The following is a 55481-nucleotide window of genomic DNA, read 5'->3' as shown; positions in this document are numbered from 1 at the left end:
TTCGGTGTACCGCTGATACAACTCCAGTGCCCCATCCTCAATTTTCTTGGTCACATGGAGGTACGTATCAGCGGTCATTTTTATGCTGGCATGCCCTAATCGCTCGGAAACATATTTGATATTTGCCCCAGCCTCTAAAAGATGCACGGCGTGACTATGACGTAACGCATGCGGCGATAAAACAGGAAGTTCTGCCCGTTTACATACTTCTTTGAAATATTCCCTTACGACATTCGTCCGCAACCAACGTCCATCTTGCTGGTGAAAGACGATGTTCGTTTCTGGCTTCTTGTAGCCGGGATATCTTAAATACATCTCGTTCCGATTGATGCGATGTTTTTTCAATAAACGAATGGTCACTTCATCCAGCTTAATCGTCCGCAGACTCGCCTTTGATTTTGGAGTGGAAAGATAGGGTGTCGAGTTCGTCGGACACACTAGCGTTTTGTTCACCGTGAGCGTTTTATTTTCCAAGTCAATATCATCCCAGGTCAAAGCCAACGCTTCGCCAATTCGTAATCCTGTCCGCGCTAAAAGCGTAAATAACACGTAATATTGAATCGAATGTTGATACTTCGCGTGTTTTTGCGGCTTCTTTACCTCGTTCAAAAACTTCTCCAGTTGCTCACGTGTAAAATACTTCAGCTCGTTATTTTTCTCTGTCTCCTTTGGAATAGTGGTTTTAGTGACGGGATTCTCGCGCAAAATACGAAATTCATGAACAGCATCATTTAGTGCTGAGTTCATGATGCTGTGAATTCGCTGCACTGTCCCCTCGCTATATTGTTTCCCCAATTCGTTGATCCATTTTTGATACTCGACCCGATCGATTTCTTTTAGCTTGTAATTTCCCCAGCGTGGCAAAATGTTAAGCCCGACGTTTCGTTCTTGGAGCGTATACGTAATAGGCTTGACGTTTGGCTTTTTATACACCTCAAGCTCAATCGGCGCAAAAAGTCAAGGAACGTTTCGGCATTGACGGATGATGCACGATGAAACACCACATCGCCTTGTTGAACGTCAACTGCACCAAAAATGGACACATGGTCATGGTGACCGTAGCTTGGCACTTGTTTTTGATCTCCTACTTCTGCCCATGTCGTACGTAGCGCTTGATAGGCCCGAACATGTGTCTCATCCACATAAAACAGCATGACATTCTTGAAGGCGAACAGTGCCTGGCACTGTTCGCCAAATCAAATACATCGGAATATGCGAAATTGGAACTCAATCTAAAAGATTGTCCTCGGTGGATTCATCAGTAGGCGCAGTTAATGTCTCATTGTACTTTTCTTGAATAAAGTGTAATCAAATCCTCCAAAAAAATCATTAATTGTTCATCTACTCCTCACATTTCTCATAGCGGGATGATCTTACAAAACAATTGAAAAAAACAACCGTTATCGCTATTGTCTGAAAGGTTAAGTGATAAAATCGATTTCTGTCGAACAATGACGAAATTTGTTTGTCGAAAAATATTGCGAGTATGTTTTTTATAGCATAAAATCTCCTCATGCAGCTCGAATTAGACAACTTAGGATTGATAAGGAGAGAAAACATGAGGCATCTAAGAACATGGTTTGTTTGGTGGTTAGTATTTTTATTAGTTTTTACGAGTATTCCTATGGAGGGATTGGCGGAGTTCGTCTATTCTAAATCTGACAATGCGATGAAACAATCACCTCTTAAAGTACCAGAAGCGCCCAGTATCAACTTGAAGCCGGGAGAGCTTATAGGGGAACGAACAGAGAATACGAAAGTGTATTACAATGGTGATGGTACGTTTACCAGAAAAATTTTCTTTGAACCGATTCATATTAAGAAAAAGAACGAAAAACAATTTGAGGAAGTTTCCACTTTCTTCATCGACCATCCCAATCATGTTCAAGCAGAGAATACGATTTTGGAACCTCGTTTTTACAAGAAAATGGTGGATGGAGAATATGCAAAATTTCTGTATAATGAATATTCCATTTCTTATTCTATTTTAGAAGCATCAGGGAATGGACTGAAGCCGATTCAAGCGAAAGATGTTCCCGCTATTTATAAGAAAAAAGACAATAAGATTGTGCATAAAAATATTTTTCCAAATATAGACTTGCAAAATATCGTATTTAACGAATCAACGAAAGAAGATTTAGTTCTTCACTCTTTTACGGGCTATCACATTTTCAAATTTCGTTTGAAAACCGATTTGCATGCCAATATTCAAGACGATGGATCGATTTTATTTACAAACAAAGAAAATGAAAAAGTATTTGAACTCCCTAAACCATTTATGGTCGATTCGAATATCGACGAACACTCGGGAGAAGCACAGCGCTCGGAAAATGTAACATACGAACTTCAACAGGATGATCAAGGGTATATTTTAACGGTTAAAGCTGATCCGCAGTGGTTGAAAGATCCGAAGCGCGTCTATCCGGTTTATATTGACCCTAGCACTTCTGTTGCTATTGCTACCGATGCATTTGTCATGAGCGCCTACCCGACGACTAACTATGGTTCTGCATCAAGTAAATGGGATTCGGCGCAAGGACAATATGTGTTAAAAGTCGGTTATTATGATGGAACGACAGGGACTTGTTACGGATTTTTAAATCCTGATACATCAAATATCGAAAATATGAATGTGACGAGTGCCACATTCAACGTGTATGTGACACACTCATACTATGCAACAACAGCAACCGGCTTATGGTTAGATGCGGTCAATGGTTCATGGTCTGCGAGCACCTTAACATGGAATAATAAACCCTCTTCCACGAACATTGGTAAAGTCGATGTGGCAAGAGACCAATGGGCGCAATTTGATGTGACGAACACCGTCAAAGCGTGGGCATCAGGGACCAAACCAAACTATGGATTGAAACTCCATACGAATGGAAATGGACAAACGTATTGGAAAAAAGTTGTTTCCAATACGAACAGCAGTTATAAACCATATTTGTCTGTTACGTATACGATACCAGTTCCCGATACGCCAACAGGAACGGCCTTCAGTAATGGGGATGGCACAGGATATATCAATTTATCATGGGATCGGGTTCCTGGCGCTGTGGGTTATAAAGTTTGGATTTATAACGGGAAATCATATGAAGCGTTTGATGTAGGCAATGTTACTTCCTGGAGTACAAAAGGGAAAAAATTTGGCCGACCCCTTCTGAAATTAGTGCTGGAAGATACGATCTGCATCAAGATCAGTTAGGGACGGAGTTGGCTGTCGATCCTTCCCCAGTCTATCGAAATTCAGGCGGAAGTTATCCAAACAGCAAGAACTACTGGTTCCGAGTCAGTGCGATTTTTCCTCAAGGCGAAAGCGCCATGTCAGGCGCGTATATGCCGACCATTCCGAATTTGGCAAAACCATCTGCTCCGATGGGGGTAAGTTATACAAACGGAAACGGAACAGGATATATCGATTTCAAATGGAATCCTGTGAGTGGAGCGACGGGGTATAAAATTTGGATTTTTAACGGTTCCTACTATGAATCGTTAGATGTCGGGAACGTCACTTCTTGGACAACGAAAAACAAAAAGTATTGGCCAACCTCTACGGAAATTCAAGCAGGTAGATATAAGTTGCATTTAAATGACGGTCTCGGCACAGAATTAGCTGTTGACCCGTCTCCAGTCTATGCTAATGCGGGAACGAAATATGCAACGGCTACCAACTACTGGATTCGAGTAAGCGCCTATAACTCTCAAGGGGAAACCGTCTTTTCGGATGCGTATATGCCTCGTATTCCGGATTTGCGAGTGCCGCCAGCGCCTTCCGGATTTGCTTACAGCAATCAATCGGGGAGCAACTCGGGTTATGTCATGTTAGACTGGGATAAGATTCCTGGAGCGACAGGGTATAAAGTGTGGATTTTCAATGGACTTTACTATGAAGCATTTGATGTAGGAGACGTGGACCATTGGACGACGCAAAACAAAGGAATTTGGCCAACGCCGGAGGAAATCCAACAAGGGGATTCCAGCACCTTAACGCTGCATCATGATGGACAAGGATTGGAACTTCCGAAAGATCCTTCCCCAATGTATGCGAAAATGGGGACCAAATACGCGACAAGCCCCCATTACTACTTCCGACTCAGCGCCTACAATGCGGATGGGGAAACGGTATTTTCCAGCAATGCCTTGACGGTGAACATTCCGGGGGCGAATGAATATTTAGGAAAAGAGGAGTACTGGTCCATCATTGATGTTCCGTATGGCAGCGTGAATGCCGCTACGGGTAATCTCATGATAGATGAACAAGATGTTTCGATTTCAGGTAGGGGGCTAGGACTTGGTCTATCCAGAACCTACAATAGCTTGTCTCCATGGACCGGTTTATTCGGAAAAGGCTGGCACAGCGATGCGGAAATGAATATCGTCGCGCAAGGAAATGAAGCGCGATTGACGGATGAAGACGGGACGCTTCACATATTTATGAAACGAGCCGACGGAACATACCAAGCGCCAACCGGTGTTTATTTGGAGCTAAGCGAGACCGCCACTGAGTGGATCGTGAAATCGAAAGATCAAACGAAAATGTATTTTAATAAAAGCGATGGCAAGTTAACCAAAATGGTCGACGGTCATGGAAACGCAACGACGTACGGTTATTCGAATGGAAAGCTTACGTCGATTACGGACGCATCGGGAAGAAAATTAGACATTCAGTATCGTCCAGACGGAAAGATCGAAAAAATCATAGGCCCGATGAATCGGACGGTGACATATGGCTACACGAATGATTTGTTAACGACGGTGACTCAGGCGGGCGGAGAAGTGACAAGATATGAATACAATGAGATTGATCGTCTAGTCAAAGTATTCGAGCCGACACATACGGAGGATCAGCCAGTTGTCAATCAGTTCGTGTACGACGGCGACAGGCTTAGTCAAGTACGTGATTCCGAAGGCCATGTATACACATTGACCTATGATCCAACGGAACGGCGATTGCTCATACAAAAGCCGAATGGCCGCAAAACTCAATATACTTTCAACGAGGCTGGTAACCCGATTGAGGTTGTGGATGACGTAGGCGGCTTAAATATTACAACGAAATATGTGTATGAAGGCAACAATTTAAAGGAATCATACGATCCGAATGATGTTGGGGCCACTACACCGACGGAATCATATACGTACGATGCGAATGGAAATGTGTTAACAGCGAAGGATAGCTATGGGACCGAAATCTACCAGTATAATCCAAATAACGATGTCATCTCCATGACAGATACAGAAGGCGACAAGACAACGGTTGCGTATGATGGCTTAAATCCAGTATCCGAAACCGATCAATCGGGAAAAACGTCTTCTGTAGCGAAGTACGATTCCTATGGAAATGTGATTGAAGAAAGTGACGCATTGGGCAGTGCGACCAATTTACTCTCTAATCACGGCTTTGAACAGGGAACGACCGCTTGGACTGTGCTTCGTTCGTATGATTCCGGGCAGTTACAGGAAGATACGAATGTTTATAATGGGTTGACGGGACGAAAAACGTTAAAAATCACAGTGAATTCGACGTCGCCTAGTGCAGAAGCCGGTTATGTGGCCGCTACGCAAGAAATTGCGGTAAAACCGAATGCGACATACACATTAAGTGGAAAAATCAAAACAAATTTAACGAAAGCCAGTGCGTTCTTTAATGTTGAATTTTTAGATAGCCAAAATCGTCGAATTTCTTGGACGGACAATCGTTATAGTCAATTGGTAGGCACAAGACCTTGGACAGAGCGGCAAGTGACGTTTACCACTCCTTCGAATGCAGCCAAAATTCGCGTCTATTTAGAGGTCGATCATAAGTCTCCAGATGCTTCCGGAGAAGCCTGGTTTGATAATGTTCAATTGGAAGAAGCGCAGGTTTCTTCCAGCTACAACCCAGTTGTAAATAGTAGTTTTGAAGGAACCACCACGAATTGGAGTGGAACAGGAGGAAGCGTAGATAATACGGAGTGGTTCGACGGGGCTTACTCTCTCAAAATATCGAGAACTAGCACCACACAATCAGCTAGTGAATATAAGCAGACGGTGATCGTAGGGCAAACTTCAAGTGATACGCCGCTTCGTCTGACACTCACAGGTCTTTCCAAAGCGCAGGATGTCAAAGCCAACGGTACCGTGAGTGCAAGCGATTATTCCATTACGGCTAAAGTATACTTTGTGGATGGAACGACCCAAACGTATACCGCTGATTTTCCGATCGGCACGCAAGATTGGAATCGTGCGGCTATTTCGATCCATCCGTCGAAGCCGATTGACAAGGTGGACGTATCCGCTATGTTCCGTGGAAACTACACAGGAACGGTCTGGTTTGACGCCATTCGCTTGATGGAAGGCAACGTTGTAACGAAAAACAAGTATGACGCAAGCGGAAATTATGTCACGGAAAAAGTGGATGAAGAAGGCTATGTGGCGAAAAAGAATTATGATGCCGTAGGAAACCTGTTAAGCGAGTACGATAAGAAAGGAAACAAGAAAGAGTACACGTATGATTTATCGGATCGCTTAAAACAGCTGTTGTTAGCGAACGGTACTTCCGTCAACTACGATTATGACGCGAATGGCAATATGACTTCCAAAGTCATTCAAACGAGTGGCGGTCAGTCACAAGAATTTCGTTATTCTTATGATAAGATGGGAAAACTTATTAAAACCGTCGGTCCGCTGAATGATGTGACCACCAATGAATATGATGCGAACGGCAATAAAATGAAAACCGTCTTGCCGAAAGGAAATACAATTCAATGGACGTATGACGGAACGGAAAGGGTCAAAACGATTTCTTACAACAACGTTCCGTATTACGAATTTAGTTACGACAAAAACGGAAACGAACTTTCTGTACAATATTTAAAAGACGGTACGACCAAGACAAGAAAATTTGATTCCGCGAATCGTGTCATTGAACAATCCGACCGCGGAGGATTACAAAAGTGGACCTATCCGATGACATCGGATAAATTACAACAGTTTATGTTCTCCCATGGATCGTTTAGCCAAACAGTCACATACCAATACAATGCCTTGGATCAAAATACAGTCGTCCAAGATGGAACGTATACGTACCGCTTTGACTATGACGAGAGAGGAAACGTTCGCACCTTCACGACAGGAAACGGAGCGGGAGCCACCTTCACGTATGATGACCGCGGCTTGGTGAAAAGTCTGTCAGTGGGGACGGCAGATGGAACCGAGTTATTGGCGGAAACGTACCGTTATGACGAAAACGGCAATCGGACAGAAATCGCCATCCCGACCGGCGCGAAGACGCTCTATCGTTATGACGCCTTAGATCAACTAGTGGAAGAGCAATGGCCGGATGGAACGACGATCGAGTACACGTACGATGGATTCGGGAACCGGACGAAAATCGTGAAAACGAAAGAGGGATCATCCACGACGACGACGGCCGATTATAATGCGGCGAATCAGTTGGTTCGTTTCGGCGATGAAACGATCACGTACGATGCGAACGGCAATCGGACCGAAGATGGTGAGTACCAATATGAATGGAACGAAGCCGACCAGCTTGTCTCCATCACAAGAAAAGGCGAAAGCACGCCGTTTGTGACGTACCAATATGATGAAGACGGTCGCCGTATTCAAAAGAATGTGAATGGTGTTATTACGAACTACCATTACCAAGGTGACAGCCTAAACGTTCTGTATGAAACCGATGCAAGCGGAAATGTGGTAAGATCGTATATATACGGAGAAAACGGTCAGCTATTGGCGATGAAAAAGGGCGGGGCGACGTACTTCTACCACTACAACGCGCATGGCGATGTCATCGCGTTAACCGATGCGCAAGGAAACGTAGTGGCTCGTTACGAGTACGACACATGGGGCCAAATTCGTTCCCAAACGGGCGTCCTAGCAGACGAAAACCCATATCGCTACGCCGGATACCAATACGATGAAGAGACGGGATTGTACTACCTCATGGCCCGTTATTACCACCCAACGCACGGAGTGTTTTTATCGCTCGACCCAGACCCAGGCGATGCGGATGACATCTTGACGCAGAACGGGTATACGTACGCGAACAACAACCCGGTGATGCTGGTCGATCCGGATGGGCATTTTGTGTGGATGGCGATCAATGCGGGATTCGCGGCGTATGATGGGTATAAGGCATACAAGTCAGGGAAAGGATGGAAAGGCGTCGCGGCTGCGGCAGCTATTGGTTTTGTTGGTGGAGGAAAATTTAAACTTGTTAAAAATACAGGTAAATTTAGTAAGTATGGTGTAGGATTATATAAAGAAATAAAAGGTGTACCGGGGTTAGATGCACATCATGTTGGACAAAAAGCAATTATGAAAAAATTCATTCGAAATTATGATCCAAATAATGCACCAGCAATATTAGTACCAAAAGCTGGACATACAAGAAAAGGTCCTAGGGGAATAGTTTCGAGAAGTTCAAAAGGAATTGAGAGTGCAAGACAATTATTAGCAAGAGATATAATGGAGTTAAGAAGAGTATATCCAGACATTCCTAATTCTCAACTTCGAAAATTAATTGAATTAAATAAACAATTGTATCCAGAGATGAGAAGGAGATGAGATATATGAATAAAGAAGAGTTTGTTAAACTTTTACATCAGTCAATTATAAAAGAAAATCGTAATTTTTATCGAGATATATTCAATAATACTGATATTAATGAAGTTACAGACCCCTATTGGAAAGAAGCATTGATGTTTTATTCAGAACTATCAGATAAAAATAAAGAAATATTATTTAAAATAATCGAACAAGTAGAAGTGGATGCTGTATCTAATATTTTAGGGGTGTTAGATGGGGTAGTATCAATAGGAGAAGAGGATATTGAGTTTAAAGTGACAATTAACGATAATAATGAACCAATTAATGGAGATTTACAAGACCTATTTTTGGAGTATGATGAAGAGAATAGGTAACAAGTTTAGAGATATGATTTTGTATTTGCTAAAATACCATTTATAACTTTCTTTTAAAGTAATTTGTGAATTTGAGATACAATGTATCAGTGGAACAAAAAGAAGGCTTCTAATAAATTATATTACCTTGATTGGCTTTATGCCTTTCAAGGTTTTTATTTTAAAACTATATAGATTCAGATTAATTTTCCGACATAACTATCTGTCCAATGCGTTGGAGCACTTTTTCTGGAAATTGAGTGAGATGCTCCAAGAACGAAACAATCGATTCCCGCAACTCTTTTCGATTGGCATGAAACCGATTGGCAATCACGCTCTCTTTCAGCCATCCCCAAATCCGTTCGACCAAATTTAAATTCGGTGAATACGGGGGTAAGAATATCAAAGTCAACCGTTCTTCGTGCTCATGTAGAAAAGGCTGAAGAATTTTGGCGCGATGAATTTTTGCGTTATCCAAGACCATCACGACATGTTTATCCGGATACTGGTCCAAGAAGGTGTATTGGAGAAATTGCAGAAAAGCCTGTGCATTGCATTGATTGGTTTCCATACGGTGAAATTCTCCCGTTTCGATATTCACACCGCCTAATAAGCTAACGGTTGCGTGATGTCCATACGTAGGGATTTGTTTTTGACGTCCTTTAACACTCCATGTGGCCCGTAGGGTTTGGTAATCTCGAATATGTCTTTCATCTTCATAGATTATGACCATGTTGTCGGACAAGTTTTTTTTATGAGTTCCATCTCCTGTTGAAACTCTTTTTGTTTTTGTGGATTGGCCTGTTTGAGGGTATACGTAGGGCGTGTATAGCGAAATCCCCATCGATGAAGCATATCACCAATACCGCCACGGGACATGGTGACAGAAAATTTCTCTTCTAACACATGTTGAATAATCCGAGTATTCCAGCCCGTTTCAATGCCGTATCCTTCATCGGCAGGAGTGCTTTCTTCCAGCATTTTTTTAATTCCCGTTCTTCTTCTGGAGATAGATACGGCTTTCTGCCCGAGGCGTATCGACGTTCTAATAACGCATCCATCCCACCTTGATTAAACTTTTGCACGTAAATCGAAACGGTCTCACGGTGGAGATTCAAGAGCTCAGCGACTTGGATCCCCAAATAGCCTTGCATAATCAGACGAATGACTGCAATTCGTTTTGCCATGTTCGCCTTTTTCATTTTGCGTTCCTGTTCTTGAAGACGTTCGATAGTCCAACCATGATCGTTTGTAATTTGTAATCCTTTTTTCCTCATTCTTCTTCCGCTCCTTTGATTTACTCATTTAGGAGCAGTATAGACAAGGATGCAGGTTGATTAAACATGTTGGAATTTCAAACTGGATTTATATAGTATACATCGTGAAAGCTTTTAAAGAGTAAAGGAACATTTCTAGAGGGAGGGTAAGAAACGATGAAGATCGTACTTGACGCAGGGCATGGTGGTACTGATCCAGGAGCCGTTGCAAATGGTCTAAAAGAAAAGGATTTGACTCTTGCAATTGTAAAGCATATTCATCGTATGTTAACCGAATATGAGGGAGTAGAAGTATTTCTTACACGTGTTGATGACCGTTTTCTTGAACTGGAAGAGCGCGCGGCCATCGCTAATAAATTGAATGCTGACTATTTTGTGAGCGTGCATATCAACTCTGGCGGTGGAACCGGTTTTGAATCTTTTATATTCAACAATCCAGACGCGAAGACAATTGCGTATCAAAACGTGATTCACAGCGAAATTATGCGTGCAATAGGCAACGTCAAAGATAGAGGAAAGAAACGAGCAAACTATGCGGTACTTCGTAAAACAAAAATGCCGGCCATTTTGACAGAGAATCTATTCATTGACAACCCAAACGACGCAGCAAAATTGAAATCAGAACAGTTTCTTCTCCAGATTGCATATGGTCATGTCGAAGGTATCGCCAAAGCATTCGGATTGAAGAAAAAAGCAGAACCTCAACCAAAAGAAAAAACAACGCAGGAAAAGAAATTATACCGTGTTCAAGTCGGGGCTTTTTCCGACAGAAAAAACGCCGAACGGCTCGTAGAAGAGCTGAAAAAGAAAGGATATTCGGCTGTGATTGTCTGATTTCCCCTGCCGTTTGGCAGGGATTCAGCTTGTTGACTTCGTCGTAAATTTTATATTATTTGTAATTTTAAAAAAAAACAGAATAAATATATTGAATTATCTTTGATATAAATGTTATCATAGGTTATGGGATCCATATTACACAATAAATTCTAGGGGGTTGGTTGGATGGGTAGGAAAAAAAACTCTTTTACTAATCACTATTCTACTTATTGGTATTGTATGGAGCCCTTATTCCCTCAATGTAAAAGGTGCTAATGCTAGCACTGCTGGCACTAAAGCAGAAGAAAGGAAGTTGGATTTCTATTCTACGGAAGACATAACTCCAGTAATAAAAAGTATGAAGAATGACAATAAGGACGACTCAATTATCAAAGAAAAGCAATTTCTAAACGAGGGAAAAATTAAGGTAGAGTGGAAACAGGCAAATAAAGAAAATAAGGTTACTAATCAAGAATCTACGGATATTGCTTATAGTGTTAATGAAGTAAAAAAGAGTCCCGAATTGCAAAAAGCCCTACATGATGCTCTTATTGACGGCAAAAAAGTCTATCTTTATGGCGGGTTAACTTTTGATGAATACCGACAATTGCTCAATATAGACGAAATAACTATTGACGCTTCCAAAGAAAATAGTAAACCAATGAAAGTACATTTTGGAAATGAGAAGCAAAAAGGCCCGAAAAAAGAAAATCCTCATAGTTTAGCATGGAAAGATGAAGATGTCCATGACATCATTGGTTATACCATTAAAGATGTTCCTCAAAAGTTATTTGTATCTGACATTAATGTGTCAAGCAAAAATGGAACATTACCACCAACAACAAAACATTATATTCAAGAGATTTTAAATAGTTTAGTTATCACTGTAGAAAGCACAGCAGAAGAAGAACCGGGAATTACGTCCTTTAACTTTTTAAGAAAAAATGCTGCCAAAGCAGACTCTAAAATAGTAAAAAGTAACGGTACTTTTTCAGCCAGTGCATATTATAATAGTTTATTATTAGGAAGAATATATACGGACTGGTATTTAAAGCAAAGCTATGATGAATCGGACGGTACGTATGATTACTTTACCGTAGAAGATTATACGCAAATTCAGGGATATAACGGGGGATATCCATACTACCTTAAAGTAGACCACGATATTCCTTATGATAGTGACCATATTTATGACTGGGATCCTGATGATGATAGTGACAATCCTTATAACATTAGCATTGGATTCCCTTGGTCAATATCCTTTTCTTTCGACCTAGGTGGAGAGCCTACTGTAGATGAAATAGGTAGTTTAAATTACGATTATGGACGTTGGGAAATTAAAAACGGTATTGGAGGTTCTTTAGAAAACGGAGACATCTTTAAACCTACAACTTCTTGGAAATCATCTGGAACATATGCTTCCATGGATATTAGACATTGGTGTAACTTCACGGAAGTTTCAGGAAACATGACAGCCCAAGCCTATCATAAATTAGATGTTGACTATGACTACACTACTCCTGTTCAATAATCCTTATGAGAAAAGTGTGATATTTATGAAAAATCAAGACAAAAGTTTAATATTAGTATTAGCTCTAGTAGCAATAGGTATCTTTTATTTAGGTTTTCAGCTATACCAAATTAATGATACACTAAAGGAATTAGTAGGTGTAATAAATAATAAGTGATTAAGGAGAGTTGAAAAACAGAAGGTGTACTATTTGTCAACAGTCTGAATCCCTGCCATTTGGCAGGGATTTTTTGTTTTTGTGGAATGAAATATTGAGGAGGCGATTCCATGTTTGAGATTGTCGGTCGGTTGAGATGCCCCGTGTATGCAGAGGTGGTCCATCCGGACGATAAGGCTTTCCTCGACATCATCAATACCGTCATCCACCAGAGATGTTACTACAAATCTCCGCAGCGCAAGCTCCCAATCAAAGATGAAGGTCCATTCCAGAGTTACTAGTGGCTCTTGCGTTATGGGGATGGACGCTAGTCGATCGATTGATTAACTATATCCGCAAATGAGGTGCTTAATATGCAATATCATTTTACATCAAGAAAAGAACTCGAGGACTTCATTAAAAACGAAGTCCTCACGACTTCTGAGGTAGTTGAAATTCTTGGTGTTACACGTCAGAGAGTTAGTCAGATGATTTCTGCTGGTAAGTTAAATCCGATAAAAAAACTACGTGGCGATAGTTTGTTTTTACGCCAGGATATCGAAGAAAGGAAAAAAGAACTTGAGGCATTGCGTAAGAAATACCGACCGTATGATGCGGAATAGCTTCTTAGCTCAGCTTTGATTCGGGTTGGGCAGAAAATTTTGGTGAAGCAGTCCCCCTCAAATGAGAGGGGATTACTTTGCGTTTTCTCGATCAAGTTCTTCTCTAAATTCTTTATGTAAAATTGACCTAGTTAGATCAAGATAAGGATTTGGTGATTGATTCATGTTGTAATTACTCACCAATTCCTTACTTGCGCCAAAAATGTTTAACGAAGGATAGCGTAAATATCCCCCATCTTGTGTTAGTATATTGTTTACTCCTGATATATTTGCTATGGCAACATGTCTAGCATCATATTGATTGCCTCCATATCTTAAGTACAATTCAGTGGTTAAAGTTTCTACACACTGAGGAGCTGCTATGTCCACATCTGTTTTCATTCCGAATTGCTCTAGGTATTCAATGATTCTGTAGACTTTATTCATGGTAATTTCAGCAGCTTTTCTAGACTCTTCATCCGAGACGATGTTTTCTGCTATTTTCCAAGTTTTGTTTCCCTTTATATTTTTCTTTTTAGCAATTTTGGAATACGTATCAACATGAACAAATTGTATTATTTCGTTAACAGTATGCTGTGACCATGTGATCATCCCATCCCTATTGATAAGTTCGTGAATGTATTGTTCAGTTAATGAGCCGTGCTCTCTTTGCATAAATATGTCGATTATAGCACAAGTATCAATGTATATGATATCTGGGAAAAGAAACCTGTTGTTCCAGTTTTCTTTACGGATATCAAAAGAAATGGAGGTTCTATTCATGATTCCCACCTCCGACCAAGTTCTTATACCATTCGAAAGTTTCTTGCTCAAACTTTATATCCAATTCTTTGAAATGGATGAGTTTACGTTTTTGTTTGTCTTGCTGTTTTTTTTGAATTTTGAATCCTTCTTTTAGTAATTTTCTTTTTTCTAGAGGATTCATGTTGAATCCACTCCTTATTAATGTGTTAGAGAAATATTTTTGATGCAACGCTTTTTACTTTTTCGTTAAGGAAAGAGAGTATATCATCAATAAAAACATGTACTTCATTAGAATGTATATGTTCAGTCGACAAAAGGTTGAGAAGGTAAAAAATTTTTTGTGCATCTTTAATATAAGGTTCTATGTGTACGTCTCCATGATACTTATTTTCATTTCTTACCATAAAACGATATCCGATGCCGTAAGCACTTAGCATATCTGAACATTCTCCAAAATAGCCTTTAGATTTTTCTAAAGTGTTTTGATTCACAGAGTCAATCGCTTCGATTGTTACAGCCATAGTTGAGTTTGGGGATAGTTCAAGAATTTCATTTGCTTTAATCAAAATTTCAGCAATATTATCCCCATTTATATTACTCAAATCTCCTTGCGTAGCAAAAACAATTCGATCATTTGATATAATTAATGCAGATGCTGCTTTTTTTAGGATGAGGGTTTCTCCGTTTGGTCTAATTATCTCTGGAAACATATCATAAAAATTTTTCTTTAATGCATTTAATCGTGATTCGGAAAGATCCCCAACTTGTTTAACTAACGAAAAATTCGAATTGATTACATACATGTATTATTCCTCCTTTTTTCAGTAACTATACTATAATCTATGGCTAATTATGATAAATCAACAAAGTAATGAACCAAAAACAAGTAAATTTTACTACAACTTTTCGACAGAAAGAAACAAAATTCCTTTGCGATATGCTTAAAATTTTGTTACAGTCCCATAGCTTATTTTGGTTAAACAAAAGGCGGATCGCTCCGCCTTGTTGCACCCACAAAACACCCACAAATTTATTGTGGTTTATGATTTTGTTTGATTAAGAAAAATCGAAAAACCTTGATAAATCAACGTTTGTAAGGTATTATTTTCTCATGCAACAAGCAAAAATAATCAAGTTTGAAATGGAAGGTAGTATTGGTTAATCAACAGCTGATGATCTGCGTGCGGCAGATCATCGGCTTTTTTTGTATGTTATGGTAAGATAAATGTAGGTGATGCATATGATTTATGTCGGATTAACGGGATGGGGCGACCATGACAGTTTATATCCGTCGCGGCTTGCGTCAAAAGATAAGTTACAAGCGTATGCCGCTCATTTTCCAACCGTTGAGGTCGATGCGTATTTTTATGCGATTCAGCCACGCCAGAACGTTGAAAAATGGACGATGGAAACACCGGAATGTTTTCAATTTATCGTTAAAGCGTATCAAGGAATGACGGGTCATCAACGTGGTGATATTCCGTATGCAAATAAAGATGAGATGTTTACAGCATTTTTACAATCCATTGAGCCGTTTCAGCAAGCAAATAAGCTTGCGATGGTGTTGTTTCAATTTCCACCGTGGTTTGACTGTCAAAAAAAGCATGTCCATTATTTACGTTGGTGTCGGGAACGAATGGGGGATGTCCCCGTTGCACTTGAATTTCGTCATCAATCGTGGTTTTCGCCCCCGTTTTACGAAAAGACGTTGCGCTTTATGGAAGAAGAGCGCTGGATCCATAGCATTTGCGATGAACCGCAAGCGGGGGAAGGATCGGTACCGACTGTTTTGCATCCAACAGATCCAAATAAAACGCTCATTCGTCTACACGGACGCAACGTAGCTGGTTGGAATAAACGAGATGATGAAAATTGGCGTGCCGTTCGTTATTTATATCGATATAACGAGCAAGAGTTACAAGAGTGGGTACAGCATATTCGCATGTTACAAACGAAATGTGAACACATTTACGTCTTATTTAACAATAACTCGGGTGGAGATGCCGCTGATAATGCAAAACAGTTTTTGCAGTTGTTAGGTATTGAGTATACGAACTTAGCGCCACGACAATTAGATTTGTTTTCATAATGGGGGATGAAAATGGAATACATACTTCTTTTAGTGGTCGGTTTTTTAGCAGGAACGATCGGCAGTCTTGTCGGTTTAGGGGGAGGGATCATTATCGTTCCCGCGCTTCTTTTTTTAAGCACCGCACATGTATTGCCAGCCATTTCACCACAAATGGCGGTTGGTACATCGCTTGTCGTCATTATTTTTAATGGATTGTCGTCGACTTTAACATATATGAAGCATAAAATGGTGGACTATAAAAGCGGCTTGTTTTTTTTCATCGGTAGTGGACCAGGGGCAATGCTTGGTGCATGGGTAAATCAACATGTGCATATGCAACATTTTTCGCTTTATTTCGGATTATTTTTAATTGCTGTTTCGTTTTTACTTATGTTTCAATCTCGGTTATCTCCGTCTAGAAAACGCACATTTCCTGTTGTACGGACATACATTACGAATGAAGGGGAGGAAGTGACGTACGGGTATCATCCGTTCATCGCTACGCTCATTGCGTTTATTGTTGGCTTTGTCGGCGGGTTTTTTGGCATTGGTGGCGGTTCGCTCATGGTGCCTGCGATGATTTTATTATTTTTGTTTCCTCCCCACGTAGCCGTTGCGACATCGATGTTTATCGTCTTTTTGTCATCCATTGTTAGCTCACTAACTCATGTGTTTATAGGAAATGTTGCATGGACGTTTGCATTTGCGCTCATTCCGGGCGTATGGGTCGGTGCAAAATGTGGCGCATGGCTTAATCGGAGACTAAAAGGAAAAACAGTTGTGACGCTATTGCGAATTGTGCTTATTTTACTCGGTGTTCGTTTAATGATGCAAGGGCTTGGATTGTAAAAAGAAAGGTGTGTTGCAGACGTTGAGGGAGACAATACATATTTATCATACAAACGATGTGCATAGCCATTTTGAACGATGGCCGAAAATTGTTCGTTATTTACAAAACGAGAGAAAAAGGCATAAGAAAAATCGCGAGCATATGGTGTTACTTGATATCGGTGACTTTATTGATCGGTTTCATCCGCTGACAGAGGCGTCAGACGGAAAGGCAAACGTCATTCTTTTAAACGATGCCGCATACGATGCGGTCACAATCGGAAATAATGAAGGGATTACACTTAGTCACGAACAACTTAATACGTTATATGCACATGCCAAGTTCCCTGTTATTGTCGCAAACGTTTTTGATGAAAATGGAGATCGTCCGCACTGGATGAAGCCGTACGTCATTATGACGTTTGGGCACGTTCGCGTTGCGTTTATTGGGGTGACGGTGCCGTTTCAGACGTTTTATGAGCTACTTGGATGGCGCGTAGTCGATCCGTTTGATACGGTTGCTCAACTTATTGAAGAGCTTTCGGAAAAAGTGGATGCGATCGTTTTATTATCTCACTTAGGAGTAAACGATGACGAAAAAATGGCGGAAACATTTCCACAATTAGCGGCGATTTTAGGTGGTCATACGCATCATGTATTTGAACACGGAAAACGAGTGAATGAAACGTTGCTTTGTGGAGCTGGAAAATTTGGACATTATGTTGGGTGCTTAACATTGACGATCGATAAAAACGGTCGAAAAGTTGATACACATGCATATGTACAACATATGGATGCATTTGAATATGCATGCGAGGAAACGAAGCAAAAGTTAAATGATATGATTCGGCAAGCAACTCATGCGCTGGCAAAACCGATTGTATATTTGCCTGAGTCGCTGACGATCGATTGGTTTTCACCGTCACCATTTGCTTCCCTTCTTGCTCAAGCGTTAAACGAATGGTGTGAAGGCGATGTGGCGATGGTGAATGCAGGTGTACTACTGTCTTCGCTCCCGAAAGGTATTGTGACAACAGGAGATATTCACCGCATTTGTCCACATCCGATTAATCCGTGCAAAGTATATTTGCGTGGAAGTGAATTAAAAGAAGTCATTTTGCAAGCAGAAACGGAACAAATGAAACAGTTACGGATGAAAGGATTCGGATTTCGTGGTGAAGTGATGGGACAAATGGTGTATGATCGTATCACTGTTGAAAAAGAGCAAATGATTGATGGTCAAGCACATGTGCGTCGCATTTTCATTAATCATCAACCAATTGAAGAGCAAAAAACGTATGCGGTAGCGACGATTGATATGTTTACGTTTGGTCACTTATATCCCGAAATATATCGCGCGAAAAAGAAATATTATATGCCAGAAATGTTGCGTGATGTGCTTGCTTGGAAGTTAAAAAACATGTATCAACAATAGGCACCCTTCGTTCCTTTATTCATACATTGAATAAAGGAAAGGAGCGTGAATATATGATTGAGGTAAAACCGTTATGGATTAGCGGAGAACCTTTTACAGCTATTTCTGTTCAATTGCCTAAAACAACGCTATTAGCTGTTGCCAATGATAAAGGGTATATTATGTGTGGAGCGTTAGATGTGGCGCTGTTAAATGAAAAATTGCGTAATCGTGGCATTATCGCAGGAAGAGCGGTAGGGGTGCGAACAATTGACCAGCTGTTAGAAGCACCGCTTGAGTCTGTTACATTCGCTGCTGAACAATTAGGTATTTCGCGTGGAATGAAAGGAAAAGACGCTTTGCTTCTTATGAAATAAAATAATAATCCCCTGCTTGATCGCATACATATAGCGTGAGAGGGGGGATTTTTGTTGTACCAACAACTACGTAAACGAAGAAAACCGCTACCCGTCCGCTATATTTTTTTAATTACGTTTGTTTTTTTTATCATTTCGACTGTCGGAAGCCTTTGGTTTATTAATAGAGGAATCGAGCCGACACTTATGGCAATCGCCGAAAAAGAAACGCGCCGTTTAGCGAACTTGGTCATTAATAATGCGATTAGTCAACAAATTGCGGAAGATGATTTTAATGTTGAAAATTTCATTAAAATTGAAAAAGATGGACAAGGGAAAATTTCTGCCATCGATTTTAATGCGACTGTCGTGAATCGCGTATTAGCAAAAACGACAAATCGTGTACAAAGAAATTTAAAAGCCGCTTCAGAAGGAAAATTATCGGCGCTTGAGTTTCCTGACGTTCAAGTTGAAAAAGAAAAGGAAAAAGGAATTATTTATTACATTCCTCTCGGACAAGCAACGAATAACGTATTGCTAGGAAATTTAGGACCGCGTATACCGGTTCGTTTTTATGTCATTGGCGATGTTCATTCGGATGTAAATAAAAATATTCGTCCGTTCGGAATAAATAATGCTTTAATAGAAATAGCAATTCATATCGAAGTAAATGTGCAAATTATTATTCCATTCGCAACAAAAACTGCAACGATTCAAAACGATATTCCTGTGGCGATTCAAATTATTCAAGGGGAAGTTCCGCAATTTTATAACCAAGGTGGGGAGGGGAATACATCGATCGAGCTGCCTGTTGAATAATAAAAAATTCTGAAAATTTTATTTTTTAAAATATTATTTTGACAAAAGGCTTGTCCGTTGATATACTTAAAACTAAAATGAAAAAAAAGTCTGAAAAATTAAAATAATCGAATAAGGGGGTGCTTGCATTTTTTCTACGTTTCCATATTACAAAGATTGAAACTGACTAAGGAGGGTATTATACTATGGAAAATCGTCAACAATGGGGCACGCGTGCTGGTTTTATTTTAGCCGCAGCTGGCTCGGCAATTGGATTGGGAAACATTTGGAGATTTCCGGCTGTCGCATATGAAAATGGGGGAGGGGCGTTTTTCTTTCCGTATTTATTCGCTTTATTAACAGCAGGGATTCCAATTCTTATATTGGAATTTACGCTCGGACATAAGTATCGTGGTTCAGCGCCATTAACGTTCGCTCGTCTAAGCAAAGGAACGGAATGGATTGGTTGGTGGCAAGTACTCATTTCATTCGTTATTTCGACGTATTACTCCGTCGTTATTGCTTGGGCGATGTCTTACACGTATTTCGCTTTTACATCGAAGTGGGGAGAAGATACAGGAGGCTTCTTATTCGGTGAGTATTTGAAACTAGCGGAAACACCGGGGACGTTCGGCAGTTTAGTCCCAGCTGTCCTTATTCCACTTCTTCTTGTTTGGATTATTAACTTGGCGGTTTTATATAAAGGAGTTCGTAAAGGAATTGAAGTAGCAAATAAAATTTTCTTACCAACACTCGTTGTTCTTTTCTTCATCATCGTCATTCGTGCAGTGACGTTAGATGGAGCGGTTGAAGGATTAAATGCCTTTTTTAAACCAAATTGGGATCAAATTATGAACGGAAAAGTATGGCTTGCTGCATATAGCCAAATTTTCTTTAGCTTATCGATTGCGTTCGCTATTATGATTACTTATTCGAGTTATTTACCAAAAAAATCGGATATTACAAATAACGCATTTATTACAGGTTTTGCAAACTCTGGGTTCGAACTATTAGCTGGTATTGGCGTATTTAGCGTCCTCGGCTTTTTAGCACAACAACAAGGTGTAGAAGTAAGCGAAGTCGTTAAGGGTGGCGTTGGATTAGCGTTCGTTGTCTTCCCGCAAATCATTAATCAGTTTCCTGCGTTTAATGAGCTTTTCGGCGTGTTATTTTTCCTTTCATTAACGTTAGCAGGACTTACATCGCTTATTTCTATTTCAGAGACGTACGTTTCAGCAGTTCAAGAAAAATTCGGTATATCACGCACAAAAGCGGTTCTTGGCGGTGGTGGAGTCGCTGCGCTCATCGCGCTCGTATTTGCTTCGAACGGTGGATTATATTTCTTAGATGTCGTCGACTACTTCATCAACAACTTTGGCGTTGCGCTTGTTGGTTTAGTTGAGGTAGTTACAATCGCTTGGGTATTAAAAGAACTGAACGCGCTTCAAACGCATGCAAACAGCGTATCAGATATTATGGTTGGCGCGTGGTGGAAAGTTTCGCTCTCTGTCGTTACACCAATCGTATTAGGTTATATGATGTTTGATAGCATTAAAACGAACTTGAAAGAAAATTATGGTGGATACGATACACTATTTGTTGTGAAGTATGGATGGATGATTGCGGCGCTCGTTATCGTTCTCGGTTTTGTTCTTTCAGTAAAACGTTGGAAAGACGGCGTACTTTCTGTTCCAACGGATAAGGAGGTTTCGAGCTGATGGAAACAAGTGCACTCATTATGATGATTGTTGGTATGATTATTATTTGGGGAGGCTTTGCAGCGAGCGTTGCTCATGCGGTAAAGAAAAATCGTCAACCGTAAAAAAGATGGGGCGAGAAGCCTCATCTTTTTTTCGTGCGTTCTTGTCGTTCCCATTGTTTTAAGTAAGGATATGGATCAAACGACCATTCTGTATAGCCGTTATCTTTGTACATGCCGTAATGAAGGTGCGGTGGAAATTTGCCTGATGTTCCAGGCGGCCCGTATCCAGAGCTGCCAACGGATCCAATTAACATACCAGGCTCCACAATTGTTCCTTCTTCTAAACCGTTAGCAAATCCGTTTAAGTGTGCAAAGTAATGATACGTGTTGTTTATATCTCGAATACCGATACGCCATCCTCCATATTTGTTCCATCCTTTTAATTCAACGATCCCGTAACATGTTGAGCGAACCGGTGTACCATAATGGGCAAAAATGTCTGTTCCTTCATGAATACGTCGTCCGCCCCAGCCGCGTGCATCTCCCCATGTACTACGGTAACTATATTCAAATCGTCGCGGAATCGGGAAGGCATATTGATCAAGTTGTATTGTTCCGAAATGTTTATATAGCTTCACTTTCCCTAAAATAATATCGACGGTTTTGCTTCGTTCGTAGTAATCCCATAGCGCCATTTTAATATGTGTATGATCTGTGCCATATGACCGTAAAAAGCGAGCGAATGCAAATAATACGTCTTCATCGTTTGTTCGGTCTGCGATGCCGTCGCCGTTTCCGTCTATACCGATGCCGCCGAATTGGCTAATGGTAAACGGATTTTGATCTTCCTGATTTTTATTGAGTGGTCCCGCCCATCGCTCAGGAGGAATGTAGATGCCAATCACTCCTATTTGTTTTGGCAAATCGCGACGCGCTTGGCGAATGCTCCGTTCATATTGATCAACAGCTGCAAAATAGTACCATGGAATGAGCGAAATTCCCTCTGCCTTTTTATATAGTTCCATTCGTTGATCATACAAGTCATTTGGTGCAGCAGCGAATGATTGTAGCGGAATGAAAAGAAGAAGGATGATGCACCATAATGTTTTCACGCACTTTTTCTCCTTTCACCGATGTTCATATCATTAGTTTGGGGTAATCAGCTGTTTTCATAAATAAAAAATGTTGGAAAAACAAACTGTTTTGTATTATAAGTCAATAACTCGTATAATGGGTAATGTACATTAACGAGTGGAGCGTGAAAAAGATGTCAACAAAAGAACAACACCTTCGCAAACCGGAATGGTTAAAAATAAAGTTAAATACGAATGAACACTATACAGGCTTAAAAAAAATGATGCGCGAAAAACAATTGCATACCGTATGCGAAGAAGCGCGTTGTCCAAACATTCATGAATGTTGGGCGGTTCGCCGAACGGCGACGTTTATGATTTTAGGCGATGTATGTACGCGCGCTTGCCGTTTTTGCGCTGTGAAAACAGGTTTGCCAACGGAATTAGATTGGCAAGAGCCGGAACGTGTCGCTGAATCGGTTCGTTTAATGAATTTAAAACATGTCGTTGTGACAGCTGTAGCGCGCGATGATTTAAAAGATGGTGGGGCTGCGGTATTTGCCGAAACGGTACGCGCCATTCGACGTAAAAATCCGTTAACGACGATTGAAGTATTGCCGTCTGATATGGGCGGAGTATATGAAAACTTAAAAGCGTTAATGGACGCTCGTCCGGATATTTTAAATCATAATATCGAAACCGTTCGTCGTCTCACTCCGCGCGTTCGTGCACGTGCCACATATGAACGTTCACTCGAATTTTTGCGTCGTGCAAAAGAAATGCAACCGGATATTCCAACAAAATCAAGCTTAATGGTCGGTCTTGGTGAAACGAAGGAAGAAATTTTAGAGACAATGGACGATTTACGTGCAGTCGGAGTGAATATTTTAACAATTGGACAATATTTACAGCCGACAAAAAAGCATTTAAAAGTAGAAAAATATTACCATCCACATGAGTTTATGGAATTAAAAGAAATTGCGTTAGCGAAAGGATTTAGTCATTGTGAATCTGGTCCGCTCGTTCGTTCTTCTTATCATGCAGATGAACAAGTACAATCGGCAAAAGCGAATGAGTAAATAAATGAAAAAGGATGCCCCCTTTCATGTAGGCGGGACATCCTTTTTATTTATTGCATCATATTCATTTCTTCTCGTTGTACACCATTTTCGTTTTCACCGCTACTTATTTTTCTCCCTTGTGGCGATTTCAGCATGTCGTTAATGGTTTGTTGTAAAATTTGATCAACATTTTGACTATTTGCGTCTAAACGGCCGAACCGCTCAATGTCTTGGAACATGCGTGGGTTGTCCGAAACGTACACGTGATAATAGCGCGGTACGACGGAGATAGCCGTTTTCTTTACTTGATCGGCCGTTTCAAAGCGATTTGTGCTGTCCGTTTTGTAAACAACAAAGACGGTATCATCTGTGACGAGTGTTCCAACGTCATAAACGTTCGGAAGTTGTGTACATAACTTACTGATTAAATCAGCAACATTTTCACGATTTAACACAGGAATGTTTGCATATTGTGTCGTGTCTCCTGGAATCGGACTTTTCTGATGACGAACGTAACCGAAGTTTGTTAAACGCGAATCCATCCCATTTCGCACACCATGTTCGTTATATAAATCGTTTCGTGAACGAACATTAATGGTTGTTCCGCTTTTTTCATACAAAGATGTCGATTCGTTCATTTGAGCACAGCCAGAGAATAAAGAGATAACGCTGATTCCTGTTATAAGCCACGTATTCCGCAAATGAACTCCCCCCTTCTTTTTTATTATTCGTTTTATGGAAAGGATCATAATGGTGATTGCTTGGGAGAAAGACATGTTTTATGATAGAAATGGAAAGAAGAGGTGAGAACGATGATTTGCGTTCATAATATATGTTATGAGCTTGTTGAAAATGTGCGCAATGGGTTCAATGAAGAAGCGTTTCGTGCCCGCTACACAGACATTTTAAATAAATATGACTACATTGTTGGCGATTGGGGATATAACCAACTTCGTTTGCGTGGGTTTTTTGATGATCACAATCAAAAAGCGACATATGATACGAAAATTAGTACATTATCGGAATATTTATTTGAATATTGCAATTTTGGTTGTGCATACTTTGTGTTGCGTAAAGTGAAAAAATAGGTCAGACGAGCTGACCTATTTTTTCATGAATATGGCTGTTGTCCATTTTTATTTGGGTCATCGTGAACGGGATGTGCACCTGGATCTTGACGCGGAATGTCTTGATGTAGTGATTTGTATTCATAATTAAATGCGCTGTAATATCGCTGTCCTTTCTGCCATGGCGTACTTTTGTTTTGTACTGGTTCATGTTCACCACGTGGCGCACCATATGGACCTTCAGGCAATGTTTCTGGAACGAGAAAATTTCTCCTTGCTTCTACCGTTGAGAAATCATGATATGTTTCATCGGTCATGTCACGCTCTTCCTTTCGTTTTTTTACATAGCGTGCCACTTAACCGACAATTTCATGTAAGAAGCTTCGCAACTCATTTGCATCTTCTTCGTTTAAGTTGTATACGTGCTCAATATATCCAGATTCTTGCAAGTCATCTGGGCCGATAATTGCATATCGGTTACTTTGTAAATCAAGCACAAGCACTTTTCCATAAAAACGGTTCGTTTGGACGATCGCTAAATCAAATCGCTCATTTTTACCAACGAAGCTGACAAAACGTGTTTTTGTGTCGACTGTATCATCGTATAAGAAAAAACGTTCCATGTTCAATCCCTCCATAACATATGTAGTTGCTTCTTCATCTTAACAAATTTCTGTTAGCTGTGTAAAAGAAAGCGCTATGCTACAATAAAATAAAAAGCAGAAAGGAAGAGGAATGATGTATTTTGTTGATCGTCAAAAAATTGAGAAGACATTGCAATATATGGAGGAAGTCGTTTCTTATATACAACCATCGTTTCATACACCGGTCGAGAAATTGGCGCTTGAACGTATAGGGCATGTTATTATTGAATCGATTATTGATGTTGGCAACGCAATGATTGACGGTTTTATTATGCGCGACCCGGGAAGTTATGAGGACATTATTGACATTTTAGTTGATGAACGTGTCTTGTCAGTTGAAGATGGAGAAGCATTAAAACGAGTCATTCATTTTCGTAAAAAGCTCGTTCAGCAATACATCGCGGTGCCGCATGACGAATTGCTTGAAGTATTGCAGAAACATAAACAAGTACTCGAGTCATTTCCACTTGCTGTTCGCACGTATTTACACAATGAACTCGGGCCTGTGTCCGCCTTTTTAAATGAAAATGTTTAAAAATTGTGTGTATAGGGAAAATCGTATAAAATGGAAGAGGGTGAAACATGATGCGAAAAAAAACCTCTTCCACAAAAGAGCAAATTTTAAAAATGTTAAAATTACAAAAACGGTTAACAGTTGGTGAAATGGCGGAACAATTACAAATTACAGAAATGGCTGTTCGCCGTCATTTAAGTGCTTTAGAGCGCGAAGAACTGATTGAATCGACGCTTGTTCGTCAGCCGATGGGGAGACCGACAAACGTGTATCAACTGAGCGTAAAAGGACATCAACGGTTTCCGCGCCATTATCAACAAACAATGCTTGATTTTTTAGCTGATTTAGAACAAATGGGCGGAAAACAAATCGTAGCAGAGTTGTTCCAAAATCGGCAAGAGCGGATGAGAAAACTATACGAACAACAATTTGGAGATAAATCGTTTGATGAAAAAATAAAAGAACTTGTGGCAGTACAAAATGAGCATGGATATATGTCCGAGTTGTTACAATACGACGATGGTTCATTCGAGTTAGTGGAACATAACTGTCCGATTGCAGAGGTCGCACAAGCGTATCCGATTGCTTGCGAGTGCGAGCGCAATTTGTTTGAAACGCTCATTCACGAGGCGGAGATTGTGCCAAAGACGTGTTTAGCTGATGGAGATGATGCGTGTCGTTACCATATTAAGCGAAAAAAATGAACAATCGTTGACATTCGCTACTCTCTTTTTGACAAGTATAGTTGTTTTGCGTTAAAGTGTGAACGTGCAAGTTGTCAAAAGGAGTGGCAAAAGTGAAAACATATAAAGGGTATTTAATTGATTTAGACGGTACGATGTATCGCGGGACAGAACGAATTGAAGAGGCATGTGCTTTTGTGCATCGTCTTTATGAAAAAGGTATTCCATACTTATTTGTAACAAATAACTCTTCCCGCACGCCAGAACAAGTGGCTGAAAAGCTTCGGAAATTTGGCATCCCTGCAACGAAAGAACAAGTATTTACAACAAGTCAAGCAACAGCAAATTATATTTATGAAAAAAAACCAAATGCTTCTGTTTATGTCATCGGAGAAGACGGCATCCGTCGAGCGCTTGAAGAAAAAGGGTTTACATTTGCGAATGAAGACGCAGAAGTTGTTGTGATGGGTATTGACCGTAGCATTAACTATGAAAAATTAGCGATTGCTTGCTTAGCTGTCCGCAATGGAGCGATGTTTGTTTCGACAAATGGAGACATTGCGATTCCGACGGAGCGTGGACTTTTGCCTGGAAACGGTTCGCTTACATCGGTCGTCGCTGTATCGACACAGACGAAGCCGATTTTTATTGGAAAACCAGAAAAAATCATTATGGAACAAGCGCTGGAAGTGCTCGGTGTGCCGAAAGAAGAAACGTTAATGATCGGGGATAACTACGATACGGATATTATGGCGGGAATGAATGCGGGGATCGATACACTTCTCGTTCATACAGGCGTGACGACGAAAGAAATGTTACCAACGTATGACCGACAACCAACGTATGTCGTTGATTCGTTGAAAGAATGGATCGACCGCATATAAAAAGGTGCCGATTGAGGCACCTTTTCTACTTATTCCACGTGGGCGGCGCGATGTGCTAAACGGCTTGAAGCGGCAGCGGCAATCGCCCCAACGATATCATCTAAAAATGTATGACAGTAACCAGAAGATTTATCATTTAATTGTTTTAAAATACCTGGTTTTTGTTTGTCAATATAACCGTAATTCGTAAAACCAATGGAACCATACACATTGACGATCGAAAGCGCTAAAATTTCATCTACCCCATATAATCCTTCATCTTTTGCGATAAATGATTGAAGTGGCTCCTGTAGTAATCCTTTCTCTGCCAACATATCGAGCTGGATGCCTGTAAATAATGCATTTTGCACTTCGCGTTTTGCAATAACTCGATTCACGTTATAAATACACTCGTCCATTTGTAAGTTCGGATGGTATTTCGATTGTAAATAATAAACGAGTTCAGCGATATGTTCGATTGTTACTCCGCGATCTGCGAGCCACTGTCGTGCGATTTGCTCCATTTTTCCTATTTTTTTTTCCTCCATTCAACTTCACCTATTTCATTTTTTATTTTTTACAATGTATGTGTGTTTTTTATGAAACGTGCGTTCATTTCCTCTCTCATATGAAGTTTATACGTATTTTTTAAACATATACATGAAAGAAAGGAGGGATGTGCATGGATTATTATTTTCGTATCGATCATATGGAAACAAAAAATGATCGTTTTCTTGTTCGAAGTGGAAATGACATATATATTGCGGTGCCGACGAATGAGAAAGAAAGCGACATACAGCAGTTATACTACATGGCGATGTATATGCGAACACAAGGTGACGACACGATCGCCACGTTGCTACCAACGAAAACGGGGCGGTTTGTTGGTGTACTGCAAGGGAAACAAGTGAGTGTATGGAAAATTGAAAATCGGATGCAAACGGGTGATATTGCACACCAGCTCGCATTATTTCACCAGCGTGGACGCACATATCCGTATGCGGTTTCATCGCGTAGTCGATTTGGGCAATGGGGAGAACTATGGGGGCAACGGATTGATCAATTAGAACAATTTTGGCAATTGCAAGTGAGATCTTATGAAAAGAGTAAAATAGACGAACAGTTTATTGAAACGTTTCCGTATTATATAGGATTGGTTGAAAATGCGATTCAGTATGTTATGGATACGCAGTTAGATGAAGTTCCGTTGCGTAGTGATCTGCCGACGATTTGTCATGAGCAATTTGCTCCTGAAACATGGGCAATGGGGAAAATACCGACGGATTGGGTGTTTGATCATGCAAGTCGCGATGTTTCCGAATGGATACGAAAGCAATGGCTTATGAAACAATCAGACGAAACGATTGTCCTTTTTTTACGAACGTACGAACAGGTGCAACCGCTTAGCCAGTTTTTTTGGCGAATGATTTATGCTCGTTTGCTCTTTCCGCTTCATTATTTTCAAGCGATTGAAAAATATTACGGAGCTGAAGGAGACATCAGACAAGGATATGAGCAGCAATTACGCAAAGTGTTTGAAGAGATCGATATATATGAACAAAAGCTTCGCCATTTTCATGACATGACTACTGTTTCCATTCCTCGTCTTGATTGGCTATAAATATGTTACAATGAAGCGGAGGACGATGTGCGAAAGGGGTCAAAAATATGGGGAGACCATATGTATTTATTACAAGAAAACTACCGGACGATATTGTTGCTCCGTTATACGACAAATATGATGTAAACATGTGGCCGCATGAGCATCTTGCCGTACCGCGCGATGTGTTGTTCAAAGAAGCAAAGCAAGCGGAGGCGCTTATCACGATGTTATCTGATCACATAGATGATGAGTTGTTGAGACAAAGCCCAAAACTTCGCATTGTTGCGAACGTAGCGGTTGGGTATGACAATATTGATATTGAGGCGGCGGCAAAACGAGGTGTCATCGTTTGTAACACCCCTGATGTGTTGACAGAAACAACGGCGGATTTAACATTTGCTTTGTTATTAGCCACAGCAAGAAGAATTATTGAAGCAGCAGAGTTTGTCAAAGAGGGGAAATGGAAGAGCTGGGGTCCGCTTTTACTTGCAGGGACAGATGTTCACCATAAAACAATTGGGATTGTCGGAATGGGTAAAATTGGTCAAGCGGTGGCACATCGGGCGAAAGGATTTCATATGCGCGTGTTATATTATAATCGCTCAAGAAATATGGAAGCTGAACGAACGCTCGGTGCGACGTATTGTTCGTTTGATGAATTGCTAGAACAAGCAGACTTTGTCGTCTGTTTAGCTCCGTTAACGAACGAAACGTATCAATTGTTTAACAGTAGGGCATTTATGAAAATGAAATCATCAGCGATCTTTATTAATGTCGGACGTGGAGCGGTTGTGGATGAAAAAGCGTTGTATGATGCATTAATCGATGGACAAATTGCTGGTGCAGGGTTAGATGTGTTTGTGGAAGAACCTATTCATTCGGATCATCCGCTCTTACAATTGCCAAACGTTGTTGCGTTACCACACATCGGAAGCGCAACGAAAGAGACGCGATATGCGATGATGCAGTTATGCTGTCGAAACGTCATCGCTGTCTTAGAAGGGAGGAAACCTTATACAGCCGTACAGAGCCAATAGGCTCTTTTTTGTTTTTTTTTAGAAAATTTTTAAACATAAAACGTTTTCATGTGGTACGATAATGAAAATAAGGATTGTAAAAGAAATAGAGATCCTCTATAATGTCTACTATATAAAAACAAATGTTCATTACAGAAAAACAGAGGTGGGGAAGATGGTAAAAAGCGTATCCGTTGGATTGTTAGGATTAGGAACGGTTGGCAGTGGGGTAGTTAAAATTATTAAAAATCATCAAGATAAATTAATGCATCAAATTGGCTGTCCTGTTGAAATAAAAAAGGTTGCAGTTCGTGATCTTAGCAAAAAACGAGATGTCATTTTGCCAGAGGCAGTATTAACAACACATGTAGAAGAAGTGATTAATGACCCGGACATTGATGTTGTTATTGAAGTGATGGGGGGCATTGAAGAAACGCGACAACATATATTACAAGCATTAAAAAATGGAAAGCATGTCGTTACAGCGAATAAAGATTTAATGGCTTTATATGGAACAGAGTTGCTTTCGGTTGCATCTGAACACGGTTGCGACTTGTTTTATGAGGCGAGCGTAGCTGGAGGTATTCCGATTTTGCGCAGTCTCGTGGACGGATTAGCTTCCGATCGAATTACGAAAATGATGGGGATTGTGAACGGAACGACGAATTACATTTTAACAAAAATGAGCAAATTCAACCGACCATATGAAGAAGTATTGGCGGAGGCGCAAGCGCTTGGATATGCTGAGGCAGATCCGACATCAGATGTGGAAGGATTAGATGCGGCACGGAAAATGGCAATTTTAGCTCGGCTCGGCTTTTCGATGCATATCGATTTACAAGATGTGTATGTGAAAGGAATTACAGGGATTACAGAGGAAGACTTGAACTACAGTAAACGACTCGGTTATACGATGAAATTAATTGGTATTGCTCATCGAGATGGTGACAAAGTAGAAGTAAGTGTGCAACCAACATTGCTACCTGAAACGCATCCTCTTGCGTCTGTGAACGATGAATATAATGCGGTTTACGTTTACGGTGAAGCAGTCGGAGAGACGATGTTTTACGGTCCGGGGGCAGGAAGCTTGCCGACAGCAACGTCTGTTGTGTCCGATTTAGTTGCTGTTATGAAAAATATGCGCCTCGGTGTGAACGGAAGAAGTGCGGTCACTCCGCAATATGACAAGTGTTTAAAAGACGATAGCGAAATATACTCTAAATATTTCTTACGCATCCATGTGAAAGATCAAGTTGGGGCGTTTGCGAAAATTACATCGCTCTTTTCAGAACGGGGAGTGAGCTTCGAGAAAATTTTACAGCTTCCTCTAAAGCAAAAAGACTTAGCTGAAATTGTGCTCGTTACACATCAAGCCTCTTTAAAAGATTATCGCGATGTATTGCAACAGTTGCGTGATTTAGAAGTGGTTGAAGAAGTGAAAAGTTCGTATCGTGTAGAAGGGGAAGGTGCGCTGTAATGTGGAAAGGGTTATTACATCATTATCGTGACTATTTGCCGGTGACAGATCGGACGCCGATGTTATCGTTAAATGAAGGAAATACGCCGCTTATCCCGCTTATTCATTTATCTGAAAGGCTCGGTGTAGAATTATACGTCAAAACAGAAGGAACTAACCCGACAGGATCGTTTAAAGATCGCGGAATGGTGATGGCTGTAGCAAAGGCAAAGGAAGAAGGAAGCGATACGATTATTTGCGCTTCAACAGGTAACACGTCTGCTGCGGCCGCAGCATATGCTGCGAGGGCGAATATGCGTTGTATTATCGTTATTCCTGATGGGAAAATTGCGCTCGGGAAGTTGGCGCAAGCGGTCATGTATGGGGCAGAAATTGTTGCGATTCAAGGAAACTTCGATCACGCGTTAAAAATGGTGCGTCGTTTGAGTGAGATTGCCCCTGTCACGCTTGTCAATTCGGTCAATCCGTATCGGATTGAAGGGCAAAAAACAGCAGCGTTTGAAATTTGTGAACAACTAGGGCAAGCGCCTGATATTCTTGCGATTCCAGTAGGAAACGCAGGGAATATAACAGCATATTGGAAAGGGTTTAAGCAATTTCATGAAACGCATGGTACGAAATTACCGGAAATGCGCGGATTTGAAGCGGAAGGTGCGGCAGCGATTGTGCGTAATCAAGTGATCGAAGACCCTGAAACGATTGCGACAGCCATTCGAATTGGCAACCCAGCAAGTTGGGAATATGCTGTTCAAGCGGCGAATGAATCAGGTGGAAAAATCGATGAGGTGACAGACGAACAAATTTTAAATGCATATCGTTTACTTGCGCGTGAAGAAGGAATATTTGCAGAACCTGCTTCGTGCGCATCCATTGCGGGTGTGATGAAACAAGTAGAGAGCGGAGAAATTGCAAAAGGAAGCCGCGTTGTTGCTGTGCTTACAGGGAATGGGTTAAAAGATCCGAATGTAGCGATGGAAGCGATGAATATTCGGCCGATCGTCTTGCCAAATGATGAGGAAGCGGTGTTTGCGCACATTCAAGGAGCTGTTCTTCAATGAATGATGGAGAGATGTTAAAGATTGTCGTGCCGGGAAGCACAGCAAACCTCGGGCCTGGATTTGACTCGATCGGATTAGCTGTATCATTACATTTAACGTTAGAAGTCGTGCGTGCAGAATCGTGGGAATTTATACCGAAAACAAATGAAGTAAAAAGTATTCCAACGGGGGAAAACAATTTAATTTATCAGGTAGCAAGCAAATTAGCGAGCGAGTATGGTGTGACGTTGCCACCTTGCCGGGTATTTGTATCAAGCAATATTCCGTTTACTCGTGGGCTCGGTAGCAGTGCTGCAGCCATTGTGGCAGCGATTGAGTTAGCAAATGAGCTAGGCTGTCTTTGTTTGTCGCAAGAAGAAAAAATGAACGTAGCGACTGTGTATGAAGGTCATCCTGATAATGTTGGTGCCTCTTTGTATGGAGGGCTAGTGATCGGTAGTCATTTAAAAGAACGTACACATGTTGTGCACATTCCACGTATACCTGTTGATTTAATTGCTGTCATCCCAACGTATGAACTCGAAACGAAGAAGTCTCGCACCGTTCTTCCGAGTGCGTTTACGCGTGCGCAGGCAGTCGAGGCGAGCGCCATTAGTAATGTGCTCGTAGCCGCATTGCTTACGCACAATTGGTCGCTTGTTGGTGAAATGATGGATGCAGATGTATTCCATCAACCGTATCGGGAATGTCTCGTCCCCGAACTGCCACATGTGCGCACTATTGCGAAACGAAGTGGTGCATTTGGTGTTGCATTAAGTGGTGCGGGACCAACTGTACTTTGCTTTGCAGAACAGGGGAGAGGAAAAGAAGTATATGATGCGTTAGACGTGGTCTTTCCCCATAGTGACGTTCGGATGTTGTCAGTAGAGACGACAGGTAGCTGTGTATATCGGATGGCGTTAGAAAAATAAAAAGGGTGCCCAATCATTTTTGGGACACCCTTTTCTTATTAAAACACTTGTTCCACTTCAACAACGCCAGGAACTTCTTCAAGCAATGCGCGCTCAATGCCGGCTTTTAGTGTAATCGTTGAGCTTGGGCAGCTTCCGCATGCACCGAGAAGGCGAAGTTTAACAACGCCATCTTCCACATCGACTAACTCACAATCTCCGCCATCCCGAAGTAAAAATGGACGAAGTTTATCTAATACTTCTTGTACTTGTTGTTTAATATCTTGATCTGCCATTTTCATCGACTCCTTTCATTAATTTTATTATAATCATCATGATAAAAAAAATCTATTCACGTTACTTAACTTTTTTCCAGAGGAGAGAATGAATATGATCGAAATATGTGTGTATGGGGCGGATATCATTTGTCCTTCTTGTGTCGGTGCACCATCATCAAAAGATACGTATGAATGGATTCAAGCTGCAGTTTCACGAAAATATCCGAATCATGCGTTTCAGTTCGTTTATGTTGATATTTTTTCGCCACCGGAAGACGATGAAAAGCGTCAATTTGCGCAAAAAGTAATCGACGAAGATTTATTTTATCCGGTTGTTGTTATTGATGGAGAAATGGTTGATGAAGGGAATCCAAAATTAAAAAACATTTATGAAGCGATAGAAAAAAGGGCGGAGTAATTCGCCCTTATGGATTTGACTTAAACGGTGCGTCGAATTAATATCCATTATGGTACTTGTACATCCATAAAACGCCTGATTTAAGAAGGCGTGGGACACGCCCGGTTAGTGGACGATCGGCAACAAGACCGAATCCATGCTTTTTGCCTAATGACCCTAAAACACCCTTTAATTTAATTGGTTGAAATTCGCTCGGCGGTTCTTCACCTTTCCAACGTTTTTGCAATACTTGAGCGATTTGCTCAGCTTGACCTTCAGCGAGTTGGGCGCTCGGGGCATGCGGTAAGCTTGCACAATCCCCAACAACGTATACGTTTTCCATATTAGGTATATGATGTCTAGGTGTCAGGACAACACGTCCTTGGTTGTCTTTTTCTACATTGAGTTCGCGGACGACACGATTTGGTTGAATGCCAGCAGTCCACACAATCGCATCGCAATGAATGGCTTCATCGTGATTGTACAACGTATGTTCTTCCACTTTTGTAATGTTGGATTGGCGAATAAGCTCAACACCATGCGAATGAAACCATTGTTCTACGTAATGACTTAGTCGTTCAGGGAACATAGATAAAATACGTGTGCCGCGATCAAACAGTTTTACGTGTAAATCTGGACGGCTTTCAACTAATTCGCTCGCCAATTCTACACCGCTTAGCCCAGCTCCAACGACACCGACAATGCTATGTGGTGGAAGGTTGCTTAGCTTTTGATACGTTTCTCTTGCTTTATCAATAGTTTGAATGCTATAAGTAAAAATGTCTGCGCCAGGTACACCGTGATATTTATCCTCGCAGCCTAGTCCAATGACTAAGTCATCGTACGGAATACACGTTCCATCTTGAAGGTAAACAACTTCGTGATGGAGATCAATTTTTTTCACCTCACCAAAAACGTAAGACAGGCGAGGGTGCTCTGGGAACGGGACGCGAATGTGCTGGTCGCTTATCGTTCCAGCAGCCAAAGCATAATATTCTGTTTTTAAGCAATGATATGGAACGCGATCAATTAATGTAACATGAATGTGTTCTGGTAAATTTGGAAGGATGCGGAGTAAGATGCGCATATTTCCGTATCCGCCGCCAAGTAGCACGAGGTTTCTCATGGAAGCTTTCCCCTTTTGATAAAATTCGACCACTAAAAGTATAGCGAAATTGTGACAAAATAACAACATTTTTTCGTGAAGCATGAATAATTAAGGTGTTTTTTTGATGGGAATATTACATCATTTTTTGTGAAAGTGTTATAATAATAAAATTGAGGTGAATAGAGTGTTAAGGCCGATCGTTGAATTTTGTATAAGTAATTTAGCAAATGGTTCACAACGTGTGCTAGAGCAATTGGAGAAAGATCCGAATTTAGATATTATTGAATATGGGTGTTTAGGGTACTGTGGGAAATGCGCCAACACGTTGTTTGCGATGGTAAATGGGGATATTGTCACAGCAGAAGATGTGGAGCAACTTGTCGAACGAGTTTATGCATACATTGAAGAAAATCCAATGTTTTAGGGGGCTACTGTGCCCCCTTTTTTTCTTCGCGAATTTCTTGCCAACGGTCGTAAGCCATGTTGACGATCCCTTGCTCAATCGTCTCTTTTTTTCGAGCGATTACGCGTGAAAAGTAAATAATTGCTTGTTTTTCTTTTCCTAGTCTACGATATAACTCTCCGATTAAGTACAATAAGCGTACTTCGGACATATGCGTGTGAACAAAATCGTCTGCTTCATAAGAAGCGATGTATTGCTCGAGCGCTAATCGCATAAATCGTTGTTCTTCTTCATGTTGTTGTTTTGAACGATACAACCATGCGAGGCGCATATAAAGTCCAGCGAGTGCAATATGTTTTTCTTTTTTCAATGTGGCTGAATAAATACCGAGTTTGTATGTATCAATCGCCTCAGCAAATGTTCGAGCTCCACCGTAGTTTTTCCCACGCCAATTGGCGCGTACATGTTGTTCGATCGTCTCAAGCGTGCGAGGGGGGAAATATGTCGAAAATTCTTCTGTTGCTGCAAATCCACAATGAGGGCAAACGTGTACATAATATAAAAGCGGATTTGCTTCTTCGCTCGCGTAATGTGAACAAAAGTCAGTATCGTGCTGAATGGGACGAATGAAACGTGAACGAACTTTTTTCGTTGTATATGTTTGTTTACAAACGAGACACGTGACGTTACGATCATATAAAATATCCATGGTGTTCCCCGCCTTATATGATTGATAGTAACATTATACTATATGTTTGTTATGTTGCCTGTGACTTTTTATGTATTTGTAAAAAAGTTGTCACGTTTATTTCAACGATGTATAGTGTTATTAAACATGAATGCGGAGGGAAAATATGAGAAGTTTTTCATTTACGAAAATGCACGGTCTAGGGAATAGTTATATTTATGTCAATATGTTTACGGAATATATAGCAGAGGAGGAACTATCACATATTGCAAAACGTGTGTCAAATGTGCATACGGGGGTTGGTTCAGATGGGCTTATTTTAATTTGTCCGTCCGATGTGGCTCCGGTGAAAATGCGTATTTTTAATAGTGATGGATCAGAAGGAAAGAATTGTGGTAACGGGTTGAGATGTGTAGCGAAATATGTATATGAACACGGAATCGTTCAAGAGGAACGGTTTACAATTGAAACGTTATCCGGTCTTGTCGAAGCTCGTGTTTTTGTTGAAGATGGGAAGGTCAATAGTGTAGAAGTAAACATGGGAAAGCCTCGTTTATCTCGTGCTGAAATACCGATGATAGGAAAAGAAAATGATGTTGTCGTTAGCGAACCAATCGAATTTGAAGGATATACGTATTATATGACAGGTGTATCAATGGGGAATCCTCATGCGGTGTTTTATGTTGATCATATCGAGAAAGCACCAGTTACAACGCTCGGGCCAATCGTGGAAAAAGATGGGCGTTTTCCAGAAGGGATTAATGTAGAATTTGTGGAAGTGGTGAACGACCGTGAGCTTCATTTTCGCGTGTGGGAGCGAGGATCGGGTGTAACACAGGCGTGTGGAACAGGGGCGTGTGCAGCGGTTGTGGCCTCTGTGTTAAACGGAAAAACGAAGCGAAATGAAGAAACAGTTGTGCATTTAGCTGGTGGCGATTTATATATTACATGGGAGGAAAATGGAGATGTGTTGATGCGCGGTGCTGCAGAAACGATTTGTACAGGTGTATACTATTATTAAAAAGGAGAGGATTCGAATGGAACAAATCGTGTTGTTAACAGAAAAAGCAGTGGAGCAAGTGAAGCAGATGATGAAAGAAAGCGGGGAAGAAAACGCTTATTTCCGTGTTGGCGTCTATGGTGGAGGATGTAGCGGCTTATCTTATGCGATGGGATTCGATCATCATAAGCGTGAAGATGATCATGAGTTTGAAAAGGATGGTTTACGTATATTAGTCGATAAAGAGAGCGCGCTTGTACTAAAAGGAACGACGATTGATTATGAACAAGGAGCGATGGGTGGGGGATTTACGATTCATAATCCGAACGCTATTGCTTCATGTGGCTGCGGTTCATCGTTCCGTACAGCGACTCATGCTGGAACACCAGAAGAATGTTAAAAGGCCCCCTGTATGGAGGCCTTTTTCTTACTCAAACATTGATGTAGAATGAAGTGGTTGCACTTTTGCGTTTGGATCGATGTATGATTTCGCATTGTTGACTGCTGTTGGTGCTTCACCAAATCCGCAAGCAATTAATTTCACTTTTCCTTCGTATGTGCAAATATCGCCTGCAGCATATACTCCTGGAATATTTGTTTCCATTTTGGAATTTACTTTAATGGAGTTTTTCTCAATTTCAAGTCCCCATTCTTTAATCGGACCGAGTGAAGAAATGAAGCCATAGTTAACAATGACTGCGTCAACGTCGATCGTTTCGCGTGTTTTCGTTTTTACTTCTTCTAGAACGACTTGTTTAATCCCGTTTTCATCTCCGATCAATTCGACAGGAACGAACGGCGTTTTTACATCAACAGCTGAGTTCATTAAATTTTCGACACTATGCTCATGTGCGCGGAATTTATCGCGACGATGTACGATCGTCACTTTTTTAGCAATCGGTTCAAGCATAAGTGCCCAGTCAACTGCAGAGTCGCCACCACCGCATACGAGCACATTTTGACCCGCGAATTTATTTAAATCATCAACGAAGTAATGTAAGTTTTTACCTTCGTACTGTGCTGCGCTTTCGAGCTCTAACCGACGAGGCTGAAATGCACCGTTTCCAGCAGTAATGATAACCGCTTTTGAATAGTGAACTTCTTTATTTGTTGTTAGTTTGAATGTACCATCTTCTAGTTTTTCTAATTTTTCAACAGACTGTTCTAAGCAAACGGTTGGGTTAAATTTGCTCATTTGTTCTTTCAAGTTGTCAATCAATTGTTGTGCGCGAATTTTCGGGAAACCTGCTACGTCATATATGTATTTTTCAGGATAAAGTGCGGAAAGTTGTCCGCCAAGTTGTGGAAGACTTTCGATAATTTTGACGCTCGCTTGACGCATACCACCATAAAACGCTGTAAACAAGCCGACAGGTCCACCGCCGATAATGGTAATATCGTATAATTTTTGATCTTCTTTCACGTTCATTCCTCCTAAAACGTAAATTCTCACGTATTATCATACCATAAAAAATGGTTACACGCTGTTGTTGTTTTGAAAATTTCGACATGCGTTCGATAAAAATTATGGCCAAAAATTGAACAAATACCTCTTGAAAAAGAGAGAAAAAAAGAATAAGATGTTAACGTAGAAATGACAACTTTGTTACAAAACGTTGTATTTTTTTGGTCTATTTCGTGAATAAATTCACAAACTTTCTAAACGATAAAAATCGTTCAAAAAGCACAAGCTAAAAAAAATAAGAAAAGGTGGAAGTGATTCGCTTGAAAAAGCCAAATGTTGTTGTATTAGGTGCAGGTTATGGTGGATTAATGACTGTGACGCGTTTACAAAAAATGATTGGCGTCAACGAAGCAAGCATTACGCTTGTCAACAAACATGATTATCATTATGAATCAACATGGCTGCATGAAGCTGCTGCTGGAACGTTGCACCATGAGCGCGTTCGCTATGCGATTGCTGATGTTATTGATCAAAGTAAAGTCAAATTCATTCAAGATACGGTTGAAAAAATCAACCTCGAAGAAAAACAAGTGTTGCTCCAAAATCATGAGCCATTAACGTATGACTATTTAGTCGTTGCGCTTGGATTTGAGTCTGAAACGTTCGGAATTAAAGGGCTAAAAGAGTATGCTTTCTCGATTGCCAACGTCAATGCTGCTCGTCAAATTCGTGAGCATATTGAATATCAATTTGCAACATATGGCACAGAAGAAGAGAAGCGCGATGAGCGCTTGACGATTGTCGTTGGCGGCGCAGGATTTACAGGCATCGAGTTTTTAGGTGAACTTGTAAACCGCGTGCCAGAGCTTTGCCGTGAATACGATGTTGATCCAAATAAAGTTCGCATTATTTGTGTCGAAGCAGCGCCGACCGTTCTCCCTGGCTTTGACCCAGAACTTGTTGAATATGCGGCGAACGTTCTTGAGAAAAAAGGTGTTGAATTTAAAATCGGTACAGCGATTAAAGAGTGCACACCAGAAGGCATTATCGTTAGCAAAGATGACCAAGTTGAAGAAATTAAGGCCGGAACGGTTGTATGGGCAGCTGGAGTGCGCGGAAGCCGCGTTATTGATGAATCTGGCTTTGAAGCGATGCGCGGTCGCGTGAAAGTCGATCCGTTTTTGCGAGCACCGGGACATGAAGATGTATTCGTTGTCGGGGACTGTGCGTTAATGATTAACGAAGAAACAAACCGCCCATACCCTCCAACAGCCCAAATTGCTATGCAGCAAGGAGAAGTTTGTGCGAAAAACTTAGCTGTATTAATTCGTGGTCAAGGTGAACTACAACCGTTTAAACCAGACTTAAAAGGAACAGTATGTTCGCTCGGTCATGACGATGCGATTGGTGTCGTATTTGGCAAGAAAATTTGGGGTACAAAAGCGAGCGTCATGAAAAAAGTAATTGACAACCGTGCGCTTTACTTAATTGGTGGCCCAACACTTGTTGCGAAAAAAGGTAAATTCAAACTACTATAAAACGAGCGAAGGAATGTTTCGCTCGTTTTTTCTTTACAAATCATTTATCTTTATGTATAATTATCAGAAAATTAAGAAAAGGAGGAAAGTGTTATGAATAAAACAATGTGCCAATATTGTTCGGGGAACGGTTATGTTCATGTTGCAGTCGGTGGTTCGGAAACGTGTCACTATTGCGAGGGAACGGGGATAGAAAAAGATGAAGTGGTGATAAAGCAATAATTGACTCGTGTTTTCGCTTTCAGTACACTTAAAATGGTGTATTGGAGGTGAGAACGTATGGAGATGAGCATCCCAGTTTTATTCATTTCTATTTTATTGTTTTTCGTTTTATTTTTCGGCATTGGCTTTTTATTAAATATGATTTTGCGAACGACGTGGACGATGGCGATATTAAGCCCATTTGTTTTATTATTGTGGATCGATCAAATTTCTGTAATGGACTACGTGACAAATCCATCTGCTTCCTTTGCGCATGTGAAAGAGCGCATTGGATCGTTAGCGGGTGCGGATTTAATGATTTTAAGTAGCGGTATTGTTGGTGCCATTGTTTCAGGTGTTGTCATTCAGACGTTACGAAAAAAAGGATACCGGATGTTTTAAACCTTCACATTTGTGGAGGTTTTTTTATTTCCCTCACGGTTGATGTATATTTTTTTTGAATGTTGGAAAGAAATACAACCGTGGGAGGAGTGAATAAATGGGTATAAAATGGTTAAGACGAACGACCATGGTTGTATTGTTTTTGTGTGCATTCATGACGACATTTCAATCTATATCGGGCGTTGAAGCAAAGATGTTATCTGATTGGTTTTCACCTTCACGTTTTTCTTTTTTCTCGTTTAAATCGTTATTTTCATCAGATACGTATGAATATGTCACCGATCGCTTTCGAAAACATGAAAAGCAAGTGACACAGCTATCGTCAAGACAAACAACGAACGAATCGCTGACGTTAGAAGAAGCATTTGATTGGTCACAATATCCGTCTGTTACGGTTGTAGCGACGGGATATACAGCAGGAGTGGAGTCAACGGGAAAAACGCCCGATCACCCGAGTTATGGCATTACATATTCGGGTGTGCGTGTGAAACGTGATTTGTATTCGACGATTGCTGCAGATTTGAATGTTTTCCCCATTGGAACGATTTTATTTATCCCGGGATACGGATATGGTGTCGTTGCAGATACGGGTTCGGCAATTAAAGGCCATAAAATTGATTTGTATTACGAAACGGTAGATGATGTGTATAAGCATTGGGGAAAGAAAAAAGTAAACGTGTATGTTGTTAAACGTGGAGACGGAAAATTATCGGAGCAAGAGATGATGGCACTAAACGAAAATGAATCGATGCAAGTGTTTCGACAACAATATATAAAGAAAAAGGAAGTCGGGCTATAACCGAACTTCCTTTTTCTTTAGGCAACATATTTGTTATATGTTTGTTGATCGTTTAACGCTCGATAAATACGTGGTGCAATGACGCCGGCGACGATTGATAAAATGATGTCCTTTGGAAGCGGAACGAGCATCCAACTCCATGCCATTGTATACGAGAAACCTTCAGGTGCTTCAGCCCATAATTTAAATGCCATATACATCCAATTTGTGCCGAATATGTAGTTAATGACCATACCGATGATTGTTGCGATCACAAAACGCCCGATCGAACGATTTTTGCTTTTTTCAATAAGCAAGCCAGTTACGTATGCCGCGAGAATAAAAGAAAGAATAAATCCAAATGTTGGAGAGATCACTGTTGAAAATCCTCCGCTAAAACGTGCAAAAACAGGTGCGCCGAACAATCCAATTAGCATATAAACCGTCATAGCGATCGCGCCGCGTTTTGCTCCGAGAATGGCCCCAGCTAATACGCAAAAAAATGTTTGTAGCGTAATCGGAACGCCCCCGATGATGAGAAAAGGAGCCCATGATGTAATATTTGCTCCAATCGCCATTAATGCTGCAAACATAGCAATAAACGTTAAATCTTTCGCACGCATTTGTTAACCCCCTTTTTTTATTCGTTAACGAAATGGTATATGATAAAACAAAACATGTCAATACATAAGTAGGATGTACTTGTACAACATAACAATATGGAGGGATGAAAATGAGAGAAGAAGAACAACTGCTTCGCGCAAATCGATTAGGAGCAAAAGAAGATATCATTCATGTCAGCGAAACAGATGATGGGCATGATTTGCGCGATGCAGCGTATATTGGTGAAAAACAAATGGCGGCACCGAATTATCGCCAGTAAAGAAAAAAGGTGAGTTGGCAACAAGGCGACTCGCCTTTTTTTGGAGAAAGGGTAATATGAATTGTATTTGGATTAAAAGAAATTTTGATTTCTGATTCAATGCCAATCGATTGAAGTTGTTTCTGTACTTCTTCTTGTTTTGATTGTTGCGCTTTCTCCATCAATTGTTTTGCAAAGGTCGGATCTTTTTCAATTTTTGTAGAAATAGCAGTCGCGTCTTTAAAGAGCTTTTGTATCGCTTTTGCCGATTGTGTAAATTGCGTAATATCAACATTTGGATACATCTTTTTCCCTCCTTGCAAGCAGTATATGACAAAAAGAAAAAAACGCTCAAAGGCGAGCGTTTTATAAGTAACGAATGAAAATATAAGCGTGTGAAATCAGTAAAGAAATGAGCGTAAGTGGCGCTCCAATTTTCAGAAAATCAAAGTAGCTAAACCCGTGTCCTTCACGTGAAGCAATTCCTGCTACGATCACATTTGCTGATGCTCCGATCAACGTTCCATTTCCGCCTAAGCAAGCGCCAAGTGCTAATGACCACCATAGTACATCAATTTGTGCTGAATCCGGAGATAGCCCCATACCAACAGCCATATCTTGAATGAGCGGGATCATCGTTGCAACGAATGGGATATTGTCGATCGTTGCAGAAGCGATGCCAGATACCCAAAGAATTAAGTAAGATGCGAAGTGAATATCGCCCCCTGTGACTTCCAAAGCTTTCTCTGCCAAACTTTTAATCAGCCCAATATCAACAAGCCCACCGACGAGTGTAAACAATCCGGCAAAGAAGAAAATGGTTGTCCACTCAACAGAAGCGAATACTTCCTCTAAATCATGCTCTTTTACCCCAATAAGCATCAGAAAGACAGCTCCCGTCATCGCGATGACTGCTGCGTCAACGTGAATGATTGAATGAAGTGTAAAACCTAAAATGGTTAACGCAAGAACGGAAACAGACTTTTTCAATAGGACCGCGTCTTTAATATATTGTTTTTCATCGATTTTCATCAGCCGTTCGATGAGTTCCGCATTTGCTTGAAGGCGTTTGCGATAAAAGACATACAAAATAACGACAATAACGAGCATAATGATTAACACAACAGGACCTAAATTAAATAAGAAATCATTAAACGTCAAATGTTTGTTGGCAGAGCCAATCATAATGTTTGGTGGATCTCCAATTAACGTCGCTGTTCCGCCAATGTTTGAGAAAAGGACTTCAGAAATTAAAAATGGAACAGGCTCTACTTCTAACATGCGTGTAATAGAGAATGTAACCGGGACGATTAATAAAACAGTTGTAACATTGTCCAGAAAGGCAGAAAGAACAGCTGTTAGCAATGATAAAATGACTAAAATGTGAATTGGGCTTCCTTTTGCCATTTTTGCAGCTTTGACCGCAACATACTGGAAAAAGCCTGATTTACTCGTAATGCTAACAAGAATCATCATTCCGATTAAAAGCGTAATCGTTCCCCATTCAATATGATGCGTGTACGCTTGATGTAAATCGACAATGCCGAAAATGATCATAAAAGCGGCACCTAATAAAGCAATCACAGCTCGGTTCACTTTTTCTGAAATAATAATGGCGTATGTAATCAAAAAGATTGCAATGGCCACATAATATTGAAAGTTATTTACTTCATGAGTCATTGCCTCATGCACGATCTGTCATTCCTTTCTTCTCTCAGTTTTTTAGTAGCTGAAGGCAGCTTGGACATTTTAAATGTGTTGTGTCAGCGTTTACATTGCGAACATAAAAAGAAAATCCACATTGTGAACATTCGATTTGTGATAAACGATCGATAAACAATTTCGTCGATGGCGACCCTTGTTTCGTTGTATCGATCAATTCCACATGCACATGTTCACGTGAGTCATCTTCTGCAAGCACTTGTCCTTCTATTTCTTCTTTTACACGCCAGCCATGATCTAAAATATGTTGCTCGAGCTGGCTATGAGAAGAGTTTGCTAACATGTCTTCAGCTAATGCCATCAACTGCTCATTTGTTAAAGATTCAAATGGAATTTTTTGTTTCTTTTCGTTCCAATACCCCCTCAATTGTGCCTCTGTGAATACAAATGTAATGACTTTGTGGATTACGACGTTTTTCAAACGAATACGCCTCCCTTTTTTGTTTACGAATCCAATTATATTCCTTTTTGCAAAGTGATACAATTGCCTTTATGATATAATGAGTGAGATGACATATGGAGAGGTTGATCGTATGGCTAACATCATATTTGGATTGTTTCTATACTTTCCAGAAGATAAAACAGAATACATTCCTGCGGCGATTTCATTTACAGCATTTTTTATCGCTGCAGTGTTGACGATGAGGCTGATTATAAAAATTTCAAAGCGTCAAGAGGAAAAAGCGAAACAATTAGAAGAACAGTTGAAAAAACAACAAGTAGACGATTAAATGAACACAGAAGGGGCATAATAAGGGGTAAATATGTAGTTGGGGGGCTTATTGTGCGCCAAGTCATTGTATGTGTCGTTTTATTACTTATAAGCGGTTGTATGGAACAACAAGTAAAAAACGTCAATGTCAATATGATTAATGAAGACGGGGACTCGCTTGGAACGATTAAAATGTCCCAACAACCTCAAGGGGTAAAACTAGATATTGATTTAAAAGGACTTCCACCAGGGGAGCATGCGATGCATATTCATGACAAAGGAACATGCGAACCGCCTGAATTTAAATCAGCGGGGGAACATTTTAATCCAGAAGGAAAAGAACATGGTCTTCTGCATCCAGAAGGGGCGCACGCGGGTGATTTACCGAATTTGATCGTGAAAGAAGATGGAACGGTCAAAGTACAATTCATAGCTCCAAATGTCAATTTATCAGAAGAGAAAAATGGTCTATTTACAAAAGAAGGAACATCCATTGTGATCCATGAAGGGAAAGATGATGGAATGTCTCAGCCAGCAGGAAATGCAGGCAAGCGAATCGCATGCGGTATCATAAAAAAACGGTAGTAGCAAGCGGTGTCGTCTTGCTTCTTTTTTTGAAAAAATGCGTGCATTTTTTTCTAAATTATGTGAAAATTTATGACAGGGGGGATTCATATGAAGCTAAGTGAAAAAGAACTTGAAATTGTTGAACTGCTAGAAAAACACGCACGATTGCCGATCGATACAATGGCGAAAATGGTGTCTCTTTCTGTTTCGGAAGTGGAGCATATTATAAAAAAGCTAGAAGAAGCAAAAGTCATCGTGCAATATGCAACGATCGTTGACTGGCGAAAAGTTGATGGGCATGAAGGTGTGACGGCTATGATTGATGTGAAAGTAACACCAAAGCGAGGTGTCGGATTCGATGAAGTAGCAGAACGTATTTATCGCTTCCCGGAGGTCAAATCGGTCTATTTAATGTCGGGTGCATATGATTTATCGGTTGTTATTGAAGGACGTTCCATGTCTGAGATCGCTCATTTTGTTTCTGAAAAATTATCAACGCTTGACTCCGTTATTTCAACGACAACTCACTTTATTTTGAAGAAGTATAAACATGATGGCACCGTATTCGAACAAGGTGATCAAGATCGAAGAATCGTGGTGGCTCCGTGATGCAAAAGACGAAGACGTACGTATCTGATACCGTGTCGCGTTTACAACCATCCGGTATTCGTCGTTTTTTTGATTTAGCAGCAAGCATGGAAGGAGTCATTTCACTAGGGGTTGGTGAGCCAGATTTTATTACCCCTTGGAGTGTACGAGAAGCTTGTATTTTATCATTAGAACAAGGATATACATCATACACAGCAAACGCAGGTTTATGGGAATTACGAAAAGAAATTAGCGATTATTTAGCGCGTCGCTTCGAAGTATTATACGATCCAGCGAATGAAATTATTGTGACTGTCGGAGCGAGTCAGGCGCTTGATGTTTCTCTTCGAGCGATTTTGAATCCGGGGGATGAAGTCATTGTTGTTGAGCCGAGTTTCGTTTCGTACGCACCGCTTGTTGCGTTAGCAGGAGGTGTGCCAATTTCAATTCAAACGAGTGGAAAACATCAGTTTAAGCTTCAGCCTGAACAAATTGAACAAGTCGTGACACCGAAAACGAAAGCATTAATTATTTGTTCTCCAAACAACCCGACAGGAACGGTACTGAATAGGGAAGAGCTGGCACAAATCGCACGCATCGTAGCAAAACATGATTTGCTTGTCATTTCAGATGAAATTTATGCGGAGTTATGTTACGACGAACAATACACAAGCTTTCCTGCCATTGCACATATGCGAGAACGGACGATTTTAATTAATGGATTTTCAAAAGGATTTGCGATGACGGGGTGGCGACTAGGTTTTATCGCGGCACCGAAAGATTTAGCGACAGCCATGTTAAAAATTCATCAATATACGATGATGTGTGCACCAACGATGGCTCAATATGCAGCTATTGAAGCGTTGCAAAACGGAGCAGGCGATGTCGAAGAAATGAAAAAAAGTTACCGACAACGACGCAACTTTTTTGTTCAATCATTAAATGAAATTGGCCTTTCCTGTCATATGCCAGGTGGAGCATTTTATGCATTTCCGTCCATTCAGTCAACAGGCATGACATCAGAACAGTTTGCTGAGCGTTTATTGTTAGAGGAAAAAGTTGCTGTTGTTCCCGGCCATGTGTTTGGAGCAAGTGGAGAAGGATATATTCGTTGTTCATATGCATCATCGCTCGAACAGCTGCAAGAGGCCATTCGGCGCATGAGGCGATTTCTTGAGCGGCTGTAAAGAAAGCTGACAATCGTCAGCTTTCTTTGTTGTATTTGAGTTCATATAACATTTGCATGACGCGCAAAAAATCTTCCTCGCTAAATTCTTTTGCTTTTCGTAAAATGAGTTTTGCGCGCTTAATGCCAATTTCTTTAATTAAGTATTCAATTTCTGGGTCAAGACTAGATGAGTTGGATGAATCTGCCCGTTCTAACAGTTCTGATGCAGGAACATCAAGAGCAGTACAAAGTTTTAAAATCGTTGGCGTGTCAGGAACTTGCTCACCTGACTCGTATTTTTGAATCGTCGCTACCCCTACACGAACTTTCATCGCCAATTCTTGTTGTGACATATTTCGCTGTTCCCGGTACATGCGAATATTTTCACCAATTGTGCTCATTTATTCTCCCACCTCTCCGAAATTCGTTTACATGTTTATCATACCATGTTCTGATTTATACTCACCTACAAAATTAACACTTTTTAAGCGAATTATGTTACAATTTTTCAAAAAACGAGGAGTGTTTCATTTGAATTGGAAAGAGGGTGCGGTCGTTACTGGCATTGTCACAGGAATACAGCCATACGGTATATTTGTATCGCTTGATGAACGAACACAAGGACTTATTCATATTTCAGAAATTACCGATGGGTATGTAAAAAATATTTATGACTATGTAAATGTAGGAGAGTCTGTTCGGGTAAAAATTATCGCCATCGATGAAAAAACAAAGCGAATTAGCTTATCGTTACGGGACGTCGATCATGACACAACACATATCGAGACCCCTTTAGGATTTCAACCGTTAAAAATCCAACTTGAAAAATGGATTGCGGAAGCTAAGAAAAAATACAACTCACCGAGCGATCGGTGAGTTGTTCGTTTATGTTTATGTTCTTGACATTTTTGGCTCTGTACGTCCGAGCTCTTCCGTCGGTTTAAACAGAAGTACGAGATTAATGAGCCCTGCAATGCCGACGAGAGCATAAACAATGCGAGCAAATGCTGATGCTTGCCCACCAAAAATGGCTGCAACAAGATCAAAGCGGAAAAAGCCAATGAGCCCCCAGTTAAGTGCTCCAATAACAGTAAGCAATAGTGCGATTCGTTGTAACGTACTCATGTTCATCCTCCTTTAAAACATCGTATTCATTTATAGAATGAATCATTGTTAGAGAAGTATACATAAAAAATACAATTTTCTTTACTTATTTGTTTCTTTTGGAAATAATGAAAGGAAGGAGGGATCAACATGGAAAATTTCGTTTTTCATAATCCAACGAAATTAATTTTCGGTAAGGGACAAATTGAACAATTGAAGAAAGAACTCACTGCGTATGAACACATTTTAATTGTATACGGTGGGGGAAGTATTAAGAAAAACGGAGTATATGATGAAGTCGTATCTATTTTGCGTTCATTGAATAAGTCCTGGTCGGAGTTAGGAGGAGTTGAGCCAAACCCACGTTTATCTACGGTGCGAAAAGGTATTGACATATGTCGCAAAGAAAACGTTGATTTCATTTTAGCGGTTGGTGGCGGAAGTGTCATCGATTGTGCTAAAGCGATCGCAGCTGGTGCCTTATACGATGGAGACGCCTGGGATTTTATTTCGCGAAAGACAACGGTCCAGCAGGCTCTCCCACTCGGGACGGTGTTAACGCTAGCTGCGACAGGATCAGAAATGAATGCAAATTCTGTCATTACTAATTGGGACACGAAAGAAAAATACGGTTGGAGTAGCCCAGCTGTTTTTCCAAAGTTTTCGATTTTAGATCCTATGTATACAACAACTGTTCCGAAAGATCATACAGTATATGGCGTCGTTGATATCATGTCGCACGTATTAGAACAATATTTCCATCATGCCCCCAATACACCACTACAAGATCGAATGTGTGAAGCGATTTTACGAACGGTTATTGAAACAGCACCAAAACTTATCGAAGACTTAAAAAATGTAGATCATCGTGAAACGATTTTATATTGTGGAACGATGGCTTTAAATGGGATTTTACGCATGGGGCTACGTGGCGATTGGGCAACGCACAATATTGAGCATGCTGTATCAGCGGTGCACGATATTCCACATGCAGGTGGACTATCTATTTTATTCCCAAACTGGATGAAACATGTGCTTGATGAACATGTCGAGCGGTTTAAGCAACTAGCTGTTCGTGTGTTTAACGTGTATCCAGAAGGGAAAGGAGACCGTGAAATCGCGTTAGAAGGAATTGAAAAGCTTCGTGCATTTTGGAATAGCCTAGGCGCTCCGAGCCGATTAGCCGATTATGACATTGGTGAAGACTCATTGCCACTTATCGCTGAAAAAGCAATGGCATTCGGGCCGTTTGGCAATTTTAAAAAGTTGCACCATCACGATGTCATGGCGATTTTACAAGCCTCGTTGTAAAGTGCGAAAAATGTCATAATGAATCCGTTTACATCATTTCTGTCAACTTGATTCTCGCTAATTGTTTCGCTAAAGTGAAAGAGGATACTATCATTGAGGAGGAAACGTACATGACGCATATTCAGTTTGACTATTCAAAAGCGTTGTCTTTTTTCGGTGAACATGAACTAACGTATTTGCGTGACGCGGTAAAAGTAGCACATCATGCGCTTCACGAAAAAACAGGACAAGGGAATGACTTTTTAGGATGGATTGATCTCCCTGTCGCATATGACCGAGAAGAATTTGCTCGCATCCAACAAGCAGCGAGAAAAATTCAAGAAGACTCTGACGTATTGCTGGTTGTCGGCATTGGTGGCTCTTATCTCGGTGCTCGTGCGGCAATTGAAATGTTGCAACATTCTTTTTACAATGCGCTTCCAACAGAAAAACGGAAAACGCCACAAATTATTTTCGTTGGTAACAATATTAGTTCTACATATATGCGCGATGTCATGGATTTACTTGAAGGGAAAGATTTTTCGATCAATGTCATTTCGAAATCAGGAACGACGACAGAACCTGCGATTGCCTTTCGTATTTTCCGTAAGCTTCTTGAAGAAAAATACGGAAAAGACGAAGCGCGTAAACGCATTTACGCAACAACAGACCGTGCGCGCGGAGCGTTAAAAACGTTAGCGACAGAAGAAGGATACGAAACATTTGTTATTCCAGATGATGTCGGTGGTCGTTACTCTGTTTTAACAGCAGTTGGATTATTGCCGATTGCTGTAAGTGGGGCGGACATTGAAGCGATGATGAAAGGTGCGGCACAAGCACGCGAAGATTTCAGTACATCGGAGTTAGAAGAAAATATCGCTTATCAATATGCTGCAGTGCGTAACGTGCTATACAACAAAGGAAAAACAATTGAAATGCTCATTAACTACGAACCAGCATTACAATATTTTGCAGAATGGTGGAAGCAATTGTTTGGTGAGAGCGAAGGAAAAGATCAAAAAGGTATTTTCCCAGCTTCAGCAAACTTTTCAACAGATCTCCATTCATTAGGTCAATACGTGCAAGAAGGACGTCGCGACTTGTTTGAAACGGTGCTAAAAGTGGAAACGCCGCGTCATGAGTTAACGATTGAGGCAGAAGACAACGATTTAGACGGCTTAAATTATTTAGCAGGAAAAACAGTCGACTTCGTCAACACAAAAGCGTTTGAAGGTACATTGTTGGCGCATACAGACGGGGGTGTGCCAAACTTAGTTGTCACACTACCGCGGTTAGATGAATATACGTTCGGTTATCTTGTTTATTTCTTTGAAAAAGCGTGCGCCATGAGCGGATATTTACTTGGAGTTAATCCGTTTGACCAACCGGGTGTTGAAGCGTACAAAGTGAACATGTTCGCCCTCCTCGGTAAACCGGGATATGAAGAGAAAAAGGCAGAACTTGAAAAACGCTTGAAATAATCCAAAAAGAGCTTTCCTGGGTGCAGGGAAGCCCTTTTTTTGGACATAATAAGCAAGAGGAGGAGTGATCAAGATGATTGAAATTCCATCTAAATTAGAAGGAAAAACATTTTTATTAAATGTGTTAGAACAGGAACTAAAACCTCTCGGCTATGTGATCGGTGGCAATTGGGATTATGATCACGGTTCGTTTGATTATAAAATGGCGGATGATGTTGGATACCAGTTTTTACGAATTCCATTTATTGCGATAGATGGACAGCTCGATTCGTATGGGGCGACGGTTGAACTGAAGCGACCATACGTCTTATGTCATAAATATCAGCGCGGATTAGACGACAACGTGCATATTGGAAATGTGACTGCGTCGTTTAATCAGTTTTCTGAACCAGAAGACCCGGATGCAACGGTGCCTAATCAATATGTAGCCATGGCAAAAACGCTCGTAAAAGATTTAGAGGAGCGGTTACTACGCTAGTACAATAAGTTCGTCTGTCGATTGAATGATCGTATGCGATGGAGGATTAATTGAAACGTATTGATCGTTTGCAATACCGATAAGTAATACGTCTTCTTTTTTTAATTCGTTAAGTATCGCTGCAAAAGACATACCGATCCATTCATCGCGCACAGTTAAACGTTTCATCGGATGTTTTTTGAATTCCTCAATATCGTTTAACACACTTGGAGATGAAAGACAATTTGCCATTAAAAAGCTGATCCATTTGTTTGTTTCAATAATTTTATCTGCTCCAGCACGTTTCGCATTATCGACTTGTGGTGTGGTCAATATTTCTACAACGGTATATACGGATGGATGAAGCGCTTTAACTGTCAAAAGGGTGACGATAGATGCTAAGTCAGCATCGACTTCATTTTTATGTTGATTGGCGGTAATGATGACGGTGTGAGCTTCAAACACGTTTGCTTTTTCCCATATATCGTCATGAGTCGGATTTCCTTTAATGAAATGAATATGTTTTGGCACATCCCAACGTTTTAGTGTCTCATCGATGACGAGACATGGCATGTTAGTAGGCATAAGTGCAAGTAGTTGACGAATGCGCTCATTCCAGCCAACTAAAATGACGTGTCCGTCTTTTGTATACGGCAATTGTCCAACGGATAAGGAGTTTTCTTTTGTAATGGCCTTCGTGGATAGTGTTACAAAATAGGCTGAAACAAATGCGGTACCAAGCAAAATGAGAACGATAGCGACAAATTTGCCACTTATTGTTTTCGGTACGAAATCGCCATAGCCGATTGTTGTTGTTGTAATCAATGCCCACCATATACCATCAAAAATGGTTGAAAATGTTTTTGGTTCAACGATATGAATAGTGACCCCGAATAAAAAAATAATGGTTGTAATTGTTAAAATAATGCGTACGAGCGGAGAAAGCCGCCAATATGAAGCGAGAAATTCATACCATCTCATTTATTTTCCCTCCTGTTTTTATCATTGTAGACGAGATGGGGCGATTTCTTACATATTTTTCTCCATAAAAACAAACGATATAAACGAAAGGAGGGATGGTGAGTGGATATGAATCGTGTGAAACAAATTGTTTCTTCCCCAGATGATATTCGTGTTTGTTACCATGGACAATCGGTTTGGATTGATGGGTACGATGAAGCCAACCGAACAGCGACCGTACATATGCGTGGCCGAGACTATGAACGTCACATCGTTCCGGTGGAAGAATTAACAGAGGAGTAAAAAACCCTTGCATCGCGAGGGTTTTTTTATGGAGCATACCGGGCTCGAACCGGTGACCTTCGCGCTGCCAGCACGACGCTCTCCCAACTGAGCTAATGCCCCTTTCTCTTTTATTGTAAAAACATTTTGTTTTTTCGTCAATGGATATTATGAGATGCTCGGGATTGTTTGTATGATCGTTTCTGTGTTTTGTTCAATTGGAATCACATGATTTTCCATCCATAACAAAAAGGAAGTTGTCAATCGTGGATCAAATTGTGTACCAGCTCCTTTTCTTATTTCCTTATAAGCGTCCTCCCATGTAAGAGGTGCACGATATGGTCGAATACCAGTCATCGCTTCGAGCGAATCGGCCAAAGCTACGAGACGAGCAAAAAACGGAATATTCTCTCCTCTCTTTTTGTGTGGGTATCCTTTTCCGTCCCATTGTTCATGATGATATAAAACGATATGGGAAATTTCAGGTGAAACATGATAATGTTGTAATATATGTATGCCAAATAGCGGATGTTTTTTTATTTCAGCAAATTCTTCTTCTAATAACTTCCCTTTTTTTGTTAAAATATGAGCGGGAACGTGCAATTTGCCGATATCGTGAATGAGTGCTCCAAATTGAAGCTCACGTGTTTCTTCATCGGCTAATTTTAAAAACGAAGCGAAAGATAGAGCAATTTTTGTCACGCGATATGAATGAAGAAAAGTGAGCTCATCCTTTGCTGAGAGTTGACGCATAAGAAAGCAAAGCTCCATATTTTTTATAATAGAGGACATGTAGTTCGCCACCTATTTGATTTGAGTGTAAGTTTCACCATATATGCTAGTTTAAATGATAATGATTTTCAAGTTAAAAGTTCTCGATATCCACCCCACGAATAGCAGGAATTTGATGAATAAACTCGTATACATCTGTTGTCGCTCGTTTTTGATCGACAGATACTTTCAATTCAACGAAGTGGTTCCCGTTATCTAAATCTTTAATGCGCACGGTTTTAATGCGAATATTTTGTTGTTTGATGACTTGGATTACGTCTGAAATTTTGGTTGCGTCTAGTACGATCAGCTTGACAAGAAGCTCTTTTTCCCTTAGTTGTTTTGGACCAAAAACAGCTGTTACGAGCGGGATAAGCTCGACGCTAGCGATAAGAAAGACAACACCGAGAATGGCTTCAATATAAAAATTTGCTCCGACAGCAACGCCGACACCCGCCGCTCCCCAGATGAGCGCAGCAGTTGTCAAACCAGAAATGCTGTCGTTTCCGCGACGAAGAATAACACCTGCTCCGAGAAAACCGATACCTGATACAATTTGGGCTGCGAGGCGAAGCGGGTCCATGTTAATATGTTCGGTTTTTGGAAATGTATATGCTGATTCGATTGATACGATTGTTAGTAAGCAGCTCACAATCGAAATGACAAGACATGTTTTAAGACCGACTGGCTTTCTTTTTAGTTCTCGTTCCAAACCGATAATAAGTCCAAGGATGGCAGAGATTCCAAGTTTCATAAACACATGAGCATCCACGAGACATTCCCCCTTTTTTCAATAAGTATATTCGAAAGGATGATGGGCATGAAAGCATATATTGCATTAATTATTGGGGCATTTTCAATTTCTACATCAGCTATTTTTGTAAAATTTACAGATGCTCCATCAGCCGTTACAGCTTTTTATCGTCTTTTTTTTGCAGTTGTTTTGATGACACCGCTGTTTGTTGTAAGGCACAGAAAAGAAACGAAAGGGATGAATCGAAAAGATTGGGTTTTCGCTACCCTATCTGGAACGTTGCTTGCGTTTCATTTTATTCTTTGGTTTGAATCACTTCGTTACACATCAGTTGCAAGTTCAGTTGTTTTAGTGACATTGCAACCATTATTCGCTTTTGTTGGTGGGTTTATCTTTTTCAAAGAAAAAATGACAATAAGTGAATGGGTAAGTGCGCTACTTGCGATTGTAGGTAGTGTCATTATTAGTTGGGGGGATTTTCGAATAAGTGGCAAAGCCCTTTATGGGGATATGCTTGCATTAATAGCATGTGCTATGGTAACAGGTTATTGGCTAGTTGGTCAACATTTACGAAAGCAGCTTTCTTTAATTACATATACGTATATCGTCTATGGTATTGCTTCTATTGTATTAAGTGGATATGTAGTATTGTTTCGATATTCATTTTTTTCATATGATTTGGATGACTGGAGTTATTTTATTTTGTTAGCTGTAATCCCAACATTGTTTGGTCATTCTCTTTTTAATTGGGCGATGAAATGGGTAAATGCTGCAATGGTGTCGATGGCTATTTTATTTGAACCGATTGGAGCAATTGTATTAGCTTATATATGGCTAGGTGAAAAAATTTATTTATCGCAAGCAATCGGCTCTTTTTTTATCATTGTGGGAATAGGAGTGTATATGTTCGGAAAACATGTAAAAAGAATTTAAAAAAAGTGGTTGCATTTTAAAAAAGAACGTGTTATATTTTAAAGCGTCGCTGTTATAGTGCGACAATAAAAAATATAAGAAAATTGTTCTTGACACAAAAAAAGCGATATGTTAAATTAAAAAAGTCGCAAAAAAGTAAAGATGTTCCTTGAAAACTGAACGAAGCGAAAAGCGTACGAAAGCTAAGGATAACTTTTCTATGGAGAGTTTGATCCTGGCTCAGGACGAACGCTGGCGGCGTGCCTAATACATGCAAGTCGAGCGGATCAAATAGAAGCTTGCTTCTATTTGGTTAGCGGCGGACGGGTGAGTAACACGTGGGCAACCTGCCCTGTAGACGGGGATAACACCGAGAAATCGGTGCTAATACCGGATAACACGAAATGTCGCATGACGTTTCGTTGAAAGACGGCGCAAGCTGTCGCTACAGGATGGGCCCGCGGCGCATTAGCTAGTTGGTGAGGTAACGGCTCACCAAGGC

66 protein-coding genes, 1 tRNA gene, 1 rRNA gene and 2 pseudogenes (1 of these 70 running past the window's edge) are annotated in these 55481 nt (G+C 40.6%); 43 read left to right on the top strand and 27 right to left on the bottom strand.

What is annotated here, in order from left to right; genetic code table 11:
* Positions 1-939, bottom strand: a pseudogene (locus tag ASC42_RS08940) (tyrosine-type recombinase/integrase) (its annotated part extends 9 nt beyond the left edge of the window); the annotation flags it as partial.
* The gene (locus ASC42_RS13730) at positions 837-1154 is read right to left on the bottom strand and encodes a transposase (protein WP_344853550.1); all 318 of its coding nucleotides are present in this window, start codon (positions 1152-1154) and stop codon (positions 837-839) included. The gene ASC42_RS13730 and the pseudogene ASC42_RS08940, both read right to left, overlap by 103 nt.
* Positions 1155-2278: 1124 nt before the next feature.
* Between ASC42_RS13730 and ASC42_RS08930 the strand changes: the two are divergent.
* Together ASC42_RS08930 and ASC42_RS08925 are read left to right on the top strand one after the other, a co-directional pair.
* A pseudogene (locus tag ASC42_RS08930) lies at positions 2279-8187 on the top strand (DNRLRE domain-containing protein); the annotation flags it as partial.
* 389 nt (positions 8188-8576) lie between these two features.
* A complete protein-coding gene (locus ASC42_RS08925; protein ID WP_006324125.1) occupies positions 8577-8927 on the top strand; it encodes a transposase in 351 nt (116 codons plus the stop codon).
* Positions 8928-9108: 181 nt separating this feature from the next.
* Here ASC42_RS08925 and ASC42_RS14245 read toward each other — a convergent pair whose 3' ends face one another.
* Genes ASC42_RS14245 through ASC42_RS14235 form a run of 3 tightly spaced genes read right to left on the bottom strand, consistent with a single transcriptional unit; the run spans position 9109 to position 10183 of the window.
* Complete coding sequence (locus ASC42_RS14245; RefSeq protein ID WP_342413235.1) at positions 9109-9744, bottom strand: IS630 family transposase; 636 nt, start codon at positions 9742-9744, stop codon at positions 9109-9111.
* Entirely contained in the window at positions 9630-9887 is a 258-nt protein-coding gene (locus ASC42_RS14400) for a helix-turn-helix domain-containing protein (protein ID WP_342413234.1), read from the bottom strand. Before ASC42_RS14400 ends, ASC42_RS14245 begins: the two co-directional genes overlap by 115 nt.
* Positions 9806-10183 carry a helix-turn-helix domain-containing protein gene (locus ASC42_RS14235; protein ID WP_235607733.1) on the bottom strand — a complete coding sequence of 126 codons (378 nt, stop codon included), beginning with the start codon at positions 10181-10183 and terminating at the stop codon, positions 9806-9808. The genes ASC42_RS14400 and ASC42_RS14235 overlap by 82 nt, the downstream gene beginning before the upstream one ends.
* Before the next feature lie 156 nt (positions 10184-10339).
* Between ASC42_RS14235 and ASC42_RS08910 the strand changes: the two genes are divergently transcribed.
* The 4 genes from ASC42_RS08910 (at position 10340) to ASC42_RS08895 (ending at position 13289) form a co-directional block, all read left to right on the top strand.
* Complete coding sequence (locus ASC42_RS08910; RefSeq protein WP_055441460.1) at positions 10340-11017, top strand: N-acetylmuramoyl-L-alanine amidase; 678 nt, start codon at positions 10340-10342, stop codon at positions 11015-11017.
* Positions 11018-11177: 160 nt separating this feature from the next.
* A complete protein-coding gene (locus ASC42_RS08905; RefSeq protein ID WP_055441459.1) occupies positions 11178-12530 on the top strand; it encodes a hypothetical protein in 1353 nt (450 codons plus the stop codon).
* A 267-nt stretch (positions 12531-12797) separates the two neighbouring features.
* Positions 12798-12968, top strand: a complete 171-nt coding sequence (locus ASC42_RS14065; protein ID WP_167338107.1) for a hypothetical protein — start codon at positions 12798-12800, stop codon at positions 12966-12968.
* A 72-nt stretch (positions 12969-13040) separates the two neighbouring features.
* A complete protein-coding gene (locus ASC42_RS08895; protein WP_055441457.1) occupies positions 13041-13289 on the top strand; it encodes a helix-turn-helix domain-containing protein in 249 nt (82 codons plus the stop codon).
* Between the two features lie 72 nt (positions 13290-13361).
* On the opposite strand, the gene ASC42_RS08890 is transcribed toward ASC42_RS08895, so the two are convergent.
* From ASC42_RS08890 to ASC42_RS08885, 3 genes are read right to left on the bottom strand one after another with little or no spacing between them, the layout of a single operon-like run.
* Entirely contained in the window at positions 13362-14051 is a 690-nt protein-coding gene (locus ASC42_RS08890; protein WP_055441456.1) for a hypothetical protein, read from the bottom strand.
* Positions 14044-14214 carry a hypothetical protein gene (locus tag ASC42_RS13930; protein WP_156332293.1) on the bottom strand — a complete coding sequence of 57 codons (171 nt, stop codon included), beginning with the start codon at positions 14212-14214 and terminating at the stop codon, positions 14044-14046. Before ASC42_RS13930 ends, ASC42_RS08890 begins: the two co-directional genes overlap by 8 nt.
* Positions 14215-14239: 25 nt before the next feature.
* Positions 14240-14836, bottom strand: a complete 597-nt coding sequence (locus tag ASC42_RS08885; protein ID WP_055441455.1) for a hypothetical protein — start codon at positions 14834-14836, stop codon at positions 14240-14242.
* Between the two features lie 437 nt (positions 14837-15273).
* Between ASC42_RS08885 and ASC42_RS08880 the strand changes: the two genes are divergently transcribed.
* The 7 genes from ASC42_RS08880 to ASC42_RS13725 all read left to right on the top strand — a co-directional run bounded on the left by ASC42_RS08880 (position 15274) and on the right by ASC42_RS13725 (position 21322).
* Complete coding sequence (locus tag ASC42_RS08880) at positions 15274-16122, top strand: DUF72 domain-containing protein (protein WP_055441454.1); 849 nt, start codon at positions 15274-15276, stop codon at positions 16120-16122.
* A 12-nt stretch (positions 16123-16134) separates the two neighbouring features.
* Entirely contained in the window at positions 16135-16953 is an 819-nt protein-coding gene (locus tag ASC42_RS08875; RefSeq protein ID WP_055441453.1) for a sulfite exporter TauE/SafE family protein, read from the top strand.
* A gap of 22 nt (positions 16954-16975) precedes the next feature.
* Positions 16976-18367, top strand: a complete 1392-nt coding sequence (locus ASC42_RS08870; RefSeq protein WP_055441490.1) for a bifunctional metallophosphatase/5'-nucleotidase — start codon at positions 16976-16978, stop codon at positions 18365-18367.
* A 53-nt stretch (positions 18368-18420) separates the two neighbouring features.
* Complete coding sequence (locus ASC42_RS08865) at positions 18421-18723, top strand: YunC family protein (RefSeq protein ID WP_055441452.1); 303 nt, start codon at positions 18421-18423, stop codon at positions 18721-18723.
* A gap of 51 nt (positions 18724-18774) precedes the next feature.
* Positions 18775-19521, top strand: a complete 747-nt coding sequence (gene yunB, locus ASC42_RS08860) for a sporulation protein YunB (RefSeq protein WP_055441451.1) — start codon at positions 18775-18777, stop codon at positions 19519-19521.
* A gap of 185 nt (positions 19522-19706) precedes the next feature.
* Complete coding sequence (locus tag ASC42_RS08855; protein WP_055441450.1) at positions 19707-21218, top strand: sodium-dependent transporter; 1512 nt, start codon at positions 19707-19709, stop codon at positions 21216-21218.
* A complete protein-coding gene (locus tag ASC42_RS13725) occupies positions 21218-21322 on the top strand; it encodes a methionine/alanine import family NSS transporter small subunit (RefSeq protein ID WP_072242705.1) in 105 nt (34 codons plus the stop codon). The genes ASC42_RS08855 and ASC42_RS13725 overlap by 1 nt, the downstream gene beginning before the upstream one ends.
* A gap of 20 nt (positions 21323-21342) precedes the next feature.
* Here ASC42_RS13725 and ASC42_RS08850 read toward each other — a convergent pair whose 3' ends face one another.
* Positions 21343-22314: a M23 family metallopeptidase gene (locus ASC42_RS08850; protein WP_055441449.1), complete on the bottom strand. Its 972-nt coding sequence runs from the start codon at positions 22312-22314 to the stop codon at positions 21343-21345.
* 125 nt (positions 22315-22439) lie between these two features.
* On the opposite strand from ASC42_RS08850, the gene lipA reads away from it, so the two are divergent.
* Positions 22440-23354: a lipoyl synthase gene (lipA, locus tag ASC42_RS08845; RefSeq protein ID WP_342413233.1), complete on the top strand. Its 915-nt coding sequence runs from the start codon at positions 22440-22442 to the stop codon at positions 23352-23354.
* 50 nt (positions 23355-23404) lie between these two features.
* Here lipA and ASC42_RS08840 read toward each other — a convergent pair whose 3' ends face one another.
* The gene (locus ASC42_RS08840) at positions 23405-24037 is read right to left on the bottom strand and encodes a YhcN/YlaJ family sporulation lipoprotein (protein WP_055441448.1); all 633 of its coding nucleotides are present in this window, start codon (positions 24035-24037) and stop codon (positions 23405-23407) included.
* 111 nt (positions 24038-24148) lie between these two features.
* On the opposite strand from ASC42_RS08840, the gene ASC42_RS08835 reads away from it, so the two are divergent.
* Positions 24149-24424, top strand: coding sequence for a YutD family protein (locus ASC42_RS08835; protein WP_032101121.1), 276 nt, complete (start codon positions 24149-24151; stop codon positions 24422-24424).
* Positions 24425-24447: 23 nt separating this feature from the next.
* On the opposite strand, the gene ASC42_RS08830 is transcribed toward ASC42_RS08835, so the two are convergent.
* A complete protein-coding gene (locus ASC42_RS08830) occupies positions 24448-24720 on the bottom strand; it encodes a hypothetical protein (protein WP_032101368.1) in 273 nt (90 codons plus the stop codon).
* Between the two features lie 39 nt (positions 24721-24759).
* Positions 24760-25026 carry a DUF3055 domain-containing protein gene (locus ASC42_RS08825; RefSeq protein WP_055441447.1) on the bottom strand — a complete coding sequence of 89 codons (267 nt, stop codon included), beginning with the start codon at positions 25024-25026 and terminating at the stop codon, positions 24760-24762.
* Positions 25027-25141: 115 nt separating this feature from the next.
* On the opposite strand from ASC42_RS08825, the gene ASC42_RS08820 reads away from it, so the two are divergent.
* From ASC42_RS08820 to ASC42_RS08810, 3 genes are all read left to right on the top strand, one after another.
* Complete coding sequence (locus ASC42_RS08820) at positions 25142-25582, top strand: DUF86 domain-containing protein (protein WP_055441446.1); 441 nt, start codon at positions 25142-25144, stop codon at positions 25580-25582.
* A gap of 47 nt (positions 25583-25629) precedes the next feature.
* The gene (locus ASC42_RS08815) at positions 25630-26265 is read left to right on the top strand and encodes a helix-turn-helix transcriptional regulator (protein WP_055441445.1); all 636 of its coding nucleotides are present in this window, start codon (positions 25630-25632) and stop codon (positions 26263-26265) included.
* A 92-nt stretch (positions 26266-26357) separates the two neighbouring features.
* Entirely contained in the window at positions 26358-27128 is a 771-nt protein-coding gene (locus ASC42_RS08810) for a TIGR01457 family HAD-type hydrolase (RefSeq protein ID WP_055441444.1), read from the top strand.
* 29 nt (positions 27129-27157) lie between these two features.
* Here the strand turns inward: ASC42_RS08810 and ASC42_RS08805 are convergent, their stop codons facing one another.
* A complete protein-coding gene (locus tag ASC42_RS08805) occupies positions 27158-27655 on the bottom strand; it encodes a phosphatidylglycerophosphatase A family protein (protein ID WP_055441443.1) in 498 nt (165 codons plus the stop codon).
* 134 nt (positions 27656-27789) lie between these two features.
* On the opposite strand from ASC42_RS08805, the gene yutH reads away from it, so the two are divergent.
* From yutH to thrB, 5 genes are all read left to right on the top strand, one after another.
* The gene (yutH, locus tag ASC42_RS08800) at positions 27790-28728 is read left to right on the top strand and encodes a spore coat putative kinase YutH (protein ID WP_055441442.1); all 939 of its coding nucleotides are present in this window, start codon (positions 27790-27792) and stop codon (positions 28726-28728) included.
* A 47-nt stretch (positions 28729-28775) separates the two neighbouring features.
* Positions 28776-29747, top strand: a complete 972-nt coding sequence (locus ASC42_RS08795) for a 2-hydroxyacid dehydrogenase (protein WP_055441441.1) — start codon at positions 28776-28778, stop codon at positions 29745-29747.
* A 154-nt stretch (positions 29748-29901) separates the two neighbouring features.
* The gene (locus tag ASC42_RS08790) at positions 29902-31203 is read left to right on the top strand and encodes a homoserine dehydrogenase (RefSeq protein WP_055441440.1); all 1302 of its coding nucleotides are present in this window, start codon (positions 29902-29904) and stop codon (positions 31201-31203) included.
* The gene (gene thrC, locus ASC42_RS08785; RefSeq protein WP_055441439.1) at positions 31203-32261 is read left to right on the top strand and encodes a threonine synthase; all 1059 of its coding nucleotides are present in this window, start codon (positions 31203-31205) and stop codon (positions 32259-32261) included. Before ASC42_RS08790 ends, thrC begins: the two co-directional genes overlap by 1 nt.
* The gene (gene thrB / locus ASC42_RS08780; protein WP_055441438.1) at positions 32258-33172 is read left to right on the top strand and encodes a homoserine kinase; all 915 of its coding nucleotides are present in this window, start codon (positions 32258-32260) and stop codon (positions 33170-33172) included. Before thrC ends, thrB begins: the two co-directional genes overlap by 4 nt.
* Before the next feature lie 38 nt (positions 33173-33210).
* Here thrB and ASC42_RS08775 read toward each other — a convergent pair whose 3' ends face one another.
* Positions 33211-33447 (bottom strand): NifU family protein, encoded by a 237-nt coding sequence (locus ASC42_RS08775; protein ID WP_003398276.1) that lies wholly within the window; start codon positions 33445-33447, stop codon positions 33211-33213.
* A gap of 94 nt (positions 33448-33541) precedes the next feature.
* Between ASC42_RS08775 and ASC42_RS08770 the strand changes: the two genes are divergently transcribed.
* On the top strand, positions 33542-33847 hold the full coding sequence (locus tag ASC42_RS08770; RefSeq protein ID WP_055441437.1) for a YuzD family protein: 306 nt from the start codon (positions 33542-33544) through the stop codon (positions 33845-33847).
* A 37-nt stretch (positions 33848-33884) separates the two neighbouring features.
* Here ASC42_RS08770 and ASC42_RS08765 read toward each other — a convergent pair whose 3' ends face one another.
* A complete protein-coding gene (locus tag ASC42_RS08765; RefSeq protein ID WP_055441436.1) occupies positions 33885-34952 on the bottom strand; it encodes an NAD(P)/FAD-dependent oxidoreductase in 1068 nt (355 codons plus the stop codon).
* Positions 34953-35118: 166 nt separating this feature from the next.
* On the opposite strand from ASC42_RS08765, the gene ASC42_RS08760 reads away from it, so the two are divergent.
* Complete coding sequence (locus tag ASC42_RS08760; RefSeq protein ID WP_032101108.1) at positions 35119-35358, top strand: YuzB family protein; 240 nt, start codon at positions 35119-35121, stop codon at positions 35356-35358.
* 4 nt (positions 35359-35362) lie between these two features.
* Here the strand turns inward: ASC42_RS08760 and ASC42_RS08755 are convergent, their stop codons facing one another.
* On the bottom strand, positions 35363-36046 hold the full coding sequence (locus tag ASC42_RS08755; RefSeq protein WP_055441435.1) for a DUF2225 domain-containing protein: 684 nt from the start codon (positions 36044-36046) through the stop codon (positions 35363-35365).
* A gap of 145 nt (positions 36047-36191) precedes the next feature.
* Here ASC42_RS08755 and dapF point away from each other — a divergent pair, with 145 nt between their 5' ends.
* A complete protein-coding gene (dapF, locus tag ASC42_RS08750) occupies positions 36192-37046 on the top strand; it encodes a diaminopimelate epimerase (protein ID WP_055441434.1) in 855 nt (284 codons plus the stop codon).
* Between the two features lie 16 nt (positions 37047-37062).
* The gene (locus ASC42_RS08745; protein WP_032101105.1) at positions 37063-37425 is read left to right on the top strand and encodes a HesB/IscA family protein; all 363 of its coding nucleotides are present in this window, start codon (positions 37063-37065) and stop codon (positions 37423-37425) included.
* Positions 37426-37452: 27 nt separating this feature from the next.
* Here the strand turns inward: ASC42_RS08745 and ASC42_RS08740 are convergent, their stop codons facing one another.
* Positions 37453-38448 (bottom strand): NAD(P)/FAD-dependent oxidoreductase, encoded by a 996-nt coding sequence (locus tag ASC42_RS08740; RefSeq protein WP_055441433.1) that lies wholly within the window; start codon positions 38446-38448, stop codon positions 37453-37455.
* A gap of 293 nt (positions 38449-38741) precedes the next feature.
* Between ASC42_RS08740 and ASC42_RS08735 the strand changes: the two genes are divergently transcribed.
* From ASC42_RS08735 to ASC42_RS08725, 4 genes are all read left to right on the top strand, one after another.
* On the top strand, positions 38742-39968 hold the full coding sequence (locus ASC42_RS08735; RefSeq protein WP_055441432.1) for an NAD(P)/FAD-dependent oxidoreductase: 1227 nt from the start codon (positions 38742-38744) through the stop codon (positions 39966-39968).
* A gap of 93 nt (positions 39969-40061) precedes the next feature.
* Positions 40062-40190, top strand: a complete 129-nt coding sequence (locus ASC42_RS14060) for a YuiA family protein (RefSeq protein WP_167338106.1) — start codon at positions 40062-40064, stop codon at positions 40188-40190.
* Positions 40191-40247: 57 nt separating this feature from the next.
* Entirely contained in the window at positions 40248-40571 is a 324-nt protein-coding gene (locus tag ASC42_RS08730; RefSeq protein ID WP_032101102.1) for a YuiB family protein, read from the top strand.
* Positions 40572-40668: 97 nt separating this feature from the next.
* Positions 40669-41370, top strand: coding sequence for a 3D domain-containing protein (locus tag ASC42_RS08725; protein ID WP_032101101.1), 702 nt, complete (start codon positions 40669-40671; stop codon positions 41368-41370).
* Between the two features lie 17 nt (positions 41371-41387).
* Here ASC42_RS08725 and ASC42_RS08720 read toward each other — a convergent pair whose 3' ends face one another.
* Complete coding sequence (locus ASC42_RS08720; protein WP_055441431.1) at positions 41388-41972, bottom strand: biotin transporter BioY; 585 nt, start codon at positions 41970-41972, stop codon at positions 41388-41390.
* A gap of 110 nt (positions 41973-42082) precedes the next feature.
* Here ASC42_RS08720 and ASC42_RS14055 point away from each other — a divergent pair, with 110 nt between their 5' ends.
* On the top strand, positions 42083-42232 hold the full coding sequence (locus ASC42_RS14055; protein ID WP_167338105.1) for a hypothetical protein: 150 nt from the start codon (positions 42083-42085) through the stop codon (positions 42230-42232).
* Here ASC42_RS14055 and ASC42_RS08715 read toward each other — a convergent pair.
* The 3 genes from ASC42_RS08715 to ASC42_RS08705 all read right to left on the bottom strand — a co-directional run bounded on the left by ASC42_RS08715 (position 42220) and on the right by ASC42_RS08705 (position 44354).
* Positions 42220-42516, bottom strand: coding sequence for a YuzC family spore coat inner layer protein (locus tag ASC42_RS08715; RefSeq protein WP_032101099.1), 297 nt, complete (start codon positions 42514-42516; stop codon positions 42220-42222). The genes ASC42_RS14055 and ASC42_RS08715 overlap by 13 nt on opposite strands.
* 61 nt (positions 42517-42577) lie before the next feature.
* On the bottom strand, positions 42578-43891 hold the full coding sequence (locus tag ASC42_RS08710; protein WP_221261160.1) for an ArsB/NhaD family transporter: 1314 nt from the start codon (positions 43889-43891) through the stop codon (positions 42578-42580).
* A 34-nt stretch (positions 43892-43925) separates the two neighbouring features.
* Positions 43926-44354 (bottom strand): hypothetical protein, encoded by a 429-nt coding sequence (locus tag ASC42_RS08705; RefSeq protein ID WP_055441429.1) that lies wholly within the window; start codon positions 44352-44354, stop codon positions 43926-43928.
* A 112-nt stretch (positions 44355-44466) separates the two neighbouring features.
* Between ASC42_RS08705 and ASC42_RS08700 the strand changes: the two genes are divergently transcribed.
* The 4 genes from ASC42_RS08700 to ASC42_RS08685 all read left to right on the top strand — a co-directional run bounded on the left by ASC42_RS08700 (position 44467) and on the right by ASC42_RS08685 (position 46987).
* Entirely contained in the window at positions 44467-44664 is a 198-nt protein-coding gene (locus ASC42_RS08700; RefSeq protein WP_032101096.1) for a hypothetical protein, read from the top strand.
* A gap of 53 nt (positions 44665-44717) precedes the next feature.
* Complete coding sequence (locus ASC42_RS08695) at positions 44718-45230, top strand: superoxide dismutase family protein (RefSeq protein WP_032101095.1); 513 nt, start codon at positions 44718-44720, stop codon at positions 45228-45230.
* 90 nt (positions 45231-45320) lie between these two features.
* Positions 45321-45821, top strand: a complete 501-nt coding sequence (locus tag ASC42_RS08690; protein ID WP_032101094.1) for an Lrp/AsnC family transcriptional regulator — start codon at positions 45321-45323, stop codon at positions 45819-45821.
* Positions 45821-46987 (top strand): aminotransferase, encoded by a 1167-nt coding sequence (locus tag ASC42_RS08685; RefSeq protein ID WP_055441428.1) that lies wholly within the window; start codon positions 45821-45823, stop codon positions 46985-46987. Before ASC42_RS08690 ends, ASC42_RS08685 begins: the two co-directional genes overlap by 1 nt.
* A gap of 16 nt (positions 46988-47003) precedes the next feature.
* Here ASC42_RS08685 and ASC42_RS08680 read toward each other — a convergent pair whose 3' ends face one another.
* On the bottom strand, positions 47004-47369 hold the full coding sequence (locus tag ASC42_RS08680) for a helix-turn-helix domain-containing protein (protein ID WP_032101092.1): 366 nt from the start codon (positions 47367-47369) through the stop codon (positions 47004-47006).
* Between the two features lie 94 nt (positions 47370-47463).
* Here ASC42_RS08680 and ASC42_RS08675 point away from each other — a divergent pair, with 94 nt between their 5' ends.
* Entirely contained in the window at positions 47464-47844 is a 381-nt protein-coding gene (locus tag ASC42_RS08675; protein ID WP_072242704.1) for a CvfD/Ygs/GSP13 family RNA-binding post-transcriptional regulator, read from the top strand.
* Between the two features lie 15 nt (positions 47845-47859).
* Here the strand turns inward: ASC42_RS08675 and ASC42_RS08670 are convergent, their stop codons facing one another.
* Positions 47860-48093, bottom strand: a complete 234-nt coding sequence (locus tag ASC42_RS08670; RefSeq protein WP_004892293.1) for a DUF378 domain-containing protein — start codon at positions 48091-48093, stop codon at positions 47860-47862.
* A 129-nt stretch (positions 48094-48222) separates the two neighbouring features.
* Between ASC42_RS08670 and ASC42_RS08665 the strand changes: the two genes are divergently transcribed.
* The 3 genes from ASC42_RS08665 (at position 48223) to ASC42_RS08655 (ending at position 51321) form a co-directional block, all read left to right on the top strand.
* A complete protein-coding gene (locus tag ASC42_RS08665) occupies positions 48223-49383 on the top strand; it encodes an iron-containing alcohol dehydrogenase (protein WP_055441426.1) in 1161 nt (386 codons plus the stop codon).
* Positions 49384-49493: 110 nt separating this feature from the next.
* Positions 49494-50843 carry a glucose-6-phosphate isomerase gene (locus tag ASC42_RS08660; protein WP_055441425.1) on the top strand — a complete coding sequence of 450 codons (1350 nt, stop codon included), beginning with the start codon at positions 49494-49496 and terminating at the stop codon, positions 50841-50843.
* Between the two features lie 73 nt (positions 50844-50916).
* Positions 50917-51321, top strand: a complete 405-nt coding sequence (locus tag ASC42_RS08655; RefSeq protein WP_032101088.1) for a YugN-like family protein — start codon at positions 50917-50919, stop codon at positions 51319-51321.
* Here the strand turns inward: ASC42_RS08655 and ASC42_RS08650 are convergent.
* Positions 51313-52281 carry a potassium channel family protein gene (locus ASC42_RS08650; protein WP_055441424.1) on the bottom strand — a complete coding sequence of 323 codons (969 nt, stop codon included), beginning with the start codon at positions 52279-52281 and terminating at the stop codon, positions 51313-51315. The two genes, ASC42_RS08655 and ASC42_RS08650, sit on opposite strands and share 9 nt — an antisense overlap.
* A gap of 102 nt (positions 52282-52383) precedes the next feature.
* Between ASC42_RS08650 and ASC42_RS08645 the strand changes: the two genes are divergently transcribed.
* The gene (locus tag ASC42_RS08645) at positions 52384-52563 is read left to right on the top strand and encodes an H-type small acid-soluble spore protein (RefSeq protein WP_032101086.1); all 180 of its coding nucleotides are present in this window, start codon (positions 52384-52386) and stop codon (positions 52561-52563) included.
* 29 nt (positions 52564-52592) lie between these two features.
* On the opposite strand, the gene ASC42_RS08640 is transcribed toward ASC42_RS08645, so the two are convergent.
* The 3 genes from ASC42_RS08640 to ASC42_RS08630 form a co-directional block, all read right to left on the bottom strand.
* Positions 52593-52665 (bottom strand) — tRNA-Ala (locus tag ASC42_RS08640).
* Positions 52666-52710: 45 nt separating this feature from the next.
* Positions 52711-53295 (bottom strand): HD-GYP domain-containing protein, encoded by a 585-nt coding sequence (locus tag ASC42_RS08635; protein ID WP_245191165.1) that lies wholly within the window; start codon positions 53293-53295, stop codon positions 52711-52713.
* 112 nt (positions 53296-53407) lie between these two features.
* Complete coding sequence (locus tag ASC42_RS08630) at positions 53408-54085, bottom strand: MgtC/SapB family protein (RefSeq protein WP_082435712.1); 678 nt, start codon at positions 54083-54085, stop codon at positions 53408-53410.
* A gap of 48 nt (positions 54086-54133) precedes the next feature.
* Here ASC42_RS08630 and ASC42_RS08625 point away from each other — a divergent pair, with 48 nt between their 5' ends.
* Together ASC42_RS08625 and ASC42_RS08620 are read left to right on the top strand one after the other, a co-directional pair.
* Entirely contained in the window at positions 54134-55000 is an 867-nt protein-coding gene (locus ASC42_RS08625; protein WP_245191164.1) for a DMT family transporter, read from the top strand.
* A 196-nt stretch (positions 55001-55196) separates the two neighbouring features.
* Positions 55197-55481 (top strand): 16S ribosomal RNA (locus ASC42_RS08620); the annotation flags it as partial.

It is taken from the genome of Anoxybacillus suryakundensis (genome assembly GCF_001418025.1).
Classification (GTDB): Bacteria; Bacillota; Bacilli; order Bacillales; family Anoxybacillaceae; genus Anoxybacillus; species Anoxybacillus tengchongensis.
This window is presented reverse-complemented; position numbering and strand designations above follow the sequence as displayed.

What these genes read in the sequence shown, in the direction of transcription:
- ASC42_RS08720 (WP_055441431.1), bottom strand. Translation starts at nt 41,972, where the DNA reads ATGCGTGCGAAAGATTTAACGTTTATTGCTATGTTTGCAGCATTAATG.
- ASC42_RS08715 (WP_032101099.1), bottom strand. Translation starts at nt 42,516, where the DNA reads ATGTATCCAAATGTTGATATTACGCAATTTACACAATCGGCAAAAGCG.
- ASC42_RS08765 (WP_055441436.1), bottom strand. Translation starts at nt 34,952, where the DNA reads ATGAGAAACCTCGTGCTACTTGGCGGCGGATACGGAAATATGCGCATC.
- ASC42_RS08835 (WP_032101121.1), top strand. Translation starts at nt 24,149, where the DNA reads ATGATTTGCGTTCATAATATATGTTATGAGCTTGTTGAAAATGTGCGC.
- ASC42_RS14235 (WP_235607733.1), bottom strand. Translation starts at nt 10,183, where the DNA reads ATGAGGAAAAAAGGATTACAAATTACAAACGATCATGGTTGGACTATC.
- ASC42_RS08885 (WP_055441455.1), bottom strand. Translation starts at nt 14,836, where the DNA reads ATGTATGTAATCAATTCGAATTTTTCGTTAGTTAAACAAGTTGGGGAT.
- ASC42_RS14055 (WP_167338105.1), top strand. Translation starts at nt 42,083, where the DNA reads ATGAGAGAAGAAGAACAACTGCTTCGCGCAAATCGATTAGGAGCAAAA.
- ASC42_RS08925 (WP_006324125.1), top strand. Translation starts at nt 8,577, where the DNA reads ATGAATAAAGAAGAGTTTGTTAAACTTTTACATCAGTCAATTATAAAA.
- ASC42_RS08670 (WP_004892293.1), bottom strand. Translation starts at nt 48,093, where the DNA reads ATGAGTACGTTACAACGAATCGCACTATTGCTTACTGTTATTGGAGCA.
- ASC42_RS08725 (WP_032101101.1), top strand. Translation starts at nt 40,669, where the DNA reads ATGGGTATAAAATGGTTAAGACGAACGACCATGGTTGTATTGTTTTTG.
- ASC42_RS08680 (WP_032101092.1), bottom strand. Translation starts at nt 47,369, where the DNA reads ATGAGCACAATTGGTGAAAATATTCGCATGTACCGGGAACAGCGAAAT.
- ASC42_RS08635 (WP_245191165.1), bottom strand. Translation starts at nt 53,295, where the DNA reads ATGCGTCAACTCTCAGCAAAGGATGAGCTCACTTTTCTTCATTCATAT.
- ASC42_RS08700 (WP_032101096.1), top strand. Translation starts at nt 44,467, where the DNA reads ATGGCTAACATCATATTTGGATTGTTTCTATACTTTCCAGAAGATAAA.
- ASC42_RS13730 (WP_344853550.1), bottom strand. Translation starts at nt 1,154, where the DNA reads ATGCTGTTTTATGTGGATGAGACACATGTTCGGGCCTATCAAGCGCTA.
- ASC42_RS08770 (WP_055441437.1), top strand. Translation starts at nt 33,542, where the DNA reads ATGATCGAAATATGTGTGTATGGGGCGGATATCATTTGTCCTTCTTGT.
- dapF (WP_055441434.1), top strand. Translation starts at nt 36,192, where the DNA reads ATGAGAAGTTTTTCATTTACGAAAATGCACGGTCTAGGGAATAGTTAT.
- ASC42_RS08745 (WP_032101105.1), top strand. Translation starts at nt 37,063, where the DNA reads ATGGAACAAATCGTGTTGTTAACAGAAAAAGCAGTGGAGCAAGTGAAG.
- ASC42_RS08825 (WP_055441447.1), bottom strand. Translation starts at nt 25,026, where the DNA reads ATGGAACGTTTTTTCTTATACGATGATACAGTCGACACAAAAACACGT.
- lipA (WP_342413233.1), top strand. Translation starts at nt 22,440, where the DNA reads ATGTACATTAACGAGTGGAGCGTGAAAAAGATGTCAACAAAAGAACAA.
- ASC42_RS08890 (WP_055441456.1), bottom strand. Translation starts at nt 14,051, where the DNA reads ATGAATAGAACCTCCATTTCTTTTGATATCCGTAAAGAAAACTGGAAC.
- ASC42_RS08665 (WP_055441426.1), top strand. Translation starts at nt 48,223, where the DNA reads ATGGAAAATTTCGTTTTTCATAATCCAACGAAATTAATTTTCGGTAAG.
- ASC42_RS08795 (WP_055441441.1), top strand. Translation starts at nt 28,776, where the DNA reads ATGGGGAGACCATATGTATTTATTACAAGAAAACTACCGGACGATATT.
- ASC42_RS08830 (WP_032101368.1), bottom strand. Translation starts at nt 24,720, where the DNA reads ATGACCGATGAAACATATCATGATTTCTCAACGGTAGAAGCAAGGAGA.
- ASC42_RS08875 (WP_055441453.1), top strand. Translation starts at nt 16,135, where the DNA reads ATGGAATACATACTTCTTTTAGTGGTCGGTTTTTTAGCAGGAACGATC.
- ASC42_RS08660 (WP_055441425.1), top strand. Translation starts at nt 49,494, where the DNA reads ATGACGCATATTCAGTTTGACTATTCAAAAGCGTTGTCTTTTTTCGGT.
- ASC42_RS13930 (WP_156332293.1), bottom strand. Translation starts at nt 14,214, where the DNA reads ATGAATCCTCTAGAAAAAAGAAAATTACTAAAAGAAGGATTCAAAATT.
- ASC42_RS14060 (WP_167338106.1), top strand. Translation starts at nt 40,062, where the DNA reads ATGAATAAAACAATGTGCCAATATTGTTCGGGGAACGGTTATGTTCAT.
- ASC42_RS08690 (WP_032101094.1), top strand. Translation starts at nt 45,321, where the DNA reads ATGAAGCTAAGTGAAAAAGAACTTGAAATTGTTGAACTGCTAGAAAAA.
- ASC42_RS14400 (WP_342413234.1), bottom strand. Translation starts at nt 9,887, where the DNA reads ATGCTGGAAGAAAGCACTCCTGCCGATGAAGGATACGGCATTGAAACG.
- ASC42_RS08880 (WP_055441454.1), top strand. Translation starts at nt 15,274, where the DNA reads ATGATTTATGTCGGATTAACGGGATGGGGCGACCATGACAGTTTATAT.
- thrB (WP_055441438.1), top strand. Translation starts at nt 32,258, where the DNA reads ATGAATGATGGAGAGATGTTAAAGATTGTCGTGCCGGGAAGCACAGCA.
- ASC42_RS08865 (WP_055441452.1), top strand. Translation starts at nt 18,421, where the DNA reads ATGATTGAGGTAAAACCGTTATGGATTAGCGGAGAACCTTTTACAGCT.
- yutH (WP_055441442.1), top strand. Translation starts at nt 27,790, where the DNA reads ATGGATTATTATTTTCGTATCGATCATATGGAAACAAAAAATGATCGT.
- ASC42_RS08855 (WP_055441450.1), top strand. Translation starts at nt 19,707, where the DNA reads ATGGAAAATCGTCAACAATGGGGCACGCGTGCTGGTTTTATTTTAGCC.
- ASC42_RS13725 (WP_072242705.1), top strand. Translation starts at nt 21,218, where the DNA reads ATGGAAACAAGTGCACTCATTATGATGATTGTTGGTATGATTATTATT.
- ASC42_RS08675 (WP_072242704.1), top strand. Translation starts at nt 47,464, where the DNA reads ATGTTACAATTTTTCAAAAAACGAGGAGTGTTTCATTTGAATTGGAAA.
- ASC42_RS08730 (WP_032101102.1), top strand. Translation starts at nt 40,248, where the DNA reads ATGGAGATGAGCATCCCAGTTTTATTCATTTCTATTTTATTGTTTTTC.
- ASC42_RS08910 (WP_055441460.1), top strand. Translation starts at nt 10,340, where the DNA reads ATGAAGATCGTACTTGACGCAGGGCATGGTGGTACTGATCCAGGAGCC.
- ASC42_RS08775 (WP_003398276.1), bottom strand. Translation starts at nt 33,447, where the DNA reads ATGGCAGATCAAGATATTAAACAACAAGTACAAGAAGTATTAGATAAA.
- ASC42_RS08685 (WP_055441428.1), top strand. Translation starts at nt 45,821, where the DNA reads ATGCAAAAGACGAAGACGTACGTATCTGATACCGTGTCGCGTTTACAA.
- thrC (WP_055441439.1), top strand. Translation starts at nt 31,203, where the DNA reads ATGTGGAAAGGGTTATTACATCATTATCGTGACTATTTGCCGGTGACA.
- ASC42_RS08820 (WP_055441446.1), top strand. Translation starts at nt 25,142, where the DNA reads ATGTATTTTGTTGATCGTCAAAAAATTGAGAAGACATTGCAATATATG.
- ASC42_RS08815 (WP_055441445.1), top strand. Translation starts at nt 25,630, where the DNA reads ATGATGCGAAAAAAAACCTCTTCCACAAAAGAGCAAATTTTAAAAATG.
- ASC42_RS14065 (WP_167338107.1), top strand. Translation starts at nt 12,798, where the DNA reads ATGTTTGAGATTGTCGGTCGGTTGAGATGCCCCGTGTATGCAGAGGTG.
- ASC42_RS08655 (WP_032101088.1), top strand. Translation starts at nt 50,917, where the DNA reads ATGATTGAAATTCCATCTAAATTAGAAGGAAAAACATTTTTATTAAAT.
- ASC42_RS08755 (WP_055441435.1), bottom strand. Translation starts at nt 36,046, where the DNA reads ATGGATATTTTATATGATCGTAACGTCACGTGTCTCGTTTGTAAACAA.
- ASC42_RS08710 (WP_221261160.1), bottom strand. Translation starts at nt 43,891, where the DNA reads ATGACTCATGAAGTAAATAACTTTCAATATTATGTGGCCATTGCAATC.
- ASC42_RS08895 (WP_055441457.1), top strand. Translation starts at nt 13,041, where the DNA reads ATGCAATATCATTTTACATCAAGAAAAGAACTCGAGGACTTCATTAAA.
- ASC42_RS08650 (WP_055441424.1), bottom strand. Translation starts at nt 52,281, where the DNA reads ATGAGATGGTATGAATTTCTCGCTTCATATTGGCGGCTTTCTCCGCTC.
- ASC42_RS08805 (WP_055441443.1), bottom strand. Translation starts at nt 27,655, where the DNA reads ATGGAGGAAAAAAAAATAGGAAAAATGGAGCAAATCGCACGACAGTGG.
- ASC42_RS08625 (WP_245191164.1), top strand. Translation starts at nt 54,134, where the DNA reads ATGAAAGCATATATTGCATTAATTATTGGGGCATTTTCAATTTCTACA.
- ASC42_RS08790 (WP_055441440.1), top strand. Translation starts at nt 29,902, where the DNA reads ATGGTAAAAAGCGTATCCGTTGGATTGTTAGGATTAGGAACGGTTGGC.